The organism is Burkholderia alba (assembly GCF_034721475.1).
In the GTDB taxonomy this organism is placed as follows: Bacteria; Pseudomonadota; Gammaproteobacteria; order Burkholderiales; family Burkholderiaceae; genus Burkholderia; species Burkholderia alba.
The window spans coordinates 57,672-113,917 of record NZ_JAWJWL010000011.1 but is presented as its reverse complement, the minus strand read 5'-3'; the positions used below and the strand labels follow the sequence as shown (position 1 = coordinate 113,917).

The 56,246-nt window shown below is 67.3% G+C and carries 52 protein-coding genes and 2 pseudogenes (2 of these 54 cut by a window edge); 26 read left to right on the top strand and 28 right to left on the bottom strand.

Annotated features, from left to right (window positions below; translation table 11 throughout):
* Positions 1 to 252, bottom strand: partial view of an Ldh family oxidoreductase gene (locus RZR99_RS14730; RefSeq protein ID WP_323120511.1) — the start only. It extends 786 nt beyond the left edge of the window; the window shows 252 of its 1,038 coding nt (coding positions 1–252); it begins with the start codon at positions 250 to 252; its stop codon lies off the left edge, out of view.
* Positions 245 to 1,930, bottom strand: a complete 1,686-nt coding sequence (locus RZR99_RS14725) for an aldehyde dehydrogenase (NADP(+)) (RefSeq protein WP_323120510.1) — start codon at positions 1,928 to 1,930, stop codon at positions 245 to 247. The genes RZR99_RS14730 and RZR99_RS14725 overlap by 8 nt, the downstream gene beginning before the upstream one ends.
* Before the next feature lie 287 nt (positions 1,931 to 2,217).
* Here RZR99_RS14725 and RZR99_RS14720 point away from each other — a divergent pair, with 287 nt between their 5' ends.
* On the top strand, positions 2,218 to 2,505 hold the full coding sequence (locus tag RZR99_RS14720; protein WP_323120509.1) for a DUF4148 domain-containing protein: 288 nt from the start codon (positions 2,218 to 2,220) through the stop codon (positions 2,503 to 2,505).
* A 212-nt stretch (positions 2,506 to 2,717) separates the two neighbouring features.
* On the opposite strand, the gene RZR99_RS14715 is transcribed toward RZR99_RS14720, so the two are convergent.
* Positions 2,718 to 3,782, bottom strand: a complete 1,065-nt coding sequence (locus tag RZR99_RS14715) for a purine-nucleoside phosphorylase (protein WP_323120508.1) — start codon at positions 3,780 to 3,782, stop codon at positions 2,718 to 2,720.
* Between the two features lie 86 nt (positions 3,783 to 3,868).
* A complete protein-coding gene (locus RZR99_RS14710) occupies positions 3,869 to 4,459 on the bottom strand; it encodes a LysE family translocator (protein ID WP_323120507.1) in 591 nt (196 codons plus the stop codon).
* Positions 4,460 to 4,648: 189 nt separating this feature from the next.
* On the opposite strand from RZR99_RS14710, the gene RZR99_RS14705 reads away from it, so the two are divergent.
* Positions 4,649 to 4,834: a hypothetical protein gene (locus RZR99_RS14705; RefSeq protein WP_323120506.1), complete on the top strand. Its 186-nt coding sequence runs from the start codon at positions 4,649 to 4,651 to the stop codon at positions 4,832 to 4,834.
* Between the two features lie 92 nt (positions 4,835 to 4,926).
* Here RZR99_RS14705 and selD read toward each other — a convergent pair whose 3' ends face one another.
* Positions 4,927 to 5,991, bottom strand: coding sequence for a selenide, water dikinase SelD (gene selD, locus RZR99_RS14700; protein ID WP_323120505.1), 1,065 nt, complete (start codon positions 5,989 to 5,991; stop codon positions 4,927 to 4,929).
* Positions 5,992 to 6,109: 118 nt separating this feature from the next.
* Here selD and RZR99_RS14695 point away from each other — a divergent pair, with 118 nt between their 5' ends.
* Positions 6,110 to 6,943 carry a DMT family transporter gene (locus RZR99_RS14695; protein ID WP_323120504.1) on the top strand — a complete coding sequence of 278 codons (834 nt, stop codon included), beginning with the start codon at positions 6,110 to 6,112 and terminating at the stop codon, positions 6,941 to 6,943.
* A 31-nt stretch (positions 6,944 to 6,974) separates the two neighbouring features.
* Here RZR99_RS14695 and pdxR read toward each other — a convergent pair whose 3' ends face one another.
* Positions 6,975 to 8,486 carry a MocR-like pyridoxine biosynthesis transcription factor PdxR gene (gene pdxR / locus RZR99_RS14690; protein ID WP_323120503.1) on the bottom strand — a complete coding sequence of 504 codons (1,512 nt, stop codon included), beginning with the start codon at positions 8,484 to 8,486 and terminating at the stop codon, positions 6,975 to 6,977.
* A 138-nt stretch (positions 8,487 to 8,624) separates the two neighbouring features.
* On the opposite strand from pdxR, the gene RZR99_RS14685 reads away from it, so the two are divergent.
* Both RZR99_RS14685 and gabD read left to right on the top strand, forming a co-directional pair.
* A complete protein-coding gene (locus RZR99_RS14685; protein ID WP_323120502.1) occupies positions 8,625 to 9,908 on the top strand; it encodes a 4-aminobutyrate--2-oxoglutarate transaminase in 1,284 nt (427 codons plus the stop codon).
* An 81-nt stretch (positions 9,909 to 9,989) separates the two neighbouring features.
* The gene (gene gabD, locus RZR99_RS14680; protein ID WP_323120501.1) at positions 9,990 to 11,465 is read left to right on the top strand and encodes an NADP-dependent succinate-semialdehyde dehydrogenase; all 1,476 of its coding nucleotides are present in this window, start codon (positions 9,990 to 9,992) and stop codon (positions 11,463 to 11,465) included.
* Between the two features lie 433 nt (positions 11,466 to 11,898).
* Here the strand turns inward: gabD and RZR99_RS14670 are convergent, their stop codons facing one another.
* Positions 11,899 to 13,443, bottom strand: a complete 1,545-nt coding sequence (locus tag RZR99_RS14670; RefSeq protein WP_323120500.1) for a methyl-accepting chemotaxis protein — start codon at positions 13,441 to 13,443, stop codon at positions 11,899 to 11,901.
* Positions 13,444 to 13,514: 71 nt separating this feature from the next.
* Here RZR99_RS14670 and RZR99_RS14665 point away from each other — a divergent pair, with 71 nt between their 5' ends.
* Genes RZR99_RS14665 through RZR99_RS14655 form a run of 3 tightly spaced genes read left to right on the top strand, consistent with a single transcriptional unit; the run spans position 13,515 to position 15,146 of the window.
* Entirely contained in the window at positions 13,515 to 13,751 is a 237-nt protein-coding gene (locus RZR99_RS14665) for a hypothetical protein (RefSeq protein ID WP_323120499.1), read from the top strand.
* Positions 13,732 to 14,589 (top strand): class I SAM-dependent methyltransferase, encoded by an 858-nt coding sequence (locus RZR99_RS14660; protein WP_323120498.1) that lies wholly within the window; start codon positions 13,732 to 13,734, stop codon positions 14,587 to 14,589. Before RZR99_RS14665 ends, RZR99_RS14660 begins: the two co-directional genes overlap by 20 nt.
* Entirely contained in the window at positions 14,586 to 15,146 is a 561-nt protein-coding gene (locus RZR99_RS14655) for a GNAT family N-acetyltransferase (RefSeq protein WP_323120497.1), read from the top strand. The genes RZR99_RS14660 and RZR99_RS14655 overlap by 4 nt, the downstream gene beginning before the upstream one ends.
* A gap of 30 nt (positions 15,147 to 15,176) precedes the next feature.
* On the opposite strand, the gene pcaF is transcribed toward RZR99_RS14655, so the two are convergent.
* Positions 15,177 to 16,379, bottom strand: a complete 1,203-nt coding sequence (pcaF, locus tag RZR99_RS14650; RefSeq protein WP_323120496.1) for a 3-oxoadipyl-CoA thiolase — start codon at positions 16,377 to 16,379, stop codon at positions 15,177 to 15,179.
* 222 nt (positions 16,380 to 16,601) lie between these two features.
* On the opposite strand from pcaF, the gene RZR99_RS14645 reads away from it, so the two are divergent.
* Entirely contained in the window at positions 16,602 to 17,387 is a 786-nt protein-coding gene (locus tag RZR99_RS14645) for an IclR family transcriptional regulator (protein WP_323120495.1), read from the top strand.
* 151 nt (positions 17,388 to 17,538) lie between these two features.
* Here the strand turns inward: RZR99_RS14645 and hydA are convergent, their stop codons facing one another.
* The 6 genes from hydA to RZR99_RS14615 all read right to left on the bottom strand — a co-directional run bounded on the left by hydA (position 17,539) and on the right by RZR99_RS14615 (position 26,524).
* The gene (gene hydA, locus RZR99_RS14640) at positions 17,539 to 18,996 is read right to left on the bottom strand and encodes a dihydropyrimidinase (RefSeq protein ID WP_323120494.1); all 1,458 of its coding nucleotides are present in this window, start codon (positions 18,994 to 18,996) and stop codon (positions 17,539 to 17,541) included.
* Positions 18,993 to 20,513: an NCS1 family nucleobase:cation symporter-1 gene (locus RZR99_RS14635; RefSeq protein WP_323120493.1), complete on the bottom strand. Its 1,521-nt coding sequence runs from the start codon at positions 20,511 to 20,513 to the stop codon at positions 18,993 to 18,995. The genes hydA and RZR99_RS14635 overlap by 4 nt, the downstream gene beginning before the upstream one ends.
* A 61-nt stretch (positions 20,514 to 20,574) precedes the next feature.
* Positions 20,575 to 21,837: an NAD-dependent dihydropyrimidine dehydrogenase subunit PreA gene (gene preA, locus RZR99_RS14630; RefSeq protein ID WP_323120492.1), complete on the bottom strand. Its 1,263-nt coding sequence runs from the start codon at positions 21,835 to 21,837 to the stop codon at positions 20,575 to 20,577.
* Between the two features lie 56 nt (positions 21,838 to 21,893).
* Positions 21,894 to 23,255 (bottom strand): NAD(P)-dependent oxidoreductase, encoded by a 1,362-nt coding sequence (locus RZR99_RS14625; protein ID WP_323120491.1) that lies wholly within the window; start codon positions 23,253 to 23,255, stop codon positions 21,894 to 21,896.
* A gap of 129 nt (positions 23,256 to 23,384) precedes the next feature.
* Positions 23,385 to 24,650, bottom strand: coding sequence for a Zn-dependent hydrolase (locus RZR99_RS14620; protein ID WP_323120490.1), 1,266 nt, complete (start codon positions 24,648 to 24,650; stop codon positions 23,385 to 23,387).
* A 569-nt stretch (positions 24,651 to 25,219) separates the two neighbouring features.
* The gene (locus RZR99_RS14615) at positions 25,220 to 26,524 is read right to left on the bottom strand and encodes a lipase family protein (protein ID WP_323120489.1); all 1,305 of its coding nucleotides are present in this window, start codon (positions 26,522 to 26,524) and stop codon (positions 25,220 to 25,222) included.
* 341 nt (positions 26,525 to 26,865) lie between these two features.
* Here RZR99_RS14615 and RZR99_RS14610 point away from each other — a divergent pair, with 341 nt between their 5' ends.
* The 3 genes from RZR99_RS14610 (at position 26,866) to RZR99_RS14600 (ending at position 28,835) form a co-directional block, all read left to right on the top strand.
* A complete protein-coding gene (locus RZR99_RS14610) occupies positions 26,866 to 27,183 on the top strand; it encodes a hypothetical protein (RefSeq protein ID WP_323120488.1) in 318 nt (105 codons plus the stop codon).
* 511 nt (positions 27,184 to 27,694) lie between these two features.
* Positions 27,695 to 27,823 (top strand): hypothetical protein, encoded by a 129-nt coding sequence (locus RZR99_RS14605; RefSeq protein WP_323120487.1) that lies wholly within the window; start codon positions 27,695 to 27,697, stop codon positions 27,821 to 27,823.
* A 58-nt stretch (positions 27,824 to 27,881) separates the two neighbouring features.
* Positions 27,882 to 28,835, top strand: coding sequence for a M29 family metallopeptidase (locus RZR99_RS14600; protein ID WP_323120486.1), 954 nt, complete (start codon positions 27,882 to 27,884; stop codon positions 28,833 to 28,835).
* A 90-nt stretch (positions 28,836 to 28,925) separates the two neighbouring features.
* Here the strand turns inward: RZR99_RS14600 and RZR99_RS14595 are convergent, their stop codons facing one another.
* Entirely contained in the window at positions 28,926 to 29,423 is a 498-nt protein-coding gene (locus RZR99_RS14595; protein ID WP_323120485.1) for a GNAT family N-acetyltransferase, read from the bottom strand.
* Positions 29,424 to 29,641: 218 nt separating this feature from the next.
* On the opposite strand from RZR99_RS14595, the gene RZR99_RS14590 reads away from it, so the two are divergent.
* Positions 29,642 to 30,358, top strand: coding sequence for a TetR/AcrR family transcriptional regulator (locus RZR99_RS14590; RefSeq protein ID WP_323120484.1), 717 nt, complete (start codon positions 29,642 to 29,644; stop codon positions 30,356 to 30,358).
* A gap of 78 nt (positions 30,359 to 30,436) precedes the next feature.
* Positions 30,437 to 30,865 (top strand): annotated as a pseudogene (locus RZR99_RS14585) (DUF817 family protein); the annotation flags it as partial.
* Positions 30,866 to 31,003: 138 nt separating this feature from the next.
* Here RZR99_RS14585 and RZR99_RS14580 read toward each other — a convergent pair.
* Together RZR99_RS14580 and RZR99_RS14575 are read right to left on the bottom strand one after the other, a co-directional pair.
* Positions 31,004 to 31,096, bottom strand: a pseudogene (locus tag RZR99_RS14580) (HAD-IB family hydrolase); the annotation flags it as partial.
* A 407-nt stretch (positions 31,097 to 31,503) separates the two neighbouring features.
* Complete coding sequence (locus tag RZR99_RS14575) at positions 31,504 to 32,274, bottom strand: NAD(P)H-dependent oxidoreductase (RefSeq protein WP_323120483.1); 771 nt, start codon at positions 32,272 to 32,274, stop codon at positions 31,504 to 31,506.
* A 135-nt stretch (positions 32,275 to 32,409) separates the two neighbouring features.
* On the opposite strand from RZR99_RS14575, the gene RZR99_RS14570 reads away from it, so the two are divergent.
* Both RZR99_RS14570 and RZR99_RS14565 read left to right on the top strand, forming a co-directional pair.
* Positions 32,410 to 33,288, top strand: a complete 879-nt coding sequence (locus RZR99_RS14570) for a LysR family transcriptional regulator (RefSeq protein ID WP_323120482.1) — start codon at positions 32,410 to 32,412, stop codon at positions 33,286 to 33,288.
* A 477-nt stretch (positions 33,289 to 33,765) separates the two neighbouring features.
* Positions 33,766 to 34,230, top strand: a complete 465-nt coding sequence (locus tag RZR99_RS14565) for a DUF817 family protein (protein WP_323120481.1) — start codon at positions 33,766 to 33,768, stop codon at positions 34,228 to 34,230.
* A 50-nt stretch (positions 34,231 to 34,280) separates the two neighbouring features.
* Here RZR99_RS14565 and RZR99_RS14560 read toward each other — a convergent pair whose 3' ends face one another.
* The 5 genes from RZR99_RS14560 to mqo form a co-directional block, all read right to left on the bottom strand.
* Positions 34,281 to 34,625 carry a hypothetical protein gene (locus RZR99_RS14560; RefSeq protein WP_323120480.1) on the bottom strand — a complete coding sequence of 115 codons (345 nt, stop codon included), beginning with the start codon at positions 34,623 to 34,625 and terminating at the stop codon, positions 34,281 to 34,283.
* A 76-nt stretch (positions 34,626 to 34,701) separates the two neighbouring features.
* On the bottom strand, positions 34,702 to 35,946 hold the full coding sequence (locus tag RZR99_RS14555; RefSeq protein WP_323120479.1) for a hypothetical protein: 1,245 nt from the start codon (positions 35,944 to 35,946) through the stop codon (positions 34,702 to 34,704).
* A gap of 552 nt (positions 35,947 to 36,498) precedes the next feature.
* Positions 36,499 to 37,818: an MFS transporter gene (locus RZR99_RS14550; protein WP_323120478.1), complete on the bottom strand. Its 1,320-nt coding sequence runs from the start codon at positions 37,816 to 37,818 to the stop codon at positions 36,499 to 36,501.
* A gap of 62 nt (positions 37,819 to 37,880) precedes the next feature.
* Complete coding sequence (locus RZR99_RS14545; protein WP_323120477.1) at positions 37,881 to 39,068, bottom strand: M20 aminoacylase family protein; 1,188 nt, start codon at positions 39,066 to 39,068, stop codon at positions 37,881 to 37,883.
* 277 nt (positions 39,069 to 39,345) lie between these two features.
* A complete protein-coding gene (mqo, locus tag RZR99_RS14540; protein ID WP_323120476.1) occupies positions 39,346 to 40,992 on the bottom strand; it encodes a malate dehydrogenase (quinone) in 1,647 nt (548 codons plus the stop codon).
* A 547-nt stretch (positions 40,993 to 41,539) separates the two neighbouring features.
* Here mqo and RZR99_RS14535 point away from each other — a divergent pair.
* From RZR99_RS14535 to RZR99_RS14525, 3 genes are all read left to right on the top strand, one after another.
* Entirely contained in the window at positions 41,540 to 41,770 is a 231-nt protein-coding gene (locus RZR99_RS14535; RefSeq protein WP_323120475.1) for a hypothetical protein, read from the top strand.
* Between the two features lie 386 nt (positions 41,771 to 42,156).
* The gene (locus RZR99_RS14530) at positions 42,157 to 42,492 is read left to right on the top strand and encodes a hypothetical protein (RefSeq protein WP_323120474.1); all 336 of its coding nucleotides are present in this window, start codon (positions 42,157 to 42,159) and stop codon (positions 42,490 to 42,492) included.
* Positions 42,493 to 42,538: 46 nt separating this feature from the next.
* Positions 42,539 to 43,270 (top strand): trypsin-like serine peptidase, encoded by a 732-nt coding sequence (locus tag RZR99_RS14525; protein WP_323120473.1) that lies wholly within the window; start codon positions 42,539 to 42,541, stop codon positions 43,268 to 43,270.
* A 93-nt stretch (positions 43,271 to 43,363) separates the two neighbouring features.
* Here RZR99_RS14525 and katG read toward each other — a convergent pair whose 3' ends face one another.
* The gene (gene katG, locus RZR99_RS14520; protein WP_323120472.1) at positions 43,364 to 45,547 is read right to left on the bottom strand and encodes a catalase/peroxidase HPI; all 2,184 of its coding nucleotides are present in this window, start codon (positions 45,545 to 45,547) and stop codon (positions 43,364 to 43,366) included.
* Between the two features lie 623 nt (positions 45,548 to 46,170).
* On the opposite strand from katG, the gene RZR99_RS14515 reads away from it, so the two are divergent.
* Entirely contained in the window at positions 46,171 to 47,091 is a 921-nt protein-coding gene (locus RZR99_RS14515; RefSeq protein WP_323120471.1) for a LysR family transcriptional regulator, read from the top strand.
* A gap of 272 nt (positions 47,092 to 47,363) precedes the next feature.
* Positions 47,364 to 48,146 (top strand): ABC transporter substrate-binding protein, encoded by a 783-nt coding sequence (locus RZR99_RS14510; protein WP_323120470.1) that lies wholly within the window; start codon positions 47,364 to 47,366, stop codon positions 48,144 to 48,146.
* Positions 48,147 to 48,252: 106 nt separating this feature from the next.
* Here RZR99_RS14510 and RZR99_RS14505 read toward each other — a convergent pair whose 3' ends face one another.
* Positions 48,253 to 48,726, bottom strand: coding sequence for a DM13 domain-containing protein (locus RZR99_RS14505; RefSeq protein WP_323120469.1), 474 nt, complete (start codon positions 48,724 to 48,726; stop codon positions 48,253 to 48,255).
* Positions 48,727 to 49,033: 307 nt separating this feature from the next.
* On the opposite strand from RZR99_RS14505, the gene RZR99_RS14500 reads away from it, so the two are divergent.
* Positions 49,034 to 50,149 carry a succinylglutamate desuccinylase/aspartoacylase family protein gene (locus RZR99_RS14500; RefSeq protein ID WP_323120468.1) on the top strand — a complete coding sequence of 372 codons (1,116 nt, stop codon included), beginning with the start codon at positions 49,034 to 49,036 and terminating at the stop codon, positions 50,147 to 50,149.
* A 250-nt stretch (positions 50,150 to 50,399) separates the two neighbouring features.
* Here the strand turns inward: RZR99_RS14500 and RZR99_RS14495 are convergent, their stop codons facing one another.
* Positions 50,400 to 51,212, bottom strand: a complete 813-nt coding sequence (locus RZR99_RS14495) for a MetQ/NlpA family ABC transporter substrate-binding protein (protein ID WP_323120467.1) — start codon at positions 51,210 to 51,212, stop codon at positions 50,400 to 50,402.
* Positions 51,213 to 51,515: 303 nt separating this feature from the next.
* Here RZR99_RS14495 and RZR99_RS14490 point away from each other — a divergent pair, with 303 nt between their 5' ends.
* From RZR99_RS14490 to aac(6'), 4 genes are all read left to right on the top strand, one after another.
* Positions 51,516 to 52,664: a porin gene (locus RZR99_RS14490; RefSeq protein WP_323120466.1), complete on the top strand. Its 1,149-nt coding sequence runs from the start codon at positions 51,516 to 51,518 to the stop codon at positions 52,662 to 52,664.
* 206 nt (positions 52,665 to 52,870) lie between these two features.
* On the top strand, positions 52,871 to 53,131 hold the full coding sequence (locus RZR99_RS14485) for a DUF2866 domain-containing protein (RefSeq protein ID WP_323120465.1): 261 nt from the start codon (positions 52,871 to 52,873) through the stop codon (positions 53,129 to 53,131).
* Between the two features lie 102 nt (positions 53,132 to 53,233).
* A complete protein-coding gene (locus RZR99_RS14480) occupies positions 53,234 to 53,620 on the top strand; it encodes a DUF6232 family protein (protein ID WP_323120605.1) in 387 nt (128 codons plus the stop codon).
* Positions 53,621 to 53,639: 19 nt separating this feature from the next.
* Positions 53,640 to 54,104 (top strand): aminoglycoside 6'-N-acetyltransferase, encoded by a 465-nt coding sequence (aac(6'), locus tag RZR99_RS14475; RefSeq protein WP_323120464.1) that lies wholly within the window; start codon positions 53,640 to 53,642, stop codon positions 54,102 to 54,104.
* Between the two features lie 51 nt (positions 54,105 to 54,155).
* Here the strand turns inward: aac(6') and dhaL are convergent, their stop codons facing one another.
* The 3 genes in view from dhaL to RZR99_RS14460 are tightly spaced (at most 3 nt apart) and all read right to left on the bottom strand, a layout consistent with a single transcriptional unit that may run on beyond the window.
* Positions 54,156 to 54,806 carry a dihydroxyacetone kinase subunit DhaL gene (gene dhaL / locus RZR99_RS14470; RefSeq protein WP_323120463.1) on the bottom strand — a complete coding sequence of 217 codons (651 nt, stop codon included), beginning with the start codon at positions 54,804 to 54,806 and terminating at the stop codon, positions 54,156 to 54,158.
* A complete protein-coding gene (locus RZR99_RS14465; RefSeq protein ID WP_323120462.1) occupies positions 54,803 to 55,807 on the bottom strand; it encodes a dihydroxyacetone kinase subunit DhaK in 1,005 nt (334 codons plus the stop codon). The genes dhaL and RZR99_RS14465 overlap by 4 nt, the downstream gene beginning before the upstream one ends.
* 3 nt (positions 55,808 to 55,810) lie before the next feature.
* On the bottom strand, positions 55,811 to 56,246 hold the end of the coding sequence (locus RZR99_RS14460) for an MDR/zinc-dependent alcohol dehydrogenase-like family protein (RefSeq protein ID WP_323120604.1). 629 nt of this gene lie beyond the right edge of the window; the window shows 436 of its 1,065 coding nt (coding positions 630–1,065); the start codon falls outside the window, past its right edge; the stop codon is at positions 55,811 to 55,813.

The window sequence follows — 56,246 nt, the reverse complement described above, 5'->3', positions numbered from 1 at the left end:
CACGCCGCCCGCGACTCGCCGCAGCGTCGGCTCGGCGCGCGGGTCGACCTTGCCGTCGCGCAGCGAACGCGCGCACACCAGCAACCGGTAGATCCCGTGCGAATGGCATTCGTCGCGCTGGCACTGGGCGATCACCCGCGCGATCGCCGCCGCGTGGGCGTCCGACATGCCGTAATGCGTCAGCACCCGGAACGACAGACGATAGACCTCGTCGATCGACATCACCACATCCGCTTCCATGGCATCACGCATCGCCCGCCTCCGCCGCTTGATCGGCACCGTTCACGCGCCGCGCGATGCGCAGCGGATTGCCGTCGCGTAACGCATCCGGCAGCAGTGCCGCGGGCATGTCCTGGTAGCACACCGGCCGCAGGAAACGTTCGATCGCGCGGCTGCCGACCGAGGTCGTGCGGCTGTCGGACGAAGCGGGAAACGGTCCGCCGTGCACCATCGAATCGCACACCGCCACGCCTGTACCGAAGCCGTTCGCGAGGATGCGTCCCGCGCGTTTCTCCAGTAGCGGCAGCAGCGCGGCAAACGCCGCGCGGTCGGCCTCGTCGGCCTGCACGGCGATCGTCAACTGGCCGTCGAGCGACGCCACCAACGCGCGCAGCGACACTTCATCCGGACACCGTACGATCAGCGACGATGCGCCGAACACTTCGTCTCGCAATGCAGGCCGGTTCATGAAAATTTCCGCCGTCGTCGCGAACAGGGCCGCGCGCGCCTCGCGCGGCCCGCCTTCCGCGCCGCACGCCAGTGCAACGACACCGGCGGACGCGGCACGCGCGTCGACCGCCGCGCGATAGTTCGCATCGATCGCCGAGGTCAGCATCGTGGCGGCCGGCGCCGCATCGAGCGCGGCCGCCGCCGCGCGTTCGAACGCACGCAGCGCCGGGCCGTCGACGGCGAGCACGAGACCGGGGTTCGTGCAGAATTGCCCCGCGCCCAAGGTCAGCGACGCGACGAACTGCTGCGCGATCTGCGCCCCGCGCGCGGCCAGCGCGGCCGGCAGCAGCAGCACCGGGTTCGCCGCGCTCATCTCCGCATAGACGGGAATCGGCGCTTCGCGCGCGGCGGCGATCCGCATCAGCGCGGTGCCGCCGGCGCGCGAGCCGGTGAAGCCGACCGCCTTGATCCGCGCGTCGGCGACGAGCGCCTGGCCAATCTCGCGCCCGCTGTCGAACAGCAGCGCGAACGTGCCTTCCGGCAGCCCGCAGTCGCGCACCGCGCGCTGCACCGCCTGCCCGACCAGCTCCGAGGTGCCCGGATGCGCGGCGTGCGCTTTCACGATCACCGGACAGCCCGCCGCGAGCGCCGACGCCGTATCGCCGCCGGCCACCGAGAACGCGAGCGGAAAATTCGATGCGCCGAACACCGCGACCGGTCCGATCGCGATGTTGCGCAGACGCAGGTCGTTGCACGGCATCGTCACGCCGGGCCGGGCCGAATCGAGCCGCGCGCCGATGAAGCCGCCGTCGCGCAGCACCGCCGCGAACAGGCCGAGTTGGCCGATCGTGCGCGCGCGCTCGCCCTCGATGCGCGCGCGCGGCAGGCCGGTTTCCGCGCAGCAGCGTTCGATCAGCGCGTCGCCGAGTTCGGCGAGGTAACGGCCGATGGTGTCGAGAAACGCCGCGCGCGTGTCGGGCGAGGTCTCGCGATACGCGTCGAACGCCGCATCGGCCTGCCGGCAGGCCGTGTCGAGATCGTCGCGCGTCGCGCCGCCGAACGCCGGCGCGAGCGGTTCGCCCGTCGCGGCCGCGACCGCGTGGAACGTGCCGTTCGCGCCGAACGACGCCGTGCGGCGCCGACAATCGCCGCCGCACCGCGCGTCGCCGACGCTCGCCGCCGATCGGACAGGCCGTGCGGCAAGGGCGGCGGACGCGCAGGGCGCGGCGATAGCAATGTCCGGCCGCGACGCGCGGCACACACGCCGCGCACCGGATTCATTGATGGGGAACGATGCAATCGGCATAGTCGTGCCGGCGCAGCGTATCCGCTGCCCGCCCTCGCCGCGCATCGCCGCTCGCGCGCCGCGCCCCCTCGGCGATTCAGCATCCGACCCAAACCCCTACTGTCCGCACGGACTCCGATTGTTTCCTCACCGCGACAATTCAATTCGCCGGACACCCATTTATCATTGCTGCACCTGCACCTAAATTACCCCTGTCGCGCTGAGAAAGCTCAAGAGCGCATCGAATCGACAGGAGTCGCATCATGAAACGCAGCAGCCTGCTGGTCGCAGTCACCCTGGCCCTCTCCATCTCCGCACCCGCCTTCGCGGAAGGCGGCATCGGCCACGCCGGCACTTACGGCGACACGTCGTGGTATGGCAAGAGCACCCGGACCCGCGCCGAAGTCCGCGCCGAACTCGACCACGCGCAACAGGACGGCACGCTTGCCGCTATGCGGAAAACCACGTCGTATCCGCAGGGCGTCGAAGTCGCGCAACGCGCGTATCGTCCCGATCCCGACGCCAATCAACTGGCGGGCGCCGGCCGGTAAACGGCGAACGCCGCGCGCCGACGTGCAGTCGATGCGCGGCGTTCGCCGTCCCGCCGGACACCTCGTCCGATCCGCTTCATGCCTGCTTCGTCACGCCACGATCATGAACGAACCCACGCCCTCGCAGCTCGACCACTGGGACGACACGACGCCCGTCTGGACGCCGTTCCGTTCGACCGCCGCGCCGCACTGACCGGAGCCGGCGGCCGTGCTCAGCGGCGCGGCACGCCGTCGCGCCACGCGCTCCAGTGCGTGACGATGTCCTGCACCAGCGGATTGCCCGCCAGATACAGGTTCGACGTCGCCGGCACGAAGCCGCCCTGGTCCGCGTAGTTGAGCAGATTGTCGACGTTCGTCTGGCCCGGATACGGCCGGTCGAAATCCGAACCGGTGCGCAGCACCGCCACCCGGTCGAGATCCACCCGCTTCACGCTCGACGCGCGCTTCAGCGCCTCGAAGGTCGCGTTGTCTTCCTGCGCCGTCATGCAGTACGTGCCCTTGCCGTCCGTCAGGATCTTCGTCCATTCGCGCGCGCGCTCGCCCAGCCGCGTGCCCGAGAACCACGTGTTGCCCGACGAGGTATCGCACTGGATCACCGTCGGCGGCTGGTTCGCCGGCGCGTAGTCGAACTTCGCGCGCGCCGCCTGCGCCTGCGGGCTGTCCGCGAGCTTCGCGTCGCGCGACAGCGCGTACGCCTTGTCCGCCAGTCGGGCGTTCAGCACGAACACTTCGTTGCGATAGTCGAGCGGCGGCTTCTCGGTCGGATTCTTCGTGTTGATGCCGAGATAGCCGGTGTTCCAGCCGGGCGGGATCTCGCGCGCATCCAATTCCCACTGCAGGCCGAAATCCACCAGGTACTTCGACCACGCGGCGGAACCCACGGTGCCGCGCGCCGGATCGACGCCGGCGATCCCGGAAATCAGAAAGTAGGTGCGGCGCAGGTCGAAGCGCGACGAGAACGTCAGCGCCATGATCGACGACGCGGCGTTCGCGTAGCCCATGCCGGTCGTCACGACGCACACGTCCTGGCGATTGCAGTGAACGGCCGGGTAATCGGGCGACAGGCCCGGCACCGTCACGGCCTTCCACGGTCCGAGCTTGTCGAGCCATGCCTGCCCCTCGGGGCCGAACATCGTGATGATCATCACCTTCACCGGGTGGCCCTGCGGCCCGGATTCGGCGACTGCGTCCTTGCCGCTGTCCTGCGCGAGGGACGGCGCCGCCGCGCAAGCGGCGATCGAGAAAACGGCTGCGGACAGGATGGAGCGAGTCAGCATCGGCGTTCCTTATAGGTGGATGAAGTTGGGTGAGAACGACTTTCGGAGACTGCGCGCGCAGTATAGAACGACGTAAAACGGCCCGTTCAGATTTGCGCGAGGCCCGCCGCGCCGTAGGCGAGCACGACGGCGGCGGCGAGGAGGTGGGTCGCCGCCAGCCAGCCGGGGGATTTGACGAGGCGCCCGATCGCGCTGCCGCCGAAGGCGAACACCAGTTGCCCGGCGAGACTGCCCGCGAACACGCAGAGCGCGCCCGTCAGCCAGTGCGCCCGCGCGAGCGCCGACGACGACGCATAGCCGTAGAACAGCAGGATCGTGAGCGGATTGGCGAGGGTGATGAAGAACATCGAGACGAACGGGCGCGCGCCCAGCGCGGGCGCCGCGCCGTCGAGCGCGCGGCGGCGGTTCGCCAGCGCCCGCCACAGCATGCGCGCGCCCATCGCGAGCAGCACGAGCGCGCCCAGTGCGCGAAACAGCGCGAGATGACCCGCGAGCCCGCGCGCCAGCACCGCGCCGATCGTGAAGGCGGCAATCGCATAGCAGCCGTCCGCGCACGCGACGCCGAACGCCGCGCGCACGCCTTGGCCGAGCCCCGCGTAGATACCGTAATTCGCGATCATCAAGGCGACCGGGCCAACCGACAGCGCGATCATCAGGCCGAACAGGAAGTCTTTCATCCGGAAGCGCGGGCGGGCGTCATGAAGCCCCGATTCTAGCGGCCGGGACGCGTCCGCCAATATCGGCCGAAGGGCGGGAGGCGCCGTCGCCGGGCGGCGCGGAAAACACGCTGAGCGTGATGGCGGCGGAGCGAGCGATCGTGGTCCGTGTACGGCGGGGGGCTGCGGGGCCATCGGTGGGTATCGGGTGTGCCGGGTGTACCGGGTGTACCGGGTGTACCGGGTGTACCGGGTGTACCGGGTGTACCGGGTGTACCGGGTGTACCGGGTGTGCCGGGTGTGCCGGGTGTGCCGGGTGTGCTGGACGTGCTGGACGTGCCGGACGTGCCGGACGTGCCGGACGTCCAGGGTGCATCGGACACGCCGGTTGACTGAACATGCGAAACGACCCGGACACATCGAGCTCAGCCATCGAGCCGAGCGGCGCCGCACCGCCGCGTTCGCCCGCGCCCCTTCACCGCCCCGCGTCACACCACGTCGATCCGGGCGGGGCCGTCCGTCATTTCGCCGATCACGGCGGCCCGCGCGAAACCATCGGCGCGGAAGCACGCGAGCACGTCGTCGACCGTATCGGGCGCGCAGGCGACCAGCAGCCCGCCGGAGGTCTGCGGATCCGTCAGCAACGTCCGGGCAACGCCAGGCAGCCCGGCCGCGAGTTGCACGTCCGCGCCGTACGACGCCCAGTTGCGCACCGACGCCCCGGTGAACACGCCCGCGTCCACGAACTGCTCGACGCCCGCGAGCCACGGCAGATCCGCATACCGGAGCCGCGCGGTCAGGCGCGCGCCGCGCGCGAGTTCGAGCGCATGGCCGAGCAGACCGAAGCCCGTCACATCGGTCAGCGCATGCACGCCGGGCAGGCCCGCCAGCGCCGCGCCGGGACGGTTCAGCTGGGTCGCGGTCGCGATCATCTGCGCGTAGCCGTCCGCGTCCAGACGTTCCTTTTTCAGCGCGGCGGACAGCACGCCGATGCCGAGCGGCTTGCCGAGCACCAGCACGTCGCCCGCGCGCGCGGCCGCGTTGCGCTTCACGCGCCGCGGATGCACGATGCCGAGCGCCGCGAGCCCGTAGATCGGCTCGACCGAATCGATCGAATGACCGCCCGCGACCGGGATGCCGGCTTCCGCGCACACCGCTTCGCCGCCGCGCAGGATCGCGGCGATCGTCTCGTGCGGCAGCACGTTGATCGGCATCCCGACCAGCGCGAGCGCGAGGATCGGCTTGCCGCCCATCGCATACACGTCCGACAGCGCATTGGTCGCCGCGATCCGGCCGAAGTCGAACGGATCGTCGACGATCGGCATGAAGAAATCGGTGGTGGCGACGATCGCCTGCTCATCGTTCAGGCGATAGACGGCCGCATCGTCCGAGGTTTCGGTGCCGACCAGCAGATCGGGAAACAGCGCGGGCGGCGTATTGCGCTTCAGCAGTTCGGACAGCACGCCCGGGGCGATCTTGCAGCCGCAGCCGCCGCCGTGCGACAGGCTCGTCAGGCGCGGCGGCGCCGGGTTCGGTCGGGAGTTTTCGGTCATCGCGGTCGTCCGGGAAAAGGCAGAATGCCCCTATTATCGACAATCCTGCTCGCCGGCGGGTCGAGCGCGCGGCGATAATCGCCGGCTCGCCCGTCGCGCCCGCCCCGTTCACGCCGTCATGGATCACCGCTTCGTCCTGCTCGTCCTGCTTTCCGCGCTGCTGCACGCGATCTGGAACGCGTTCCTCCATGTCAGCGAAGACCGCCTCGTGCAGCTCGGCACGATGTCGCTGCCGTATCTCGCCTTCGGCGCGGCGGGCGCCCTGCTGCTGCCGCTGCCGCCCGCCCACGCGTGGCCGTACATCGCGGCGTCGGCGGTGCTCGAGCTCGGCTACTGTCTCGCGCTGCTGCGCGCGTATCGCAGCGGCGAATTCAGCCAGATCTATCCGATCGCCCGGGGGCTGTCGCCGCTGCTCGTCTCCGGCCTCGCGTTCGCGATGCTGGGCGAAGCGCCGACGCCGCTCGCGCTCGCCGGCATCGCGCTGGTCTCGGGCGGCATCATGTCGCTCGCGTTCCGGCGCGGCTTCCGCTTTTCCGGCGAGAGCGTGCCGTACGCGATCCTGACCGGCGTGTTCATCGCCGCGTATTCGGTCGTGGACGGCATCGGCGTGCGGCTCGCCGGCGATGCGCTCGCGTATATCGCGTGGGTCTATCTGCTGTGGAACCTGCCGCAGTGCCTGCTCGTCTGCCGGCTGCGCGGCGTCAGCGGCATGCCGGCGTCGCGCGGCGCGCTCGCGCGCGGCGTGCTGGCCGGCACGCTCGCGCTCGCCGCGTATGCGATCGTGGTGCTGGCGTATCGGCATCTGCCGGTCGCGACGGTGTCGGCGCTGCGCGAAACCAGCTCGATCTTCGCGGTCGCGATCGGCTGGTTCGTGATGCGCGAGCGGCCGACCGCGCGCCGGCTCGCCGCCTGCGCGCTGGTGGTGGCGGGAGCGGTCCTGATCCGGCTGTAGCGCGCCCGCCGGATTGCCGGGCGGACAGGCTTCATCCCGCCGCGCGCGCCGCCGGCCTGAACACCGCCTCGTCGATCGCCTCCGACAGCGTGTCGAACGCGGGCCCGATCTCGTCCTCCGGCACGCACGCATAACCGAGCAGCAGGCCGGACGCGGCGCGCGCGGCATCCGCGTAATAGCCCGACAGCGCGCGCACGACGATGTTGCGTTCGAGCGCCGCCTGCGCGACCGCGCGGTCGTCCGCGCCGTCCGGCAGGCGCATCACCAGATGCAGGCCGGCATCGCCGCCCACCGCGGGCAGCGCGTCGCCGTAACGGCGCGCGAGCGCGTCGAGCAGCGTCTGCCGGCGCTGGCCGTACAGCGTGCGCATCTTGCGGATGTGCGACACGAAATGCCCTTCCGCGATGAATTCGGCGAGCACCGCCTGCTGCAGCAGTTGTCCCTCCCGATACAGCTCCGCGCTCGCGGTCGCGAAGCTTTCCGCGAGCGGCCCGGGCGCGACGAGATAGCCGACCCGCAGCCCCGGAAACAGCGTCTTGCCGAAGCTGCCGACATAGATCACCTGTCCCGTATCGTCGAGACCCTGCAGCGACGCGAGCGGGCGGCTGCCGTAGCGGAATTCGCTGTCGTAGTCGTCCTCGATGATCCAGCAGCGATGCTGCCGCGCGTATTCGAGCAGCATCCGGCGCCGCGCGAGGCTCATCACCATGCCGAGCGGATACTGGTGCGACGGCGTGACCAGCATCAGCTTCGGCGGCGCGGCGAGATCGGCCGGCGACGGCGCGATGCCCTCGTCGTCGACGGGAATCGGGCGGGTGACCAGCCCGGACACGTGCAGCACGCTGCGCACGCCCCAGTAGCACGGATCCTCGGTCCAGATCGCGTCGCCCGGATCGGTCAGGAGCCGCACGGCCAGATCGATCGACTGATGGATGCCGGTCGTGATGACGATCTGCTCGGGCGTGCAGCGCACCGAACGCGAAGTCCGCAGATAGTCGGCCAGCGCCTCGCGCAGCAACGCCAGGCCGCCGCCCGGCGCGTAGGTCAGCAGGTCCGGACGCAGCCGTCGCCAGTACTTGTTGTGCAGTCGCGTCCACACGCGCGCCGGGAACCGCGACACGTCCGGCACGCCCGGCATGAACGCGCCGCCCTGCCGCTTCGACACCCCGGCGCCGTCCAGCAGGCGCGCGCCGCGCGCGGACAGCGGCCGCGCGGGCGCCGGCGCCGCGACGTGCCGGGGCGCCGGATCCGCCGCGCCGACGATGTCGTCGGGCGCGCTGTCAGCGACGAAGGTGCCGCGCCCGGTCGCCGACGTCACATAGCCTTCGAGCGCGAGCTGCTCGTACACCTGCGTGACCGTGTTGCGCGCGATGCCCAGTTCCGACGCGAGCAGCCGCGACGACGGAAAACGCGCGCCGGCGGGCAGTTCGCGGGTCAGAATCGCCTGTTGCAGCAGCCGATGCAGCTGCCGGTAGACCGGCTGCGCGCCGCCGCCGCGCACGAGGCGCTGCGCCAGCCAGTCCGACAACACGCTCGCCCGCATGATTGGCTCCTAGATATTTATTGAAATGGCTCTGATTTTCAGAGCCAAATCTGATTATAGTCGCCTCATGGGCTGCTCCCAAGCGGCCGCCTGTCCCGCTGAACCCTTTGACCGAATCCGATCTGGAAGGAGATGACCGTGAACAATGCCGATCTGCACGCCCGCAAGAATGCCGCCACCCCGCGCGGGGTCGGCGTGATGTGCGATTTCTACGCGGCGCGCGCCGAGAATGCCGAGCTGTGGGACGTCGAGGGCCGGCGCTTCATCGATTTCGCGGCCGGCATCGCGGTGGTGAATACCGGCCACCGCCATCCGAGGATCGTGAAGGCGATCGCCGACCAGTTGAACCAGTTCACGCACACCGCCTACCAGATCGTGCCTTACGCGTCGTACGTCGAGCTGGCCGAGAAGATCAACGCGCGCGCGCCGGGCGACTATCCGAAGAAGACCGCGTTCTTCACGACCGGCGCGGAAGCCGTCGAGAACGCCGTGAAGATCGCTCGCGCGTTTACCGGCCGTCCGGGCGTGATCGCGTTCTCGGGCGGCTTCCACGGCCGCACGATGATGGGCATGGCGCTGACGGGCAAGGTCGCGCCGTACAAGATCGGCTTCGGCCCGTTCCCGGGCGAGGTGTTCCACGCGCCGTACCCGAACCCGCTGCACGGCGTGACGACGGCCGATTCGCTGCGCGCGATCGAGATGCTGTTCAAGGCCGACATCGATCCGAAGCGGGTCGCGGCGATCATCTTCGAACCGGTGCAGGGTGAAGGCGGCTTCTACGCCGCGCCGGCGGATTTCGTGCGGGCGCTGCGCAAGCTGTGCGGCGAACACGGCATCCTGCTGATCGCCGACGAAGTGCAGACGGGTTTCGCGCGCACCGGCAAGCTGTTCGCGATGCAGCACTACGACGTCGCGCCCGACCTGATGACGATGGCGAAGAGCCTGGCGGGCGGCATGCCGCTGTCGGGCGTGGTCGGCCGTGCCGACGTGATGGATGCCGCCGCGCCGGGCGGCCTGGGCGGCACCTACGCGGGCAATCCGCTGGCGGTCGCGGCCGCGCACGCGGTGCTCGACGTCATCGACGAGGAGAAGCTGGTCGAGCGCGCGGTGACGCTCGGCGACGCGCTGAAGGCGAAGCTCGTCGCGCTGCAGCCCGACGTGCCGCAGATCGCCGACGTGCGCGGTCCGGGCTCGATGGTCGCCGTGGAGTTCTTCAAGGCGGGCACGCAGGAGCCGGACGCCGAATTCGCGAAGCGCGTGCAGGCGCGCGCGCTCGAACGCGGGCTGCTGCTGCTGATCTGCGGCGTCTACTCGAACGTGATCCGCTTCCTGTTTCCTCTCACCATTCAGCAGGCCGTGTTCGACGAAGCGCTCGGCATCCTGGAGGAAGTATTGAAGGAAACGGTGGGCGTTCCCGCCTGACGCCGTACCGATCGATCTTTCGCGTCGCTGCCTTCCGTCTGGAGGGCGGCGATTGTCGTTTCCGCATACCGGACATACATCATGAGCACCATTCAAGCATCAGCATCTCTTGCACTGAAGGATCCCGCGCTGTTCCGCCAGCAGGCGTTCGTTGCGGGTGAATGGCAGGCCGCCGCGAGCGGCCGGCATGTCGAGGTTCGCAACCCGGCCACGGGTGCGCTGGTCGGCACGGTGCCCGCGATGGGCGCGGCCGAGACGCGTCACGCGATCGAATCCGCGAATGCGGCGTGGCCCGCGTGGCGCAAGCGTACCGCGAAGGAGCGCGCGGCGATCCTGCGCAAGTGGTACGACCTGATGGTGGCGCACGCGGACGATCTCGCGCTGATCCTCACGACCGAGCAGGGCAAGCCGCTCGCCGAGGCGAAGGGCGAGATCCTGTATGCGGCGTCGTTTCTCGAGTGGTTCGCGGAGGAAGGCAAGCGCGTGTATGGCGACACGATTCCGACGCCGGCGGGCGACAAGCGGATCGTGGTGACGAAGGAGCCGGTGGGCGTGTGCGCGGCGATCACGCCGTGGAATTTTCCGGCGGCGATGATCACGCGCAAGGTCGGACCGGCGCTGGCGGCGGGGTGTCCGATTGTCGTGAAGCCCGCGGAGGCGACGCCGTTCTCGGCGCTGGCGCTGGCCGTGCTGGCCGAGCGCGCGGGCGTGCCGGCCGGGGTGTTCAGCGTGGTGACCGGAGACCCGAAGGCGATCGGCGGCGAGTTGACCGTCAACCCGACCGTGCGCAAGCTGTCGTTCACCGGATCGACTGCGATCGGGCGGTTGCTGATGGCGCAGTGCGCGCCGACCGTGAAGAAGGTGTCGCTGGAGTTGGGCGGCAATGCGCCGTTCGTCGTGTTCGAGGATGCCGATCTGGATGCGGCGGTGGAAGGCGCCATTGCGTCGAAGTACCGCAACAGCGGGCAGACCTGCGTGTGCACCAATCGCTTCTATGTTCACGAGCGTGTCTACGATGCGTTCGCGGAGAAGCTGCGGGTGGCGGTCGAGAAATTGAAGGTCGGGTTCGGCACCGAGCCGGGCGTCGCGCAGGGGCCGCTGATCAACGAGGCGGCGGTGTTGAAGATCGAGGCGCACATCGAGGATGCGCTGGCGAAGGGTGCGCGCGTGGTGACGGGCGGCCGGCGTCATGCGCTGGGCCATGGCTTTTTCGAGCCGACCGTGCTGACCGGCGTGACGCCGGCGATGAAGGTGGCGAAGGAGGAGACCTTCGGGCCGCTCGCGCCGCTGTTCAAGTTCGCGTCGGATGACGAGGTGATCGGTTATGCGAACGATACCGAGTTCGGCTTGGCCGCGTACTTCTACAGCCGCGACATCGCGCGCGTGTGGCGGGTGGCGGAGGCGCTGGAATACGGGATGGTGGGCATCAACACCGGGTTGATCTCGAACGAGGTCGCGCCGTTCGGCGGCGTGAAGCAATCGGGGTTGGGCCGCGAGGGGTCGCACTACGGGATCGACGATTATGTCGTGATCAAGTATTTGTGTTTGGCGGTGTGATCGGATGAGACGCGTGTCGCCCCGATGGGATGACACGCGGGTTGACGGCGCGTCCCGACCTGGATGATCTGGAAAGGGTCCGGTTCGGCGCAATGGACTGCCGCAGCATGGCGCGACGACGTGGGTAGGGGGGGCCCGTCGTCCGAGCGAAGCGAGGATGGAGCGAACGGGTGGCATACCACGCCGTTCCGTGGTGCGATGTCACGGTGCCTGCGCGCACCCATCCCCGTTCTGATCGTGGCGGACACTTAGGCGCTAGGCCAATCCGTTTCAAGAGGGCACCGGAAGCCTGGATCAGAAAAGCGCCTTTCTTTTGGTTACTTTTCTTTGGCAAGACAAAGAAAAGTGACCCCCGCCCCGGGGAGGGGCGACGCTCATAGACCGATATCCGAACACGTTCGCCGACACCCCCCCTCCGCAGTAAAGGCCCCCCTCACCGAAACACCCCCACCGCCTCCACCAGCCTCCCGGCCTGCTGCCTGAGACTTTCGGACGCCGCCGTGCTCTGCTCGACCAACGCGGCGTTCTGCTGCGTGATGCTGTCGAGATGCACGACAGCCTGGTCGACCTGCGACACGCCGGCCGCCTGCTCGGCGGTCGACGAGCTGATCTCCGCGATGAGATCCGACACCCGCTTCACCTGCACGACGATGTCCTCCATCATCTGTCCCGCATCGTCGACCAGCCGCGCCCCGGACGCCACGCGCTCGACGCTCGCGCCGATCAGGGTCTTGATCTCCTTCGCCGCATTCGCGCTGCGCTGCGCCAGCGCCCGCACCTCGCCCGCGACCACCGCGAAGCCGCGCCCCTGTTCGCCCGCGCGCGCCGCCTCGACCGCCGCATTGAGCGCGAGGATATTGGTCTGGAACGCGATCCCGTCGATCACCCCGATGATGTCGGCGATCCGGCGCGAGCTTTCGGTGATGTCGTTCATCGTGCTCACCACCTCGTGCACCGCGGTGCCGCCGCGCTGCGCCGCGCCGCTCGCCGAACGCGACAGCTCGTTCGCCTGCAGCGCGGTATCGGCATTGCTCTCGACCGTCGCGGTCATCTCCGCCATCGATGCCGCGGTCTGCTGCACGCTCGTCGCCGCCTGCTCGGTACGCGCGCTCAGGTCGTTGTTGCCCTGCGCGATTTCGTTGCTCGCGCGCTGCACGTTGCGCACCTGCTCGCTGACATCGTCGACCAGCCAGCGGAACATCAGCCCCAGCTGACTGATCGTACGCAGCGTCATGCCGATTTCATCGACCCGGTTCATCCTCGCGCCGTCGCGGTTCTCGCCCGACGCGACGCGCAGCGCCTGATCGCGCACCGCCCTGATCGGCTGCGCGATCTGCGCATCGAGCCACCACGCGGCCAGCGCGGCCGCGCCGGCGGCAATACCCGCGAAACCGGCCAGCGGCGCGCCCGACAGCCCGAGCGCCCACGCCGCGCCCGCCATCGCGGGCACGAACGCAGCGAGCGGCGCATGAAGCCGCACGCGCACCGGCATCGTCTGCAGCAGCGACAGGCCACGCAGCCATCCCGTGCGGACAACCAGGCCCTTGCGGAACGCGCGGCGGCCCGCGTTGCCCGCGCGGAAATCCTTGTACAGCGCTTCGGCGGCCTCGATCTCGTCGCGCGGCGCCTTGGTCCGCACCGACATATAGCCTTCGGGCCGGCCGCCGCGCATCACCGGGATCGCGTTGGCGCGCACCCAGTAGTGATCGCCGTTCTTGCGCCGGTTCTTGACGAGCGCGGTCCACGGCTCGCCGCCTTTGAGCGTCGCCCACATGTCGGCAAACGCTTCGCGCGGCATGTCGGGATGCCGCACCAGGTTGTGCGGCTCGCCGACGAGTTCCTCGTTCGAGAAACCGCTGATCTGCGCGAACGCGGTGTTGGCGTAGGTAACGATGCTGTCGGCGTCGGTGGTCGACATCAACGTCATCTCGTCGGGAAATTCGAATTCCTGTTGGGTAACGGGCTGGTTATTGCGCATCACTGGGCTCCGAAGCGCGGATCTGATGTCCGCTTGTCAAATTGATTCACTCTCGGCAGCCGAAAAGCGGGATGAATCGCTTTACGACGGGACTCATCTTTACTGACGGCAGCCGGGCAGAAAACATTACCCAATCATGCAAGAAAAACGCCACGTTTCCCGGGTCGCTGATCTCGATCAACCCCCTGCCGGAAAGCCGCGCCGCCGGTGCGCCCTTGCAATTCACATTCGATTGCTTTCAAATGTCGACGCAAACGATTTCTCTTTTTCGATTGAATCGTCAAACCCATGAACTCATCGTTCCATGAATCCAACCGACTGTCGTGGAATGCCGCGACGGTTGCGCACAACAGTCACAAGGGCGATCAGGCCGCCTTCTTCCGCGCCGGCGGCTCGACGCTGTTTCCGGAAGAGCGGGAACTGCTCGGCGACGTCGCCGGCCGGCGGCTCGTGCATCTGCAATGCAACGCGGGACAAGACTCGCTCAGCCTCGCACGGCTCGGCGCGGACGTGACCGGCGTCGACATCTCGGACGAGGCGATCGGCTTCGCTCGCCGACTGTCGGCGGACGCCGCGCTGCCCGCGCGCTTCGAACGCGCCGACGTGCTCGACTGGATGCCCGAGGCCGCCGCGCGCGGCGAGCGCTTCGATCGCGTCTTCACGTCGTACGGCGCGCTCTGCTGGCTATCCGACCTGCACGCGTGGGCGCGGGGCGTCGCCGGACTGCTCGCACCCGGCGGCCGTTTCGCGATGGTCGAGTTCCATCCGTTCGCGCTGTATTTCGACGCGCACTGGAAGCCGCACTACGACTACTTCAAGCACGAGCCGACTCGCGAGGCGCAAGGCGTGGGCGATTACGTCGCGGATTCGGGCACGGGGCTGGGCGCGCAGCACGACCACCCCGGCGTCGAGAATTTCGTCAACCCGCATCCGAGCTACGAGTTCATGTGGGGCATCGGCGACGTGGTCAACGCGCTCGTGTCGGCGGGACTGACGATCGAATGCCTGAACGAGTACCCGTACTCGAACGGCTGGAAGGGTTTCGACGACATGCGCGAACTGGACGGCCACCGGATGGCGCCGCCCGACTATCTGCCGCGCCTGCCGCTGATGTACGGCATCGCGGCACACCGAACGCCGGCATGACCCGCCGCACCGCCTCGGACCTCGCCCGGCTCGCCGCGCGGCCGCTCGCGCGCGGCGACATTCCGCTCGTCTGGACCATCGACCGCCGCGAGATCATCCATCACCTGTACGCGCTGCGCGACGGCGCGCTGCATCTCGTGCCCGACTTCTACGACGTCGACGGCTGGCCGGAGGGCGAAGCCGATCACTACACCCCGATCCTGCTCGACTGCTTCGATCGCGGCGGCTGGTGCTGGGGCATGTTCGACGGCGAACGGCTGGTGGCCGCAACGATCGTCGACAGCCGGCGGCTCGGCGCCGACGGCGACATGCTGCAATTGAAGTTCCTGCATGTGAGCCACGACTGGCGCGGCTGCGGGCTGGGCGTGCAACTGTATCGCCGCGCGCAGGCGCAGGCGCGCGAGATGGGCGCGCGGCGGCTCTATATCTCCGCGACGCCGTCGCAGCATACGATCGATTTCTACCTGCGGCTCGGCTGCGTGGTGAGCGCGTCGCCCGACCCCGCGCTGTTCGCGCTGGAGCCGGAAGACCTGCATCTGGAAGGCGCGACGGCCTGATCCGTCGCGCCGCCGCCCGCCCATCGGCATTCAGACACGCTCGATCGCGAGCGCAATCCCCTGTCCGACGCCGATGCACATCGTGCAGAGCGCGTAGCGGCCCTGCGTGCGCTGCAGCTGGTACAGCGCGGTCGTCACGAGCCGCGCGCCCGAGGCGCCGAGCGGATGGCCGAGCGCGATCGCGCCGCCGTTCGGATTGACGCGCGGATCGTCGTCCGCGACGCCGAGCATCCGCAGCACCGCGAGGCCCTGCGACGCAAACGCCTCGTTGAGTTCGATCACGTCGAACTGGCCGATCGTCATGCCGAGCCGCGCGAGCAGCTTTAGCGTCGCCGGCGCGGGACCGATGCCCATCACCCGCGGCTCGACGCCGGCCGTCGCGATGCCCAGCACGCGCGCGCGCGGCGTGAGCCCGTGACGCCGCGCGGCGGCTTCGCTCGCGAGCAGCAGCGCGGCCGCGCCGTCGTTCACGCCGGATGCGTTGCCGGCCGTCACCGTCCCGTCAGGGCGCACGACGCCTTTCAGTTTCGCCAGCGTGTCGAGCGACGTGTCGCGCGGATGCTCGTCGCGCGACACGACGAGCGGGTCGCCCTTCTTCTGCGCGATCGTCACCGCGACGATCTCCTGCGCGAGCGTGCCGTCCTGCTGCGCACGCGCCGCCTTCTGCTGGCTGCGCAGCGCGAACCGGTCCTGGTCCTCGCGGCTGATCCCGTAATCCGTCGCGACGTTCTCGCCGGTTTCCGGCATCGAATCGACGCCGTGCAGCTGCTTCATCAGCGGATTGACGAAGCGCCAGCCGATCGTCGTATCGAAAATGTCCGCCTGTCGCGAGAACGCGCTCGTGGCCTTGCCCATCACGAACGGCGCGCGGCTCATGCTCTCGACGCCGCCCGCCAGCATCAGCGCCGCCTCGCCGGACTTGATCGCGCGCGCGGCGATGCCGACCGCGTCCATCCCGGACCCGCACAGACGGTTGATCGTCGAACCCGGCACGCCCTGCGGCAATCCGGCGAGCAACAGCGACATCCGCGCGACGTTGCGATTGTCCTCGCCCGCCTGGTTCGCGCAGCCGTAAATCACGTCGTCGACAGCGGACCAGTCGACGTCGCGGTTGCGCTCGACGAGCGCCTTCAGCGGCACCGCGCCCAGATCGTCGGCGCGCACCGCCGACAGCGCGCCGCCGTAGCGCCCGATCGGCGTGCGGATCGCGTCACACAGAAATGCTTCGGTCATGGTTGTCTCCGTGGAATCGGACCGGGCGCGCCGGCCGTCATGGACAGCCTGACCTTCACGCGCCAAAATTGTTCTTTATACGAACTTAAGATCGAATATCGAACGTTTCTGCGATCATAGGGAGCCGGCCGGAGCGCGTCAAGCGCATGCCCCGGATCCCGCGGGTTGGCGCAACCCGACCCCTTGCGCTATCTTCACGGCTGCACGAACTTCCACCAGGCCATGAGCACAGACCTTCAGGCAAAACCCGGCGACTCCTACGTCCAGTCGTTCGCACGCGGGCTCGGGGTGATCCGCGCCTTCGACGCGGCGCATCCCGAGCAGACGCTCACCGAGGTCGCCGCCGCCACCGGCCTGACGCGCGCCGGCGCGCGCCGCATCCTGCTGACCCTGCAGACGCTCGGCTACGTCGAGGCCGAGGGCCGGCTGTTCCGCCTCACGCCGAAGATTCTCGACCTCGGCTTCGCGTACCTGACGTCGATGCCGTTCTGGAATCTCGCCGAGCCGGTGATGGAGCAATTGTCGTCGCAGATCCACGAAAGCTGCTCGGCGGCGGTGCTCGACCGCACGGAGATCGTCTACGTGCTGCGGGTACCGACACACAAGATCATGACCATCAACCTGTCGATCGGCAGCCGGCTGCCCGCGTACTGCACGTCGATGGGGCGGGTGCTGCTGGCGGCGCTCGACGACGCGGCGCTCGACGCGACGCTCGCGCAAAGCCCGCCGCGCACCTACACGCCGCGCACGCTGACCGAGCCCGCCGCGCTGAAGGAGGCGATCGCGCAGGTGCGGCGCCAGGGCTGGGCGATCGTCGATCAGGAACTGGAGGCGGGCTTGATCTCGCTGTCGGCGCCGATCCGTAACCGGCGCGGCCAGGTGATCGCCGCGATGAACATCAGCGGCAACGCGCAGCGGCATACCGCGAAACAGATGGTGAAGGCGTTTCTCGAACCGCTGCTGCAGGCCGCGCAGACCGTCTCCGAGTTGGTCGCGCGGCGCGGCTGAGCAGGCATGGTCGGGCGGCCGGGGGCAGCCCCTTCCGGGCCGCGTCCCGACGCCCTCCGCGCGAACACTGCCGCATCACCCGATGCCCGCTTCGGGCGGCACATGCCGCCCCCTGACCGGCACCGCCCCCGCGCCCGGACGCGATCCCCGCTCACGCGTCGCGCGTCACCGGCCTCGCATCGTGCAACTGGTTCTGCGTGCGCATCGAATCGAAGTAGCCGGGATTCGCCGGACGCTTCAGATAGCGCCCCGCGCCGCGCCGCGCGCGCAGATCCCCGTCCGCCCAGACCAGTTCACCCTGCGACACCGTATGCGTCGCGACGCCGCGCACCGTCATCCCCTCGAACACGTTGAAGTCGACCTTCTGGTGATGAGTATTGACCGAGATGGTCCGCGTCGCCTGCGGATCCCAGACGACCAGGTCCGCATCCGCACCCACCGCGACCGTGCCCTTGCGCGGATACAGGTTGAAGATCTGCGCGGCGTGGGTCGACGTCACCCGCACGAATTCGTTCGGCGTGAGCCGTCCGGTATTGACGCCCTGGTCCCACAGGATCGACATCCGGTCCTCGACGCCGCCGCAGCCGTTCGGAATCCGGCTGAAATCCTCGCGGCCCATCGCCTTCTGCGATGCGCAGAACACGCAGTGATCGGTGGCCGTCGTATGCAGGTTGCCCGATTGCAGCCCGCGCCACAGCGCGTCGCGATGCTCCTGGGTGCGAAACGGCGGGCTCATCACGTGCGCCGCCGCGCGCGTCCAGTCGGGGTCGCGATAGACCGACTCGTCGATCACCAGATGTCCGGCCAGCACCTCGCCGAACACGCGCTGCCCTTCCGCCCGCGCGCGCGTGATCACGTCGAGCGCATCCTTGGCCGACACGTGCACGATGTAGACCGGCACGCCCAGCACCTGCGCGATCCGAATCGCGCGATTCGCGGCTTCCCCCTCGACCGCCGGCGGCCGCGACAGCGGATGCGCCTCCGGCCCCGTGATCCCGCGCGCGAGCAGCGCGCGCTGCAGCTGGAACACCAGCTCGCCGTTCTCCGCGTGCACGGTCGGCAGCGCGCCCAGCTCGAACGCGCGCGTGAAGCTGTTCACGAGAATTTCGTCGTCCGCCATGATCGCGTTCTTGTACGCCATGAAGTGCTTGAAGCTCGACACGCCGTGCTCGTGCACCAGCTCGCCCATGTCGCGATGCACCGATTCGTCCCACCACGTGACCGCGACGTGAAAGCCGTAGTCCGCCGCCGCCTTCTCCGCCCAGCCGCGCCATTCGCGGAACGCGTCCATCAGCGGCTGCTTCGGGCTCGGAATCACGAAATCGATGATCGACGTCGTGCCGCCCGCGAGCCCGGCCGCCGTGCCGGTATAGAAGTCGTCGCTCGCGGTCGTGCCCATGAACGGCAGCTCCATGTGCGTATGCGGATCGATGCCGCCGGGCATCACGTACTGCCCGCTCGCGTCGACGATCGTCGCGCCGGCCGGCGCGTCGAGATCGGGACCGACCGCGAGAATCGCGCCGCCCGCATCGCTCGACGCACACAGCACGTCCGCGCGGACGCTCAGGTTCGCATCGACCACCGTGCCGCCTCGAATCAATATCGTCATGATGTCTCCGTGTAGATTGAATCAGCGGCGGACCTCGGCCGCTGCATGAACGTCATCAGCACGCCGTAGACGCAGGCCGCGATCACGAGTCCGACGAACCACGCATAGGTGTACAGGCCGACGAACACCACCGGCACGCCGGGGAAAGCCGAGGGAAACGCTTCGTGCAGAAAGCCCGGCAGGTTGGGTAGCACGCCGAGCGCGAGCGCGGCCACGGCAGCGATATTCCAGCCGCCCGCATACGCATATTCGCCGCGCGCGTCGAACAGCTGCGCGGTGTCGATGCGGGTGCGGCGAATCAGGAAATAGTCGACCACCATGATCCCCGCCACCGGCCCGAGCAGCGCCGAATAGCCGATCAGCCAGGTGAAGATGTAGCCTTCGGTGGTCGCGAGGATCTTCCACGGCATCATCACGATCGCGAGGCCCGCCGTCATCAGGCCGCCGGTGCGGTAAGAGATCGCGCGCGGCCACAGGCTCGAAAAATCGTAAGCGGGACCGACCAGGTTCGCCGCGAGATTGCAGCACATCGTATCGAGCGTGAGGATCACCAGCGCAATGCCGACCCCGATCCCTTCCATCCGGCTCGCGAGGTCGATCGGATCCCAGATCGCCTTGCCGTAGATCACGACCGTCGCCGACGTCACCACCACCGACACCACCGACAGCAGCGCCATCGGCACCGGCAGGCCGAGGGTCTGGCCGATCATCTGATCACGCTGCGTTTTCGCGAAACGCGTGAAGTCGGGGATGTTGAGCGCGAGCGTCGCCCAGAACCCGACCATCGCGGTGAGGCTCGGCCAGAACGTCGCCCAGAACAGGCCGGCCTTCTTGCCGCCCGCGACGAACTGCGAAGGCTGCGACAGCATCGAGCCGACGCCGCCCGCCTTCGAGCACGCCCACCAGACCAGCACCGCGCACATCACGATCTTGATCGGCGCCGACCCGCTTTCGAGCCAGCGGATCGACTCCGTACCGTTCACCACGAAGTACAGCTGCAGCGCCCAGAAGCCGAGGAAGCACGCGGCCTGACCGGGCGAGATGCCCAGCAGCGGCAGCACGTCGCCGTGCAGCGCGTTGCCGGTCAGGATGTTGAGCAGCGTGTAGATCGCGCTGCCGCCGAGCCAGGTCTGGATGCCGTACCAGCCGCACGCGACGATCGCGCGCAGCAGCGCGGGCAGCTTCGCGCCCTGCGTGCCGAACGAGGTCCGCACCAGCACCGCGTACGGAATCCCGTACTTCGCCCCCGCGTGGCCGATCAGCACCATCGGCGCAAGCACGATCAGGTTGCCGAGCAGCACGGTCAGCACCGCCTGCAGCGGCGACATGCCCTGCTCGGTCAGCCCGGCCGCGAGCATGTACGACGCGATGTTCATCACCATGCCGACCCACAGCGCCGCGAAATGGTGCCAGCGCCAGGTGCGCTGCGCGGCGCCCGTCGGCGCGAGATCCTCGTTGAACAGGCCGCTGGCCGGTATCTGCGCCTGCGCATCGCCGGAGACCGCTGAATGACTCATGTACCGCTCCCTGCTGAGAAACGTTCCGCGTCACGCCGCGGGCCGCCGGACCGGCGAGCGCCTAGGCGGCGCGCGCGGGATTGTTCGGATGCGTCGTCCAGTTGGCGTACGCGCCCTGATCGACGCGCTCCATCGTGATGCACGCGTCGACCGGACAGACATGCAAGCACAAATTGCACCCGACGCAGTTCGCCTCGACCACGTCGAAGTGGCGCACGCCGTCCCGGGTCGCCGTGATCGCCTGATGCGACGTGTCCTCGCACGCGATGTGGCACAGCCCGCACTGGATGCAGCGCGACTGGTCGATGCGCGCCTTGATGTCGTACCGGAGATTCAGGTATTGCCAGTCGGTGACGTTCGGCACCGCGCGGCCGCGGATCGCATCGAGCGACGCGTAGCCCTTGTCGTCCATCCAGTTCGACAGGCCGTCGATCATGTCGTCGACGATCCGGAAGCCGTAATGCATCGCGGCGGTGCAGACCTGAACCGAACCGGAGCCCAGCACGATGAATTCGGCGGCGTCGCGCCAGTTCGAGATGCCGCCGATCCCCGAGATCGGCAGGCCGGCCGTGGCCGGATCGCGCGCGATCTCGGCCACCATGTTGAGCGCGATCGGCTTCACCGCCGGTCCGCAATAGCCGCCGTGCGTGCCCTTGCCGTCGACGGTCGGCTGCGGCGCCATCTGGTCCAGGTCGACCGACACGATCGAATTGATCGTGTTGATCAGCGACACGCCGTCCGCGCCGCCCGCCTTCGCCGCGCGCGCGCTGGTCCGGATGTCGCTGATGTTCGGCGTGAGCTTCACCAGGCACGGCAGGCGGCTGCCTTCCTTCACCCAGCGCGTGACCATCTCGACGTACTCGGGCACCTGCCCGACCGCCGCGCCCATCCCGCGCTCGCTCATCCCGTGCGGGCAGCCGAAGTTCAGTTCGACCGCATCGGCGCCGGTGTCCTCGACGAGCGGCAGGATCCATTTCCAGTCGGTCTCGTTGCACGGCACCATCAGCGACACGATCACCGCCCGGTCCGGCCAGTCGCGCTTCACCTGCGCGATTTCCTTCAGGTTCACGTCGAGCGGCCGGTCGGTGATCAGTTCGATGTTGTTGAGTCCGGCCATCCGCTGGCCGTTATACGACGTCGCGCCGTAGCGCGAGCTGACGTTGACCACGTGCGGATCGAGCCCGAGCGTCTTCCACACGACGCCGCCCCAGCCGGCCTCGAATGCGCGGTTGACGTTGTAGGCCTTGTCGGTCGGCGGCGCGGACGCGAGCCAGAACGGATTGGGAGAACGGATACCGGCAATCGAACAGCGAAGATCGGCCATGACGGGCCTCCTGGAATGATGTCGGACGCGCCGGCGCGGGCGCGCGGCGGATACGGTCAGCGGCTCAGGAAATGCGTGATCGCGTGCGCGGCGAGCTTGCCGTCCTGCACCGCCTGCACGGTCAGGTCGATCGCCGCGTGATTCGTGCAGTCGCCGCCGGCCCACACGCCGGCGATCGAGGTCGCGCCGTCCGGGTCGACCGCGATGCGGCCGCCGTCGAGCGCGAGCGTCTGGTCGGGCTGCGCGAGCGTGTAGTGCTGGCCGATCGCCTTCAGCACGACGTCCGCCTCGACCCGGAACGTATCGCCCGTCGCTTCGAGCAGGCCCGCCGAGGTCTCGCGCGTCACGGCGAATTCGACCGCGTGCGCCCGGCCGTCGTCGTCGCCGACGATCCGCAGCGGCCGCGCCCATTCGATCAGCGTGACGCCGCTCTGCTGCGCGAATTCGCGTTCGGCCCAGGTCGCGCTCATCTGCTCGACGCCGCGACGGTATGCGATCGTGACGGCCTGCGCGCCGAGCTTGCGGCTCTGCACCGCCGCATCGACGGCGGTATTGCCCCCGCCGATCACGATCACCCGCCGCCCGACCGGCAGCCGCGCGAGGTCGTCCGCTTGCCGCAGCTGCTCGATGAACGCCACCGCGTCGCGCACGCCGTCGAGCTGTTCGCCCTCGATGCCGAGCGCCTTAACGCCCGCCAGCCCGAGCCCGAGAAACACGGCGTCGAAGCGCTCGCGCAGTTGCGCAAGCGTGACATCCCGGCCGAGCGCCTGCCCGGCCTGCCATTCGATGCCGCCGATCGACAGCAGCCAGTCGATCTCGTGCTGCGCGAAGCGCTCGACGGTCTTGTAGGCGGCGATACCGTATTCGTTGAGGCCGCCCGCCTTGTCGCGCGCATCGAGGATCGTCACGCGATGGCCGTCGCGCGCCAGCGCGTGCGCGCACGCGAGACCCGCCGGCCCGGCGCCGACCACCGCGACGCGGCGCCCCGTGTCCGCCGCCCGCGCGAACAACGGCTTGCCGCCCGCCTGTTCGCGCGCCATCTGCCAGTCGGTCGCGTGGCGCTGCAGCGCGCCGATCGCCACCGGTTCGCCATCCTGATGATTGCGCACGCAGGCGCCCTCGCACAGGATCTCGGTCGGGCAGACCCGCGCGCACATGCCGCCGAGCGGATTGGCCGACAGGATGTCGTGCGCGGCGCCCTGCAGGTTGCCGTTGCCGATCTTGCGGATAAAGCTCGGGATGTCGATGCCGGTTGGACAGGCCGCGATGCACGGCGCGTCGTAGCAGTAGTGGCAGCGATCGGCGGCGACGCGCGCCGCGCCGGCGTCGAGCGGGGGCGCGACGTCCGCGAAATTGCAGGCAAGTTGCGCGGCCGACAGGCGGCCTTCGGCGACATCGCCGGTTGCTTTCCAGGACATGGGGGACTCCTGTTGTAATCGTATGAACCGGGCGCGCGTGCGCACCCGGCGTCCGGCCCGCGAAGGCCGGATACCGCAACGGTCGGACAACCTGTGAAAAATTCGCGCGGCTCGCGCGCCCGGTCTTGCCTAGCCGGGCTCGGACGCGCGCTCCAGCATCGCGTGCAGCAATACGTTCGCGCCCGCCTCGATCCACTCGGGCGTCGCGTCCTCGATCTCGTTGTGGCTGATCCCGTCGACGCACGGCACGAACACCATCGACGTCGGCGCGACCTGCGACAGATAGCATGCGTCGTGCCCCGCGCCCGACACCATGTCGCGGTGCGAGTAGCCGAACCGCTCGGCCGCCGCGCGCACCGAGCGCACACAGGCGGCGTCGAATGCGACGGGCGCGTAATAGAAGATCTGGTCGACCTGCGCGTCGAGCCTGCCGTCGGCGGCGATCCGCGCGATGCCCTCGCGCAGCTCGGCGTCCATCTTCGCAAGCACGTCGTCCTGCGGATGACGAAAATCGACGGTGAAGAACACGCGGCCCGGGATCACGTTGCGTGAATTGGGATGGACCTGCATCATGCCGACCGTCGCGCACGCGAGCGGCGCGTGGCGCAGGCCGATTTCGTTGACGAGCTGCACGACGCGCGATGCGCCCAGCAGCGCATCGCGGCGGCGCGGCATCGGCGTCGGTCCCGCGTGCGCTTCCTGGCCCGTCAGCACCACCTCGTACCAGCGCTGCCCCTGCGCATCGGTGACGACGCCGATCGTTTTCCGTTCGGCCTCCAGGATCGGCCCCTGCTCGATGTGCAGTTCGAACGCGGCATGAAGCGGCCGGCCGCCGCACGGCACGTCGCCCGCGTAGCCGATCCGCTGCAGTTCGTCGCCGATCGTCTTGCCGTCGACATCCTGCCGGGACAGGCCGTAGTCGAGCGTGAACACGCCCGCGAACACACCCGACGCCACCATCGCGGGCGCGAAGCGCGAGCCCTCCTCGTTGGTCCAGATCACCGCTTCGATCGGGTGCTCGGTCTCGATGCCGAGATCGTTCAGCGTGCGGATCACTTCGAGCCCGCCGAGCACGCCGTAGATGCCGTCGAAACGGCCGCCGGTCGGCTGCGAGTCGGCATGCGAGCCGGTGACGACGGGCGCCAGCGCGTCGTTGCGGCCCTGGCGGCGCATGAACACGTTGCCCATCCGGTCGACGCTCACCGTGCATCCGGCGGCTTTGGCCCAACCGACGATCAGATCGCGGCCGGCCTTGTCGAGATCGGTCAGCGCGAGCCGGCAGACGCCGCCTTTCGCGGTCGCGCCGATCTTCGCCATCTCCATCAGGCTGTTCCACAGGCGCTTGCCGTCCACCTTGATCGATGCGGCCAGTGCGACTTCGGTCATCACAGTCATCTGCACCTCTCCTTCATGCTCGACACTTCGTCATCGCGACGGGCGGCGACCGGCCATTCGCGCGGAACGGGCATTCGGGTTCTGAATGGGGACAGGCCGCACCTGCACGGCCCTGATTTCTTATGTGTCTTATAAAAACGGTGCGACCTGTCGTTCAAATCCTGTCCGAATGGTCAGGTTATAGCGCATCGGCATGCCGAATACAACGTGTCAAAAAACAAAGCGGAAGCGGATCGGACCGGTTCGGAACGACCGGGATCGGGAGCGGAAATCGACGATTGCGCCGGGCTATCAATCCGGTGGATTCGATGCATCCTCGGCAGGGATCAACGTCACTGACGGCTCCGCGCGTTTCGGCGCCCCGATGTGCGCCCCGCAACGCGCGGAGCCGGAGCCGGAGCCGGGCGACATGCGAGGCGCGGCAATCGAGGATCGGGGGGCCGCTTCGCGGGAAGCGATCCCGCTGTCGCTGCCGAAAAATCGGCCTGCGTGAACGACGCGTCTCATGCGAACGCGGTCCGAGGCATTCGTTCCGACTGCCTCGGACCGCTCGACGCCGTGAACCTGACTTAATGAACCGTCTCGGCCGCCAGCGAATTGCTCGGCAGCGTGGCGATCCACGCGCAGTTGCCGGGCGCGGATTTTCCGGCGAAGCGGTCGTACACCCACGGCAGCATCCCGGCCGCCCAAGCCACGGCGGTCGCCGCGTGTTCGAGCGGATATTCGGTGTACTGCACCGGGACGCCGCTGGCGCAGAACTTCTGCGCCAGCGCGCGCACGTCGCCTGCCAGCATCACGCCGTCGCCGGTCTGGCTGCTGAAGGTGCCGTTGAGCACGCCCGCGGTGCCCTGGCTGATGTACATCGGGATCGTCGGCGACGGCGCCAGCCCGGCGTTCACCTGGTTCGCGTACTGCACGTAGGCCGGAATGCTGTTGATGTCGCCCGCGTATTGCGGCTTGAGCAGCGTCTCCCAACGCAAGCCGACGTGGCTCGGCAGGATCTGGATCAGCGACTGATCCTGGATCTGGCTGAACAACGCCACGCCCGTGCTGTTGAGATAGGGCGTCAGGTCGAAATTGTAGGCACGCGTGAGACCGACCAGCGCCGCCGCCGCGACACCGCCCCACACGAGGCTGCCGTCGACGTAATGCAGGTTGTGCGCGGGATCGACGAGCACCCCGCCCTCGGCCGCGCCGACGAGTTGCGCATTGATGTCGGGCGCATAGCTCGGCGCGAGCTGCGCGGCCCAGTTGGTGGCGATCGCGCCGCCGGAGTAGCCGATCAGCGCTACCTTGCTGGACGGACTCAGTCCGGTGGAAGGCGTATTGAGCGCGGCGCGCACCGAGTCGAGGGTGGTCATCCCGTACTCGGGACCGGCCGCGAAGTCCGCCGTTTCGCCTTCCGTGTCGGGCACGATGATGTTGTAGCCCAACAGCAGCAGCGCCGACAGCGGAATCGATTCGCCGCTGTAGAGGAGGCCGCCCAGCGAGCGGTCTCCGGCAATGACCTGCGACGGTTCGTCGGCGGGGTTCAGCGAGTCGTAGGCCGACTGGTAGGAGATCGCCTGACCGTTGCTGACCAGGCTCTGAATGACCGACGTCACATTGACGACGGGCTGCTTCTGCGCGTTATTGGTGCGATACAGCAACTGCTGTGCCGTCACCACGGTCGGGATCCCCGCCACGTGGTAAAGCACGTTGCGCGTCTTGAGCACGGTGCCCAATGGAATCGATGCCAGCGGCGTGCTGCCGGTGTAGGTATAGAACGGATCGGTCACGGGTGCGGCGTGCGCACTCGATGCCGGACCGGCGATTGCCAGCATGGTCGCGGCAGCCGCCGCCGCGATCGCCAATATGCGGTGTTTCAGGCCCATATGAAATCTCTCCAAGGTAGAGTCGGCGATCCTGTTTCCGCTGGCCCCACGCATCCGGGATGCCGGTGGTGCGGGCGCGGTGTCGCCGTTACGCGCAGGCCTGTCCGGGGAACCGGGGCAACCTGCGTTCATCGAGTGTGCTCGGCGCAGCGGTCATACCCCTCGTTGGCCTCATCGGAAACCGGGCGGCGTCATCGTACGTCTCCTTATCATTTTGTAATCCTATATATTGGGGCATCTACTATTTTTGAACGGCGGACGGCCTATCATTGATAGCACATCCCTTTCGCGTTGACCGCTGTTTGAAGGTGAACATCTAATCGAATGCAGGCCGCATCCGCATGGGCGCCTTCGCGTATCCGGCATGCGGAATCGGTCATCCGCCATTCGACCCCGTACCGGTTTTCGGATCGACGCCGGGCACCTCGCGAAGGCTGCACGACTCGGTCGGCGATGCGGCGAAAGCAGCCTGGAGAGCGGCCGGGATTCTTCCGTTTCCGCACCGCCGCAATCGCGCCGATCCCGCGCTTCATCCTCGCCGGAATTCAAACGGCTTCTGCCCGATTCGACGCAGCGTGCCGGCAGGGAATTTCAAGCAATGCATCGGCCATTTCAAAACCGTCCGCTTTATTTTTAGTCAGTTTATAAAAAATCACTAAACAAATTCATTTCATTCACCGGCCAAACAAATTCCCATCCATCGACCATCACTTATTCCATAAACAATCGAAAAATATTCCTCTCCGGCGCGAAAAACACGTTCCCCCAACGCTGTGCCGAGCACCCGGCAACACGCAACATGATCCCCGCACGCCACTATCCGGCGGCCACCTGAGTGCGACCTCCCCGCTCCGCGCTCCGCCGGGGAGATCGCGATCGGCAGTTGAATTCGTCGAAACAATTCCATCGACAATTCAAATTAAACAATTCAATTAAAAGGTAATTAATTCCATCCAAATTTGACACGCCAGTCATAGATACTCAAATCAGCATCATTAAATAAGGATTATCCCCTAGCCCTCGCTCATTCGATTGCACTTACAAAAATCACAAAGTAATCTGACACAACCTTACAAGGCGCAACCGAATGCGCCGGGTAGGCAACGGCGGCGGAAACGCCGCTCTTTTTCATGCTGGATGACTTGTGTGGATACCACCAGGAGGATTGACATGAAGGAACGCCAGGAACAGCAGATCGAATTGCTCGAGTGGATGGCTGAAGACACGCATCCCCAGGCCGTCGACATGATGGTCGAGGATGCCGTGGTGCCGTTCGGCACCGCGCTGTGGCCGGTCTGAGTCCGTCCTTTCGACTGCGCACGGGAGCCCGTCTCCCGTGCCGCCTCCGGAGTTACGCATGCTGAATCTGCATCGCGCGCTTAGCTACCATCCCGCCATACGCGACAAGCTCGGGCACGGCAACAGGGTGCGCCTCCTGGTCGGCTACGACACGCGCAATCGCGATACCGCGCTGCGCGCGTTCTCGACGATGCCCGCCTCGTTCGAGCCCGCAACGCTCTGCCTGGAAAGCACCGCGCCCGCCGACATCGTGGAATCGATCGGCCGATCCGATCTGTTCGTGCTGCTATACGACTCGTCCTGCCTGCCGACGCCCTCCCCGAGCGGCCCGCCGTTCCTCGCCGCGATCCGGCCGGCCATCGTCGAGCACTGGAGCAAGTCGGTGCTGTTCAAGGATTACGGGTCCCATCTGGACGAAGCGTTCGAGGAATCGCTGGACGCCATCGCCGCGCGCAACGGCCAGCTGATCGAGATCGCGAGCCGCGCGTCGCGGGTCCGCTTCGTCGACGAAACGGGCAACGCATTGACCGGCTCGCTGGCGCCCGCGCAAAAATGGACCAGCGTCGACGGCATGGGCAACCTGGACGTCGTGCCCGGCGAAATCGCAACGCACGTCACCGATCTGCACGGCTCGATCGTCTTCAGCGGCACCTTTCTCAGCACCATCCCGTTTGCCGTCAAGTACAAGGTCGCGGAGCGGCTGGCGGTGCTGCACATCGAGGACAGCGTCGTGGTCGATTTCGACAGCGATCATCCGGGCTTCCGCGCCGATTTCTCCGCGTATCTCGAGCGCCACGAGAATCATCGCAAGGTGGAGGAGTTCGGGATCGGCACCAACCTCGGAATCAAGGGGCTGTACGGGCGCAACGCCGGCTTCGAGGAACGCCATCCGGGCCTGCATCTGGGGATGGGCGGCGGCGCGCAGGGCAGCCATCATCTGGATCTCATCTTCAGCGCGGGAACGCTGGCCTTGGACGATCACGTGATCTTCGACGGCGGATTCACCGTCTGACCGGATCGCGATGCACCGCCGGCGGCCGAGGCCGCCGCGCACCACGCGCGCCTGCCCGGCCGCACGGCCACCCCCGCCCCGGCACGACACTCATTTCGGCTCGACGAGCCATTTGTGCATCACGAGGCAGTCGACCAGGCCATGCCGCGCATGGCGGTACGCCCCCGGCACGCGGCCGATCACGACGAAGCCCATCTTCTGCCACAGCGCCACGGCGGGCTCGTTGGTGGCCACCACCGAATTGAACTGCAGCGCGAGAAAACCATGCTCGCGCGCGACGTCCTGCGAGTGCTCGCACATCCGCTGGCCCACGCCCAGGCGGCGCGCCGCCTCGCTCACCATGTACCCGCAATTGCCCACGTGCCCGCCGGGGCCCGCCGCGTTCGGCTTCAGATAGTACGAGCCGAGCAGCTCGCCGTCCCGCTCCGCCACCCAGGTGCAGAGCGGCACGTCCATCCACAGAGCCCGCGCGGCTTCCTGGGTCATCCCGGGGTCATAGGCATAGGTGTCCCGGGCACCCACCACCGCGCGAAAAATGGGCCAGAAACGCGGAAAATCGTCGCGGGTCATGGGTCGAAGCGTGATCATGCCAATCCTTTCAATGAAATCCGTAAGCGGGGCCGCCCTCGCGGCGGGCTCGATTCTAGACGGACCGCGACGTTTTCGTTGGCCGCGCGCCCGGCCCCAGGCCGCCGGAACGTCCGGCGACCCGCTACCGTTCCGGCTCGAACCGCCCCCGCCCCTGCGCGTCTACAATACGCGACAGCATGCCGCATCCGTCCGCCCACCTCTTCTCCGCTCGCCTCATGCAAGACGACGATTCGACGACGCCCCCGGCTCCGCCCGCCGGCCAGACCCATCGGCCGGCCGCCACGCAGGCGAGCGAACGGCGCCGCAAGGCACACATCCGCGAACTCAACGAGGCGCACCTGCTCGCTTGCGCGGAAGCCGTATTCGCCGAACGCGGCTTCGAGGGCGCCAGCACCGCGCTGATCGCCGAGCGCGCGGAACTGCCGAAGGCGAACCTGCACTACTACTTCCCGACCAAGCTCGCACTGTACCGGCGCGTGCTCGACGACCTGTTCGAGGACTGGCACCGGGCCGCCGACACGTTCGACATCGGCGACGATCCCGTCGCGGCGCTCGGCGGATACGTCCGCGCGAAGATGGCGCTGTCGCGCCGGCGGCCGTTCGGTTCGAAGGTGTGGGCCAACGAAATCATCAGCGGCGCGGCGCACATGCAGGACATCCTGCAGCAGCGCGTGAAGCCGTGGATGGATACGCGCGTCGCGCTGATCGACAGCTGGATCGCGCGCGGCCTGCTCGAACCGGTCGACCCGAAGACGCTGCTGTTCATGATCTGGGCGACCACCCAGCACTACGCGGATTTCGATGCCCAGATCCACGCGCTGGCGGGCAAGCGCGCCCTCTCCGCGAAAGCCTTCGACGCGACGACCGAGGAAGTGGTGAAGATGATCCTGCGCGCGTGCGGCGCGAAACCGGCCGGATCGCATGATCGCTGACGCGCGCGGCCACCGCCGCCGCCGCGTCGCGCGCGCGGCCGCCCGCCGGACGCGATCCGTTCAATCGCGATCCGTCGCCTGAGCGCCGGACTCGACCCGGCCCGCGCGGAACGGCGCATCGAGGCGCTCGCGTCGCGGTTGGTCGACGCGTGCGGCAAGCACGGACGCCTGTCCGATGCGTTGCGCACCTTCCTCGTGTTCGGGTTGAAGCAGGCGTGGGTTTGCCTGTTCGGCGGCCTGATGGTCGCGCTGCTGATCGCCACGCATCTCTGGTATCCCGCTTCCGCCCCGCTGCCCCGCTACGACATGCTGACCCTGTCGGCCGTGGCGATCCAGATCGTGCTCGTGCGCCTGCGTCTCGAGGCGTGGAGCGAGGTCAAGGTGATCCTGCTGTTCCATGTCGCGGGAACCTGCATGGAGCTGTTCAAGACGGCGGTCGGGTCGTGGCTCTATCCGGAGCCCGCGTATCTGCGCATCGGCGGCGTGCCGCTTTTCACGGGCTTCATGGGGTGCCCTCAAGAAACGGACTTTTTCGTACGTTAAGGGAGAATGCCGGGACTAACGCGGCGTCCTGGATAGCGTCAAGCAGCATGGCCGGTCGGCCAAGATGATTGGCGCCGCCCGGCGTCCCTTCTGCTCTGTATCGATGAGAGGCATTTCGCCGTGGCCGCGCAACCACGCATGATCGGCAAGCGCGAGCATTTCCCTGTCACCTCGACTATCGCCATACGCATAGAGTACACGTGTCAAACGAACTAAAATTGATACGAATATCTACTAAAGTTGGGACTTTTTAGCACGGTGATGGCACGTGGAATGAAGTGCCTTATATCGCCGGGGTTCCAGCCGATTAACGTATAGATGAGACTCCGAGAGCGCTTGAGATCGTCACCACAAAGATACATCGAGGTCGTTACGATCGACGCGTAGCGCAGACTGTCGCGCACAGAGCCGTGAGTTCGGCGCCGCGTGCGAGCGCATGGCTGGCGTGATAGTGCCACATAGTAGTTCGTCACCCCGGGTTTGTCGGGGACTGCGAGTTTGGCGTTATGCCATGCGAGCAGTTAGCGCTAGATTCCGATTGTAAGTTTCCTCCGCATCCGCCGGCGATACCTCCCCGAGCAGATCGTCGAGCATCCTTTGCATCATGCCGTGCCGCTGACGAAGCGATCGTATTCATCGATTCCCGACTTGAGCACGCCGTGCTCGTCCCAATCGTTCCAGCCGGGAAACCGGAGCGGCACATCGGTTTGCCAGTTCGACAGGCGTTGCGCGAGACGATCGTGGTGCGCAGCCAGTTCGGCGGCCAGTGCCGCATCGTCGCGATACGAGAAGCCGCCACGCGCGTCCTGCACGCCGTGAGCGAGCACCGGCTCAAGCACCGAATAGCCCATGTAATGGAGCGAATAGTGGATCGGCCACAGCAGCAGGTTGATATTGCCGCTGCGTCCTTCCGGGCCGAAGGTCGCAGCCGGCGCGCCTGTCGTGACCGAGCACATCGCACGCCGGCCGTGGAACTGGCCACGGTCGTAGCGCCGGCTGCCCGTGTATAGGCCGCCGTTGACGAACACGCGATCGAACCATCCCTTCAGCATCGCGGGCTGCGCGTGCCACCAGATCGGAAACTGGAAGATCACGAGGTCGGCTTTGCGGAGGCGGGCGATCTCCCGGCTCACGTCGTCGGGCAGCGTGCCATGCATACTTGCATGGCGTTGTTCGACCAGCGCTGAAAACATGTCTGGGTTCGCGCGGTTTCGATAATGACGCGACGCTTCGACCGGGTCGAAGCCCATCGCATAGAGATCCGAGACGTCAACGTCGTGGCCAAGGCCGCGCATCGTTCGAGCGGCGGTGTCGCGCAGCGCGGCGTTGAACGAGCGCGCTTCGGGGTGGCAGTGGACAATCAGGGTGTGCATGAGCGGCAATCCTCATTCGGGCGACGGCTGGGTGGGGCCGCGCAGCATCGCTGCGAAGGCTGATGGGCATTTGCCCACTACGGTACGCATTGCGCAAATAAACGGGAATTGACCAATTTCGCAAACGAGGCTTGCATGGATGAACAGCGAATGTCCTGGGATGACTTGCGGCTCGTGCTTGCCGTGGTGCAGGCGGGATCGCTCGCGGGCGCGGCACGACGGCTCGGGATCAGTCATGCGACGGTGTTCCGGCGGCTGACGGCGATCGAGACCGGGTTGCGCGTCAAGCTGTTCGAGCGAACCCGGACCGGCTACGTGCCGACGTTGGCTGGCCAGGATGCGGCAACTGCTGCCGAGCGGATTCAGGACGAAGTGCACGGCGTGGAGCGGCGCGTGGCCGGTCGAGATGCGCGTCCATCGGGCATCGTGCGCGTGACGACGACTGACACGCTGCTGGCGGGCCTGCTATCACCGGTATTCGCGGCGTTTCGGCAGTCGTTCCCGGAGATCGCGCTGGAAGTTTTGGTGTCGAACGCCGTATTCGACCTGTCAAAGCGCGAGGCGGATGTAGCGATCCGCCCGTCGTCGGCACCGCCCGACACGCTGATCGGTCGCCGAATCGGGGTGGTCGCCCAGGCCGTCTATGCGGCTCCGACGCTGCGCGTACGTGGCGGTGACCTCGAATGGGTCGGCCCGCACGAGCGGATGGGGTACTGGCCCCTGGAGAAATGGATGCGCGAGCAGGGCGTTGATGCGCGTTGCGCCTATCGGGTCGATACGCTGCTCGGCCTGTTCACCGCAGCCCGCGCCGGCATCGGCGCGGCCGTGCTGCCGTGCTATCTGGCCGACGGCGACCGAGATCTCGTGCGGATCGGCGACCGGATCGACGTTCTGGCGACAGACCTGTGGCTGTTGACCCATCCCGATCTGCGCGATACCGCACGGGTTCGCGCGTTGTCGTCGTTTGTTGCAACGTCGATCGACACATTGCAGGCACGTCTGGCCGGCGCGTAGAAGTAGACGAGAGCCGTGCAAAACTTTGAGAGGCTCTCGGGATGGGTACGGTTTCGCGCGGAGCACGCTGTCTGGTCCCGGCGCGGCGGGACCCGATCATGTGGTGGATTATCGAAGCGAGGTTGGTCGATCTCCATACCAATCAAGCATGGCGATAAACGGGCAAAAAAAGCGGCCACCTGTTCGCGTTTCAACTGCTTCGGGGTGCCCTCAAGAAACGGACTTTTTCGTACGTTAAGGGAGAATGCCGGGACTAACGCGGCGTCCTAGATAGCGTCAAGCAGCATGGCCGGTCGGCCAAGATGATTGGCGCCGCCCAGCGTCCCTTCTGCTATGTATCGATGAGAGGCATTTCGCCGTGGCCGCGCAACCACGCATGATCGGCAAAGCAGGATGCAATGATCGCACCTCATTCTCGACGGCGAACATCACACGCGTTAGCGTACGAAAAAGTCCGTTTCTTGAGGGCACCCCTTCATGTACGCATCGGTCGGCAGCTACATCGCGCGCGCCAGCCGCGAATTCGACCTGCGCGTCACGCGCCATCCGGCACCGCTCGCGACGTTCGGACTCTGCGCCGCCATCTATGCGAATTTCTTTCTCCATCACTACTGGCACGACCTGCGCTATCCGCTGATCGCCGGGGCCGCGCTCGCGTTCGGCCGCTGCACGGTGCACTACCGCGTCAGCACGCGCTACCACCGGATGCCGCTGCTGCTCGGCTTCGTGCTGATCGCGTTCTTCATCTGGCTCGCCGAGAACATCGGCACGTTCAGCCATGCATGGCTCTATCCCGCCCAGATCGACGGCTGGACGATGGTGTCGATCGGCAAGCTCGGCTCGTGGTTCATGCTGACGATCATGAGCTACGCGATCGTCACGATCGTCAGTCCGCCGCGCGCCTGGCCGCCGGCCGAGGACGCGCCGCAAGCGGCGCGCTGACCGGCCTTGCGCCGGCCGCGGCACACCGCGCCGCGAGACGCTCGGCCCGGCTATTCCGGGTTATGGAACTTCGCGATCTGCGGGTAGCGGCTCAGGAAATAGTGCTGCCGGTACGTGACTTCGAAGCGTCCCGCGACATCCGTCTGCTGTTGCGCGCCCGGCCGTTCCCAGCAGCGCTTCTGATACCCGCAGGGCACCCAGGTCCGGGTGAATACGCTGCCAAGACACGCCCAGGTGCTCCCCTTGCTGGCATCCTGGCTCAGGTTCTGGCAGACCTGTTCCGCCGCCGCATGCGTTGCAAGGCCAACCGACAGGCACGTCAGCACGGCGGCAAAACACCGCATGAAACGGACGCCGCCTCCATGGCGGGAAAGCAGTCGCTTGCGTGATGTCATCTTCGGCTCCTGTCGTCATGCGTCGCCGCCTTTCATCGCCGCCTCGCTTCAACGCGGCGCCTGTCTTCCGCGCGCATCACTGCCGCGCCGCGCGCCGCGCTCCCGAACCGGGCCCGCACAACGCGACCAGATACGCGTGATCCGTCTCTCCGCTCGCCTCGCTCGTGCCGGCCGCGAAGCATCCCGATCTGGACAGTGCGGCGGCGCCGCTGTTCGCGCCGCCGCCGAGCGTACCGAGATCCGTGACGGTCGTGCCGACCCACGCAAACGCATGATTGGTGCCGGAGGCGGTTTCTCCCTGCCCCACCGTATTCGCGTTGTCGCCGATCGCGACGGCATTGGTATGCGATCCGCCGGCGATCGTGCTCAGCGCAACCGCGGGGCCAACGGCCGGATCCCAGCGGTAGGCCCCGCCGTATCCGTTGGATTCGAGGTAGCCGCCGACGATCTGCCCGCCGGCGTTCATGTCGACGCCGAGATTGAACGGATTGCCGTTGACATTCGTCAGGACGATCGGGGCACTCACCGGATTCGGCCAGCGGACTGTATGCAGGACGCCGATCGACGGAAAAAAGCAATTGCCCATGATCTGCTGCGACGCGTTGACGACGTTCGCCGTGCACCACGACGCATCGCTCGGCAGCGGCAGGAGTGCGGCGACGTAGGACAGCGCACCGGGAGACCACACGACGGGGGCGAGCGCGCCGACGGCGCTCGGGCAGACGCCGACGACGGTCGGGTCGCCGGCGCCCGTCGCGTCGGTGACATCGGTCGGCTCGCAGTTGAGGCTTCCGAAACTCAGCAGCCCGCCGCCGGGCAATACGATGCTGGTGCGAAAATCGGTCGACCAGATGACGGGCTCCTTGCCGTTGCTGGTGTCGATGCTATAGCCGACCGCGCGCCCCTGCCGATTGACGGCGGTGACGTTGGCCAGCACGCCGCCGAGCAGCGGGGACGGGACGATCGGCGCCGTGATCGCCGCGCTGTTCATCCAGATCACGCTGGCGCCGACGCCGGCGGCGGTCTGGCAGTTGCCGACGATCATGCCGCTGTCGGTGATCAGGTCCGCGGTGCAGTTTCCGTTCGCCACGAGCCCCGGCAAGATCTGCGGGCTGCCGGGAGACAAGGCCAGGAACGCGACGCTCGTGCTCGTTCCCGTGGTGCACCGGCCTACGACCTGCCCCGCATCGTTGACGCCATGCGCATGGCACTGGACGCCGGCGCTCAAACCGATATCCTGCAGCGTCTGGGCACCGGCAATCCGCCCGATCGACACCAGTGCGAACGCGATGCACAGCGCGGCAACGAAACGCTCGATCATGGCCCTCTCCCGTTCTTATCGAATGCATTGCCGGGCGGCCGGATCACTCCAGCGATCGTCACAATTTCCCCGGACATTTCGCTATGCTTATTGATCGATCGACTCGATCGATCGTTGATCTTCATGTCTATGCGCGATGCCGGATTCAGCCTAGTTCATCGGACTGCGTTGTCAAATAAATTAATCGGGTACTCCATAGCCATGATTATTCGGCGTAGCCGGATTCACGGCGGCGACACATGCGCTTGCGTCGCTGCCGTCTGAAGCGCTCGCGCGTTCGCTCGCGCTCGGCATCGACGGCGGCTCGGCGATGGAAATCGGAACGCGCGCCGCGCGCGACAAGGCCACCATGCGTTCGACATGGGCCGTCATGACCGACGGAACCCGGAAAATCGGGCGGCAGCCCGCGCGAGCGACACTTTTACGGACCGGGAAAGCCGAAGTTCCGACGCGTGCGACGCGGCCGCCCGAGCCGCGTCAGCACGCAGGCCGAAGCCTGAAAATCGCCCGGCGCACGCCCGGACGGCAACCGGATACAACCGGCCGCACGACTCAATCGATCGCCTCGCCCGCCGTCTCGCGCAGCATCGACACCGCGACCAGCGACACGATCACGCAGGCGGCGACATACCCCGCCGGCGCGAGCTTGCTGCCCGTCACGCGCACGAGCCAGGTCGCGACGAGCTGCGCGGTGCCGCCGAACAGCGTGACGCTCAGCGCATACGCGATCGAGATGCCGGTCGCCCGCACGCGGCGCGGAAACGACTCGCACATCAGCGCGAATTCCGATGCGGAGCCCACCGAGTAGAACAGCAGCATCAGCGCGGTCAGCGGCATCACGACGAACAGCGACGGATAGCGATTCATCAGCATGAACGCCGGAAACAGCAGCGCCACCAGCACGCCGCGTCCGACGAAGATCGGCATCCGGCGGCTGCCGATCCGGTCGGACAGCCAGCCGAACAGCGGGCACGTGACAAGCATCACGCAGCCCGACGCGACGCCCACGAACATCGACAGCTTCATCGGCAGGCCGAGCGTATGGATCGCATAGGTCGGCATGTAGAAGGTCAGAATGTAGGTCGATACCGTGCCGCCCATCACCGTGAGCGTCAGCAGCAGGACCGTGCGCGCGTGCCGGGCGAACAGCTCGCGCAGCACGCCGCCGTCGAGGCCGTGATGCTCGCCCGGCGCATCGTCGGCGAGGCGGCGCCGCAGAATCATGCCGACCGGCGCGATCAGCACGCCGATGAGGAACGGTATGCGCCAGCCCCAGCTTTCGAGCGCTTCCTTCGCGAGCGCGTTCGACAGCAGCGCCGCGAGGCCGGCCCCCATCAACGCCGCGCCGCCCTGAGTCGCCAGTTGCCAGCTGGCCCGGAAGCCGCGCCGCGACACGCCGCCCTGTTCGAGCAGCGTCGAGGTGGCTGCGCCGAACTCGCCGCCTTGCGAGAATCCCTGGATCAGCCGCGCGCAGACGATGATGACGGGCGCCAGCACGCCGATCTGCGCGTAGGTCGGCGCGAGCGCGATCATCCCCGTGCCGAGCGCCATCAGCATGATCGTGAGATTCAGCGCGGCCTTGCGGCCCTGCCGGTCCGCGTACACGCCGAGCACGACGCTGCCGAGCGGACGGGTGAAGAAGCCCGCCGCGAAGGTCGCGACGGACAGCAGCAGCGACGTCGTCGGATCGTTCGACGGAAAATACAGCTTGCCGATCAATACCGCGAAAAAACCGTACACGGTGAAATCGAAGAACTCGAGCCAGTTGCCGATCACGGCGGCCGCCACCACGCCGCGGCGGGCAGCCGGCGCGCCGGCCGGCGCCGCGGATGCCGCCGCGCCCGTCGCCATCGTCGGATTGTCGTTTTGCATGGGATCCCCTCTCCTGCGCCGCGCGCGCGGCGCTCGCCGCGCCCGTCATTGCCGCTCGGCCGCTACCGGCCGAGATAGCGCTCGACCAGCCGCGTCCAGAACGCCGCGCCGATCGGCAGGTTGCGGTCGTTGAAGTCGTAGTGCGGGTTGTGGACCATGCAGCCGTCCTCGCCCGCCCCGTTGCCGAGCCGCACGAACGCGCCGGGGCGCTGCTGCAGCATGAACGCGAAATCTTCGCTGCCCATCAGCTGGTCGGCCTGCTCGACGACATGCGCGGCGCCGACCAGTTCCTTCGCGACCTGCGCGGCGAAGTCCGTTTCCGCATCGGTATTGACAACCACCGGATAGCCTTCGATGTACTGCACCTCGGCCCGCGCGCCGTAGCTCTCCGCCTGCATCCGCGCCAGTTCGACGATGCGGCGCCGAAGCAGCGCGCGCACGTCGGGGCTGAACGATCGCACGCTCAGTTCGAGCCGCGCGCGATTCGGGATCACGTTGTTCGCGGTGCCGGCGTGCATCGAGCCGACCGTCACCACGGCGGGCTGCGCCGGATCGACGTTGCGCGCGACGATCGTCTGCAGCGCCATCACGATGCTCGCCGCGACCACCACGGGATCGACGGTCAGATGCGGCCGCGCCGCGTGGCCGCCCACCCCTTCGATCTCGATGATCGCCTTGTCGCCCGCCGACATGAACGCGCCGCGCCGCATCAGGAACACGCCCGGCTCCGCGCCCGGATGGTTGTGCATGCCGAACACCGCATCGCACGGGAAGCGTTCGAACAGCCCGTCGTCGATCATCTTCTTCGCGCCGCTGTCGACGCCATGCTCCTCGGCGGGCTGGAAGTACAGATGCACGGTGCCGGAGAACCCACGCGTCTTCGCGAGCTGCTGCGCCGCGCCGAGCAGCATCGTCGTATGGCCGTCGTGGCCGCACGCGTGCATCTTGCCGTGGGTCGTGCTCGCGTACGGCAGGCCGGTCGCCTCGATGATCGGCAGCGCGTCCATGTCCGCGCGGATGCCGATGCTGCGCGCGCCGTCGCCCACCTTCAGCGTGCCGACCACGCCGGTCCTGCCGACGCCGCGCGTGACCTGCCAGCCCCACGCTTCGAGCCGGCTCGCGACGAGCGCCGCCGTTCCGACTTCCTCGTACGCAAGCTCCGGGTGGCGGTGGAGATGGTGGCGGATCTCGCGCAGGCCGGCTGCGGCCGGGGCGAGATCGTCGACTTCGGTAAAGCGGGTTGCGCTCATGACAGGCTCCGTGGGTATCGCGGCACGCCCGGCAAACCCGGCGCGTGAAAGCGGGCCACTATATCGAGCCAATTCCGGTTCAATAAGATGCTGTTTTTTTCACCGTGATAAATATTGTTGATCAGGGTTATCCCGACGAACGCGCCATGCTCCGCGGCTTCCGACCGGATGAGGATGCGAAGTCCGAGCCCTCCACCGCGAGGCGCGCGACCCAATGCGGACCCACAGTAAAAACGGCCGGACAAGCCGGCCGTTTTCCCATCGCGATACGGTGCGCCTACAGCGCCATGTCCGCTGCCGCATTGCTCGGCCGCGTCGCCGCGCCCGGCGTCGCGCGCGGCGCGACCGACATATCGATCTGCGGCGGCGGCGTGAGCTGCAGCACGTCGGCCGTGTACACCCACTCCTGGTACACCTTCTCCGGGCTGTCGTTCAGCTTGGTGCCGTAGCTCGGCACGATCTGGCGGATCTTGTCCTGCCAGGCCGGCGTGGCGACCTTGTCCTTGAACACCTTCTGCATCAGGTTCAGCATGATCGGCGCGGCCGTCGACGCGCCCGGCGATGCGCCCAGCAGCCCGGCGATGCTGCCGTCCTGCGAGCTGACGATCTCGGTGCCGAGCTTCAGCACGCCGCCCTTCGCGCCGTCGCGCTTGATGATCTGCACGCGCTGGCCCGCTTGCCACAGGCGCCAGTCTTCCTTCTTCGCCTGCGGGAAATACGCCTTCAGCGCGTTGAAGCGATCGTCGTCCGACTGCATCAGCTGGCCGGCCAGATACTGCACCAGCGGGAATTCGTCGACCCCGACGCGCATCATCGGCATCACGTTGTTCACGTTGGTGCTCTTCAACAGGTCGAGGTACGAGCCGTTCTTCAGGAACTTGGTCGAGAACGTCGCGAACGGTCCGAACAGGATGATCTTCTTGCCGTCGATGATGCGCGTATCCAGGTGCGGCACCGACATCGGCGGCGAACCGACCGACGCCTTGCCGTAGGCCTTCGCCAGGTGGCGGCTCACGATTTCCGGGTTCTCCGTCACGAGGAACGAACCGCCGACGGGGAACGCCGCGTAATCCTTCGCCTCGGGAATGCCCGACGCCTGCAGCAGATGCAGCGCGCCGCCGCCCGCGCCGATGAACAGGAACTTCGCGTCGACATCCTGCTCCGCGCCGCTCGTGCCGGTCTTCGCGTACGACACGCGCCACGTACCGTCGGCGTTGCGCTTGATGCCGCGCACTTCGCTCGACAGCGACAGGTTGAAGCCCGGCTGCGACTGCAGATAGCCGACGAACTGGCGGGTGATTTCACCGAAATTCACATCGGTGCCGATCGGCGTCCAGGTCGCGGCGATCTTCTGCTTGGGATCGCGGCCTTCCATCATCAGCGGTACCCACTGCTTGATCTGGTCGTCGTTCTCCGAATACTGCATGCCGCGGAACAGCGGGCTCGCCTGCAGCGCCTCGTAGCGCTTTTTCAGGTAGCGCGCGTTGTCGTCGCCCCAGACGAAGCTCATGTGCGGCGTCGAGTTGATGAACGAGCGCGGATTCTTCAATACGCCGTTCCTCACCTGCCACGCCCAGAACTGGCGCGAGATCTGGAACGACTCGTTGATCTCGATCGCTTTCGAGATGTCGATCTTGCCGTCCGGCTTCTCGGGCGTGTAGTTCAGTTCGGCCAGCGCCGAGTGCCCTGTGCCGGCGTTGTTCCAGCCGTTCGAGCTTTCCTGCGCGACGCCGTCGAGACGCTCGATCATCATCATCGACCAGTCGGGCTGCAGCTCGTGCAGCCACACGCCCAGCGTCGAGCTCATGATGCCGCCGCCGACCAAGAGGACATCGACCTTTTTCGGCTCGTCGGCCCGCGCGGACAGCGCGGTCAACGACACCACCAACCCCAACAGCACTGCTCTGATCGTTTTACCCACCATGAACCACCTTTCTTGCGTTCGTGAAATGCTTGCCGGCACGCCGAACCGTCCGGTCCGGCGCTGACGAATCGCGTGCGCCAATGGCGATCCGGCGGGCTCGACGGCCCGCCTTGGCGTACTGCGACAAATTGTGTGTCTCGGGGCGTATTGCGTCGCGAGATCCGGACGCCGCTTGGAATGAATGCCGCCGCGCCGGCAGGCGAGGCGGGAGCCGGCGATATCGACCGGGCGCGCGCCGGAAGGCGGCACGCCGGACCGGTTCGAACGAACCGCCGGAGCGTCGCCTCACGACAGCAGGCCGGAGGCGACGGCGGCCGTAATATAACCGAAAACCATGAAAGGACCGGTAATTTACCCCACCGGCGGCCGGGTTGATGCGTGCCGGGGTGCGTGGACGCGGCGCCCTCGTGCGTGCGCAACGCGCATCGGGCCAGCACGCGCAACGCTTTCAATGGGACCGGATCGAGCAAGCGGCCGCGGCTTCCGGGCCGCCTCCGCGCAACCGGCACATCGTCGCTGCCGCCCGCCGCGCCCCCGCGTTCTCCGGATGAAGCGATCCGGCCGATACGCCGCACCGCATTCGGCGCACGTGGACGGCGTGACCTCGAAGCCGCGCGTTCAGCAGCCGCTGACGAAAAACGATTCATCCTCCGGCGCGCGCGTGGAACTGGTTCACGCGTTTTCGACGTTGCGGGATGGCCATCGGTATGCAGAACTGATTGCCTCATCCGGGCGGATCGGGATACCGAAACCCCATATCGAAGCATTTACCGCATAAGAATTTTTATCGAGACCCGATCGATATAAAGAACATGAAAATGCCGTCGAATGCACGGCACGGGATTCGCCGCTCAGCGCCGCCGCTCTTGCAGTCGAGCCGGCATCGCGAACGCTCGGCGCGGCACGCCCCGTCGATCGCCTTCACTCGAAACAGCGGCCGGATCGAACGGCCGAGTGTGCGTTCCGCCTTGCATGGCCGTCGATGCGATTGACAAACATAAACCGGCGCCTATAACGGGAATTGAATTTGCGGACACGCGCCGCCATCGGCCGGGTGTCCATCGGACCCGCTCATCGGCAACGCCGGCGCCGTGTCGGCAAGCCCCGGCCAGACAGGAGTCCAACATGTCGTCGAAAGCCCGTCTTACCGGTCGCGGTTTCGCCTTGGCGACGGCGGCCGGCATCGTTGCCGTCGCCGCGCTCGCGGCGTCGAAACCCGCCCTTGCGCAAACGGCGCCCGCCGGAGATTCCATGTCCATCCAGCACGACTCCGAGAAAGCGCGCGCGATGAAGGAACCGTCGTTCCAGACGCGCGAGGAGCGGCTCGCCGCGAAGCCGCTGGATTGGAACACCACGATCGGCAAGCCCACGCCGCGCACGCTGACCGCCAAGGAACGCAAGGCGTTGAAGACCGCGAAGCGCGGCGCGTCCGCGGGCGGCGCGCCGGATCCCAAAGCGGAAGAAGAAGCCCGCAGGCTGCATCCGGACGACTGGAAGTGAGAAGTGATGCGAGGTACAGGCAGGTCACGTAGCCAAGGAGACAGCCATGGTCGCCAAGCCGTATCGTTTCGGACGTGCGCTTTTGTGCGCCGCCGCCCTGATCCTGTCGGCCGTTCCCTTCGGAACGGCGCACGCGCAGACCGCCGCGATCGGCAAGCTCTTCACGAGCATCGGCACCTGCACCGCATCCGTCGTCAGCGGGAAGAACATCATCGTCACCGCCGCGCATTGCTGCTGGGACCGTTCGAGCAACGGCTGGATCGGCGGCTGGTCGTTCGCGCCGGGGTACAACAACGGCAAGGCGCCGTACGGCATATTCAACTGGGCGGATGCCCGGGTGCCGAACTCGTGGATCAACAACGGCGACATCCCCTCCGACGTCTGCGTGATCAGGCTGCAGAATGATGCGGCGGGACACCCCATCACCTACTACACCGGCTGGCTCGGACGCTCGTGGAATTACTCGCCGTCGCAGCCGATGCACGCGTTCGGCTATCCGGGCAACATCGGCGGCGCGAACAGCCTCGAAAGCTGCGCGTCGCAAAGCTCGGCCCAGCCCTCCAGTTGCGGATCGGGCGTGCTGAACATGGCCTGCAACATGACCTACGGATCGAGCGGCGGCCCATGGATCCGTGACTACGGCTCCGGCAATCACGTCGATGCGACGGTGCACGGCTATATCAGCCAGTCGTGCACGGGAACCTTCGGGCAGGTCTTCAACGGTCCGCAGTTCACCAGCAACAACATCGTCATGCTGTGCAACGCGGAAGGCTGCTGAGCACACGCCGACGGACGACCCGATGAAAACGGCCGGTCTCGCGACCGGCCGTTGCGCATGTGCCGCGCGAGCGTCAGGCCTCGCGCATCGGCATCACGCGAGATCGAAGCGATCGAGGTTCATCACCTTGCTCCACGCGGCGACGAAATCCCGCACGAACTTCTGCTGCGCGTCCGCGCTGCCGTAGACTTCACTCAGCGGGCGCAGCTCCGAGTTCGAACCGAACACCAGATCGACGCGCGTGCCGCTCCACTTCACCGCACCCGTCGCGCGATCGCGCCCTTCGAACACGTCGTTCGCATCCGACACCGGCTTCCATTCGATGCCCATGTCGAGCAGATTGACGAAGAAGTCGTTCGTCAACGCTTCCGGCCGCCGGGTCAGGACGCCGTGCGGGCTCTGGCCCACGTTCGCGTTCAATACGCGCAGCCCGCCGATCAGCACCGTCAGCTCGGGCGCGGACAACGTCAGCAATTGCGCCTTGTCGATCAGCAGCGCCTCGGCCGGGACCGTGTACTTGCCCTTCAGATAATTGCGGAAGCCGTCGGCGATCGGCTCCAGCACGGCGAACGACTCGACGTCGGTCTGCTCCTGCGACGCGTCCGTGCGACCCGGCGCGAACGGCACCGTCACCGCGTGGCCGGCGTTCTTCGCGGCCTGCTCGACGCCGGCGCACCCGGCCAGCACGATCAGATCGGCGAGCGATATTTTCTTGCCGCCCGACGCCGCGCCGTTGAACTCGGTCTGGATGCCTTCCAGCGTCGCGAGCACTTTCGCGAGCTGTTCGGGCTGGTTGACCGCCCAGCCTTTCTGCGGCGCGAGCCGGATGCGCGCGCCGTTCGCGCCGCCGCGCTTGTCCGAGCCGCGGAACGTCGATGCCGATGCCCACGCGGTCGACACCAGCTGCGACACCGTGAGCCCCGATGCGAGGATCTTCGCTTTCAGCGCCGCGACATCCTGCCCGTCGACCAGCGGATGATCGAGCGCCGGCACCGGGTCTTGCCACAGCAATTCCTCGGTCGGGACTTCCGGGCCGAGATAGCGCGCGCGCGGACCCATGTCGCGATGGGTCAGCTTGAACCACGCGCGCGCGAATGCGTCGGCGAGCTGGTCGGGGTGCGCGTGGAAGCGCCGCGAGATCTTTTCGTAGACCGGATCGAAGCGCAGCGAGAGGTCGGTCGTCAGCATCGACGGCGTGCGGCGTTTCGACGGATCGTGCGGATCGGGGATCGTGTCGGCGCCCGCGCCGCCCTTCGGCTTCCACTGATGCGCGCCGGCCGGGCTCTTCGTCAGTTCCCATTCGTAGCCGAACAGGTTGTCGAAGAAATGGTTGCTCCATTGCGTCGGCGTGCTCGTCCAGATCACTTCGAGGCCGCTCGTGATCGCATCGTCGCCCACGCCGGTGCCGAAGCTGTTCTTCCAACCCAGGCCCTGCTGCTCCAGGCCGGCCGCTTCCGGATCGGGACCGACGTGCGACGCCGGGGCGGCGCCGTGGGTCTTGCCGAACGTGTGGCCGCCCGCGATCAGCGCGACCGTTTCCTCGTCGTTCATCGCCATCCGCGCGAAGGTCTCGCGAATGTCGCGCGCCGCCGCGATCGGATCGGGCGTGCCGTTCGGGCCTTCCGGGTTCACGTAGATCAGGCCCATCTGCACCGCGGCCAGCGGATTCTCGAGATCGCGATCGCCCGTGTAGCGCTCATCGCCCCCCAGCCACGTCTTCTCGGTGCCCCAGTACACGTCCTCGTCCGGCTCCCAGGCATCCGGGCGCCCGCCGGCGAAACCGAAAGTCTTGAAGCCCATCGACTCCAGCGCGACGTTGCCGGTCAGGATGATCAGATCGGCCCACGAAATGTTGCGGCCGTATTTCTGCTTGATCGGCCAGATCAGACGGCGCGCCTTGTCGAGGCTCACGTTGTCGGGCCAGCTGTTGAGCGGCGCGAAGCGCTGCTGCCCGCTGCCCGCACCGCCGCGGCCGTCGCCCGTGCGATAGGTGCCTGCGCTGTGCCAGGCCATGCGGATGAAGAGCGGCCCGTAGTGGCCGAAGTCGGCCGGCCACCAGGCCTGCGACGTGGTCATCAGCGCGTGCAGATCTTTCTTCACGGCGGCCAGGTCGAGTGTCTTGAAGGCTTCGGCGTAGTTGAAATCCTTGTCCATCGGGTCGGACAGGGAGGAATGCTGGCGAAGGAGTTTCACCTTCAGTTGATCGGGCCACCAGTCACGGTTCGATGTGCCACCGCCAGCGGTATGCGTGAAAGGGCACTTCGCTTCAGTCGACATGCGTGTTCTCCTTGGATCGTGGGCACTCGGGTACCCGGCTCGTTCGCGGCCGGATATCGCTTGTCCATAGTAAGGTTTATCGATGGACACCGGAAATAGGTTTACTCAATGAGCGCGATACGACAGCGATTGCCTCCGTTAGTTTCAGCCGTTGACGCGCGTCGATTGTGCGCACCCGCTGCGCCGGCACGCATAGCGTAACCGTCTCCGCAGCGCGCTGCTCCGGAAGCCTGACCGATGCGCGTTCGTCCGTCGCGCGAGCGTCGCGCACGACACGGCCGCACAGGGCCACGCAAGCGAAGCGACGAGCCTTCGTGGATGCGCTACATGGCGTACCGGATGAACGGGATCGATGCGGCGACACGCCGCCCTGTCCCTCCGCTCGCCCTCGCATCCCGCGCATGCGCCGCGCGCGTTGCATTTTCATGACGCGCGCCGAATCCCGGGGCTGTCGACGGCTTGGTCGCGAGCCGGATGCGCCGTCGGTCGGTCACGCCACCCGCGAACCGCGATCCCGAACCCGCCCGATCCCGCCGGCCGCCGCACGCGCCGCTTTCCGGCCGCCGCCGATATCCGGGCGGCCTTGTAGGACAATGCATGCGGACGCTATCCGGACCTCCTCCATGACCCGTATCCGCAACTACCTGAACCTCACCCAGCTGCAGGCATTCGTTTCCGCCGCGCACCACAAGAGCCTGCGCGCCGCCGCGCGCGAGCTGGGCGTCACGCAGCCGGCGGTCACGCACACGCTCCGCGAGCTGGAGCACGCGCTCAACGCGGAGCTGCTGGTGCGCAGCGTGCGCGGCGTCGAGCTGACCGCGTGCGGGCACGCGCTGCTGCCGCGCGCCGAGCAGTTGCTGGGCGATATGCGGCGCACCGTCGAGGCGGTCGAGCAGGTGAAGGGCGAACTGTCGGGACGGATCGCGGTGGGGACGATGCCGTCGATCGCGTTGACCGCGCTGCCGCGCGCGGTCGTGAAATTCCGCGCGACGATGCCGAACGTGCACCTGTCGATGGAGGAAGTCACGGTGCCCGACGCGCTCGCGCGGCTGCGCAACGGCACGCTCGACATCGCGGCGATCCATCACATCCCGGCGCTCGATCGCGATTTCACGCAAGTGCCGCTGCTGTCGACCGAATTCGTCGTCGCGATGCGCGAGGGGCATCCGCTCGCGCGGGCGCGGCATCTGTCCGATCTGCTCGACGCCGAATGGATCGTCACCGTCGGCGCCGACCACTTCCCGCACAGCGTGATGATGGCGATGTTCAGCGCGCACGGGCTGCCGCTGCCGAAGCGGCTGCTGCGCGCGCCGTCGTCGTTCGCCGTGACGCTCGGCCTCGTGTCGCGCTCCGACGTGATCGGCTGCTTCACGAAACCGCTCGCGGCGGTGGTCGCGCCGCTCGGCATCCGCGCGGCCGACCTGGAAGAAACGCTGCCGAGCTACGACCTGTCGATCCTCGCGCGCCGCGACCTGCTGCCGACGCCCGCCGTCACGCAGTTCACCGCGTGCCTCAGGCAGGCGGTCGGCGAAACGCTGGCGTGAGCGGGGGCACCGCCGGCGCCGCGCGCCCTGAATATCGCCCCGCATCATTGCCGATCCCGCAATAACGGCCGTCCGAGCGGCACCGCTACCGCCCCGTGCCCGCTGCCATCGGGACTTCTACTAAGCAGCCTCTCTCTATTTTGTCTTGGTAATCTTGCCGCACCGTTCGTCCCTGACCGGACGGGCGCGCCAGTCAGCCCGGCCAGCAGCCGCGCCGGGCAGAAGCGCGCGGCACAACCGCGCGCAATCATCGAACTACACGAGGAGTCACAGTGAAAAAAATCGTAGCGGCTTGGACGATCGCCGTGCTTGCCGTATCGGCAAGCGGCGCCTACGCAAAAGACTGGTCGACGGTCCGTTTCGGCGTCGATGCAAGCTACCCGCCGTTCGAGTCGAAAGGCCCCGACGGCAAGCTGGCGGGCTTCGACATCGATCTCGGCAATGAAATCTGCAAACGCCTCGCGGCGAAGTGCGTGTGGGTCGAAAACGATTTCGACGGCATGATCCCGGCGCTGAAGGCCCGCAAGTTCGACGGCGTGCTGTCGTCGATGTCGATGACGCCGCAGCGCGCGGAACAGATCGCCTTCTCGTCGAAGCTGTTCAACACGCCGACCCGCCTGGTCGAGAAGAAAGGCCTGAACGTGATGCCGACGGCGGAAGCGCTGAAGGGCAAGTCGGTCGGCGTCGAGCAGGGCACGATCCAGGAAACCTACGCGAAGACCTACTGGGCGCCGAAGGGCGTGAAGGTGCAGCCGTACCAGAACCAGGATCAGGTCTACGCCGACCTGCTGGCCGGCCGCCTCGACGCGACGCTGCAGGACGCGGTGCAAGCCGATATCGGCTTCCTCAAGACGCCGCGCGGCGCGGGCTACGGCTTCGCCGGCCCGGATCTCGACGATCCGAAGATCCTCGGCGAAGGCGCCGGCATCGGCCTGCGCAAGGAAGACACCGACCTGAAGGCGAAGATCGACAAGGCGATCGCCGACATGCGCAAGGACGGCACCTACGACAAGCTCGCGAAGAAGTACTTCGATTTCGACGTCTACGGCAAGTAACTCGCGCGATATCCGGCCAATCGGCCGGATTGCCGGCCCGGCGCCGGCCCGAAACGGGCTCCACTTCTCAGTGGGGCCCGTTTTTTTGCGCAAGCGGCCCGGGCGCCTACCGGTATCGCGCGGCGCTGATGAACTGCGAAAAGCGTTCGCACCAGATCACCACCGTGGTGTACGCGTCGAGTTCGACGTCCGGCGCGAGCGGCGTCACGGAATGGCCGAACGTCTTGAGCGTGCCGACCTGGCGCGCCCGGGCCTTCAGCGCGAGAAACGCTTCCCGGTTGTCGACGAACGCCGGCACCAGATAGATCCGATAGTCCGGCCCGGGGGCGACGCGCCCTTCGAGCACCAGCGCGCCGGGCGTCACCGCCAGGCTGGCGTCCGCCCAGTGCAGCGCATCGCTGCCCGGCAGATCCCGCCGGAATTGCCCGGTGTAGCGGGCCTGCTGCGCGGCCGCCCGGGCCGCCTGCGCGCTGACGCCGGGCTCCGCCGTCAGGATCGGCAGCACGTACACGCCGGCGGCAAACCCCGCGGCCAGCGCGATCAGGTGCGAGACGGCCAGGATCAGTAACTTTTTCTTCATAGCGAACCTCGACGAAGGCTCGGGACCGCGCCGCCGGATACCCGGCGGCCGACGCCCAAGCGCAGTGACATGCCCGCGGATGCAGGGCGCCCCGTACTGTCGTCCGAGACCCCGGAATCTGACAAAACGCTGTCGAGCGGAAGCCGCGACAGCGCCGCGCCGGTCAAATATTTCCTGGGCAACCGGTTGATTCCCATGAGAAAAATCAGGGTTTTAGCGCAAGTTTGATGCGCTTGCAGCGGGCAACGTACAATCGTCACTCCACTGACATCAACGATCCGCAGCCGCTGCGCCGCCCATACCAATCATGCAAACGCAGACCCATCCGCTGATCTCTCCGTCGCTCGGCACCGAGCGCCGCATCACCAGTTTTCATTACGGCCCGAGCGGCGGGAAGAAGACCTATATCCAGTCGTCGCTGCATGCGGACGAGCTGCCGGGCATGCTGGTCGCCACGCTGCTGCGCCGCAAGCTCGCGGCGCTGGAGGCCGCCGGCAAGCTGCGCGAGGAAATCGTCGTCGTGCCGGTGCCGAACCCGATCGGCCTGTCGCAGCACGTGTTCGGCGACCATCTCGGCCGCTTCGAGCTGGGTTCGATGCAGAATTTCAACCGCAATTTCCACGACCTCGCCGCGCTCGTCGCGCCGCGCATCGAGTCGCGCCTGAACGCCGACCCGGCGCACAATCTCGCGGCCGTCCGCGCGACGATGCGCGAGGCGCTCGACGAGCAGAAACCGAAAACCGAACTCGAATCGCAGCGCCTCGCGCTGCAAAAGCTGTCGTACGACGCCGATATCGTGCTCGACCTGCATTGCGACTGCGACGCGGTGATGCATCTGTATACGAACCCGGACCTGTGGGAAGACGTCGAGCCGCTCGCGCGCTATCTGGGCGCGAAAGCGTCGCTGCTCGCGCTCAACTCGGTCGGCAATCCGTTCGACGAGATCCACAGCTTCTGCTGGTCGGACCTGCGCAAGCGCTTCGGCGACCGGTTCCCGATCCCGAACGGATCGATTTCCGTCACGGTCGAGCTGCGCAGCGAACGCGACGTGTCGTACGAGCTGGCCGAGCACGACGCGCAAGCGCTGGTCGAGTATCTGACCGCGCGCGGCGCGATCGAGGGCTCGCCCGCGCCGCTGCCGGCGCTCGACTTCCCCGCCACGCCGCTCGCGGGCACGGAGCCGCTGGTCGCGCCGGTGTCGGGCGTCATCGTGTTCCGCACGCCGGTCGGGGGGTGGGTCGAGGCCGGGCAGGATATCGTCGATATCGTCGATCCGCTGACCGATCGCGTCGTCACGCTCAAGAGCAGCGTGTCCGGCGTGCTGTACGCGCGCCAGATCGCGCGCTTCGCGACCGCCGGCATGGAAGTCGCGCGCATCGCGGGCGCGACGCCGATCCGCACCGGCTCGCTGCTGTCGGCCTGACGGGGTCGCGGGCACGCGGCACGCTGTCTTGATCCTCGGCAGCGGCCGCCGGCGCCGCGCCGTGCCGTGCCGTGCCGCGCCGCCTCTCCCAAACGACATCGCCCGCTTCACGCGGGCGATGTCGTTTGAGGCGGTCGGGAAACACGCGACGCGCGCCGGTTGAAGCGATCGGCGCAAAGCGGGCGGAGGGGCCGGGCTTGCGCTTCCCGGCGCGAAGCCGGCCGAGCCCGATCCGGCCGGCGCCGTCCGCTCAGAAGGCCGGCACGATCGCGCCGCCGAACTTCGCGTCGATGAACTTGCGCACGTCGTCCGATTCATACGCGGCGACGAGCTTCTTCACCCAGGGCTTGTCCTTGTCCTGCGCGCGCACCGCGATCAGGTTCGCGTACGGCCCCTTCAGATCCTCGATCGCGATCGCGTCCTTCACCGGCGTCAGGCCGGCCTTCACCGCGTAGTCGGTATTGATCGACGCGGCGTCCAGGTCCGGCAGCGCGCGCGGCAGCTGCGCGGCATCGAGCTCCACGATCCGGATCTTCTTCGGGTTGTCGGCCACGTCGAGCGGCGTCGCATTGACGCCGTTCGCCCCGGCACCCGGCTTCAGCTTGATCACGCCGTATTTCTGCAATAGCAGCAACGCACGGTTGCCGTTCGACGGATCGTTCTGGATACCGACCTTCGCGCCGACCGGCAGATCTCTCAAGTTCTTGATTTTCTTCGAATAGAAGCCCATCGGCGACGTGTACGTGAGGCCCGCGTTCACGATCTTGTAGCCGCGCTGCTTGATCTGGCTGTCGAGGAACGGCTGGTGCTGGAAGCCGTTCGCATCGAGGTCGCCCGCGTCGAGCGCGGCGTTCGGCTGCACGTAGTCGTTGAATTCGATCACCTTGATCGCGAGGCCGTCGCGCGCGGCGACCTTCGTCACTTCGGACCAGATCTGCGCATCCGGGCCGCTCATCGTGCCGATCTTGAGCGGCGCGCCGCCGTCGGCGTGCGCGAGCGTCGCCGCCAGGGCGAGCGCGGCGCCCGCGGCCGTCCGGCGGGCAATCGAAGCAAAACGTTGCATAGCGTGTCCTCACATCCCGTTTTTGTCGTGAGCGCGCATCCTCGCATGGGCGGACAGGGGGCCAAACCAAGCTTTTTTCATACGCATATTCCCGCGCCGCGCCGATCGTCGGGCGAAATCGATATAACTCGCGGCCTTGCAAGCGACGATCATCCGGTGTGGCGTCGGCGCGACACTGCATCAATATGACAAGACCTGTCACATTCATTACGTGCCCCGTCATTACAGTTCGGACCGTTCCTTCCAAGCGCCTTGAAGAGCGCAGCGGAACCGCATCCATTTTTTATTCGCTCGGAGATTGCTTTGAACAAGAAACTGTTGACCACCGCTATTCTCGCCGCGACGGCCAGCGCCGCTCACGCGCAAAGCAGCGTGACCCTGTACGGCGTGATCGACGCCGGTATCAGCTATGTGAACCACTCGAAGGCCGGTACGGGCAGCAGCAAGCTGTTCAAGTACGACGACGGCGTCGCTCAGGGCAGCCGCTGGGGCCTGCGCGGCACCGAAGACCTCGGCAACGGCCTGAAGGCAATCTTCGTGCTCGAAAACGGCTTCAATTCGGGCAACGGCGCGCTCGGCCAGAGCAACGCCACCACGACGCGCATCTTCGGCCGCCAGGCATGGGTCGGCCTGTCGCAGAACAACGTCGGCACGCTGTCGTTCGGCCGCCAGTACTCGTTCTCGACCGACATCCTCGGCTCGAACTACTCGACGGGCGGCAACACGGTCGCGGGCAACTACGCGTACCACATCAACGACCTCGACCAGCTGACGTCCAGCCGTATCGACAACTCGGTGAAGTTCACGAGCGCGAACTTCTCGGGCCTCACGTTCGGCGGTTTGTACGGCTTCTCGAACCAGGCTGGCGCCTTCGCCGGTTCGCCGGCAGCGGGCACCACGTCGGCCACGTCGAGCGCGTACAGCTTCGGCGCGAACTACGCGAACGGCCCGTTCGGCATCGGCGCGGCCTACACGACGATCCGCTTCCCGGGTACGGCGAGCGTCGCGAACTACACGTCGTCGCAACTGCGCCAGTTGCGTTCGTACGGCGTGGGCGGCCGCTACTCGTTCGGCGCGGCTACCGCCTGGCTGCTGTGGACCAACACGCACCTCGAAGCGCTGCAAGGCGCGGGCCTCACGTTCGCCAACTATGAAGTGGGCGGCAAGTACGCGTTCACGCCGGCACTGTCGGGCGGCCTGGGCTACACGTACTCGCGCCTGACGGACGGCGCATCGGGCCACTACAACCAGGTGGACGCGAGCGTCGACTACGCGCTCAGCAAGCGCACCGACGTGTACCTGCTCGGCATCTATCAATCGGCATCGGGCAAACTCGCGAACGGCACGGCGCTGCAAGCGCAGATCGGTTCGAGCACGAGCTACTTCGGTACGTCGGGCACGGGCGCCGACAACCAGGTCGCCGTCCGCGTCGGTATCCGCCACAAGTTCTAAAGCGTTCGCTTAACTCGCGGCACACTACGGCAGAAACGCCCCGCAATCCTGCGGGGCGTTTTTTTATGCACTTTTAAGTTTCGCTTAATTCTGGGCTGAGAGGATGCTCTCACCCCCCCTGTTGGCCGCCTGAGTATCGGCGGCATTTTTTTATCTGGATTTCGGTGGCGAAGACCATTCAACGCAAGACAGGATCGGAGGCGACGATGATCGAAGATACCGTTTTCAGCCATCTGCACACGATACTCACGCGCGAACACGCGCTGCCGGTTCAAAGCTGTCGTGTGTCGGTGGCCGTACAGCGTCCGTGGGGCCGGCCTTACCGGCTCGTCGAATGGACGATGCATCTCGACGCTCCCGCGCGCCGTCAGATCGTGCCGGCGGAATGCACCGAGGCGGAGATCGCCGAAGTCGTGGCCGCGCACGTGCCAGGCCGCCTGTACGGCGAAGGCGCGGCGCCGCTCTAGCCGCGCGGGCACGCCGGGCGCGCGGTGCCGTGCGGCACCGCGCCTCGTTCGGCCCCGCAACGAAGTCTGTTACCCTGCGCGTTTTCCGCTTCGCCAGACATGATGGAAAACGCTTTCAACGAACGCGGCGTGACAATCACGCGCAACGGCCTTTCCGCCGCCGGGCAGCTCTTCGCGCTGCGCGACATTCGCGGCATCGAAGTCCTCACCCTCCGCAAGAACAAGATCGTTCCGGTCGCCATCTCGCTGTCCGGCCTCGTCGCCGCGATCGCGGGCGGCGTGTTCGGTTCGAGCGCCGTGCTCGTCGCCGGCGTGATGCTCGTGGTGGTCGGCTATCTCGCGTGGACCACCCAGGACGTCACGCACTACCTGATGATCGAGATGCCGGACGGCAAGCGCGAAGCGCTGTCGAGCGTCGACTTGGCATTCGTCGAGCGGGTCGCGGACGTGCTGCGCACCGCGCGGGCCGCTACGCCCGCGACATCCTGACGCAGCGGCCCTGCCGTCCATGCCGCCGCCGGCACGCGCGATCCGTTCCGCCACGTCCGGCGACGCGCCCGCATGGCGCGATCTGCGATGCGCGCTGTGGCCGCACCGGCCCGCCGACGAGCATGCGCGCGAAATCGCGCGGCTGCTGGACCAGCCTCATCGCTACGCGAATTTCGTCGCCATCGACGGCGACGGCACGGTGCTCGGCTTCGCCGAAGCCGCGCTGCGGCACGACTACGTGAACGGCTGCGACACCGCCCCCGTGATTTTCCTCGAAGGCCTTTACGTGATTCCGGCCGCGCGGCGGCAACGCATCGCGCACGCGCTGTGCGCCGCGGTGGGCGCATGGGGCGCGCAACGCGGCTGCGTCGAATTCGCCTCCGACGCCGCGCTCGGCAACGCCGCCGCCCACGCGCTGCATCGCGCGCTGGGCTTCGACGAAACCGAGCGCGTCGTGTTCTTCCGCAAGCGGCTCGGCCGCTGACCGACCTTCCTCATGCAGTCCTGACGACCGGTTGCGCGCCGGGCGCGGCCGTCAGTCCAGCCGCGCGCCGATCGATCCCGCCATGCTGCACAGGATCAGGCAGCACGACGTCGCGCCCGCGTCGAGCGTGCCGACCGAGCGTTCGCCGAGCCGCGCGGCCCGGCCGATCTTCGCCTGCAGCCAGCGGGTCGATTCCTTGCCGCGCTCGGCCGCCGCGCTCATCGCCGCGAGCGCGTGCCGGAAATCCTGCCCGGCGCGCACCGCCTCGTGGAATGCGGCATCGGCGGGCACGAGCGTGTCGATCAGGGTCTTGTCGCCGATCCGCGCGTCGCTCAGCGCCCGCACGCCCGCCAGCCCCGCCGACAGCGCGGCACCGAACAGCGGCGCGTCGAGCGCGGCCCGGCCCTTCAGCGGCGCGGCGAACGCCATGAAGAAGCTGCCGTACAGCGGCCCCATCGATCCGCCGATGCCGTCGAGCAGCGACGACGCCAGCGCGTCGAGCGCGTCGGGCAGGCCGACATCGCCGCGCGCGTCCAGCTGCGCGCCGCACTGGCTGAATCCCTTGTTCATGTTGATGCCGTGATCGCCGTCGCCGATCGCGGCGTCGATCTCGGACAGCGACTCGCGATGGGCGCGGATCACATCGACCAGATCGCGCACCACGAACCCCGCGTCCGCGAGCGGCAGGCTTTGCTGGCTCATGCCGGTCCTCCCACGGTCAGGCCGATGCTGCGGCACGGCGCCGCGAACAGCTGCTTCAATTCCTCGTCGAGCCGGGTGATCGTCAGCGTGACGCCCATCATCTCGAGCGACGTGAACAGATTGCCGACGAAGCGAAAGCCGATGTCGAGCCCCGCATCGGCCAGCCGCTCGGCGACTTCCGCGTACAGGATGTACTGCTCCATCAACGGCGTCGCGCCCAGCCCCGACACCAGCACCGACACCTCCTCGCCGCGCTCCAGCGGAAAATCCGGCAGGACGATGTCGAGCATCAGCGCGGCCATGTCCTTCGCGGACACGGTGCGCGTCACCCGCACGCCATGCTCGCCGTGGTGGCCGATGCCCAGCTCCATCTCGCCGTCCGCGATATGGAAGTTCGCCTTGCCGTTCGCCGGGATCGTGCAGGCGGACAGGCCGATGCCGACCGAGCGCGTCGCATCGATCGCCTTGCGCGCGCTCGCGATCACTTCGTCGAGCGTGCCGCCCGCCGCCGCGCGCGCGCCGCCCGCCTTCCACATCAGGATCTCGCCCGCGACGCCGCGGCGCTTGTCGCGCTCGTCCCTCGCCGCCGACGCAACGTCGTCGTTCGCGACCACGGTCTTCACGTCGATGCCTTGCGCCGCCGCCATCTTCACGGCCAGCTTGACGTTCATGTTGTCGCCCGCGTAATTGCCGTACAGGCACGCGACGCCCGCGCCGCGATCGGCGCGCCGGAACGCATCGAGAAAGCTCTTCGCGGTGGGCGACGAGAACACCTCGCCCACCGCCACCGCGTCGAGCAGGCCCGGTCCGGCATAGCCGAGAAAGGCCGGTTCGTGGCCGGAGCCGCCGCCCGTCACGACGCCGACCTTGCCCGGCACCGGCCGCGCGAGCCCGATCACGCGCGGATTGGCCGCGTCGAGCGTCAGTTCCGGATGCGCGGCGACGATGCCGCGCAGCATGTCCTCGACCACGTAGTCGGGATGATTGATGACTCGATTCATGCGTTATCTCTGTGGGTCCAGGACGACCTTCAACGATTGCTCGCCGCGCTCCATCACGGCGAACGCCTCGGCGAACTGCGACAGCGCGAACCGGTGCGTGACGATCCCGCGCACGTCGATCTTGCGCGACGCGATGAAATCGATCGCACGCGGATACATGTACGGCCCCAGATGCGAGCCGAGCACGTCAAGCTCCTTGCGGTCGCCGATGATCGACCAGTCGACCGTCGCATCGTCGTTGAACACGCTGAACTCGACGAAGCGGCCGAGCTTGCGCAGCATCGACAGCCCCTGGTTGACCGCGCGATGATGGCCGGTGGCCTCGATATAGATGTCGCAGCCGTAGCCGTCGGTGATCGACTGGATCTTCGCCACCACGTCCGTCTCGCCCGGGTTCCACACTTCGTCCGCGCCCATCCGCCGCGCCAGTTCGGCGCGC

Bases quoted from the DNA above. Each gene is read 5' to 3' on its own strand.
- RZR99_RS14625 (WP_323120491.1), bottom strand. From the start codon at position 23,255: ATGTCCTGGAAAGCAACCGGCGATGTCGCCGAAGGCCGCCTGTCGGCC.
- RZR99_RS14480 (WP_323120605.1), top strand. From the start codon at position 53,234: ATGGAAAACGCTTTCAACGAACGCGGCGTGACAATCACGCGCAACGGC.
- RZR99_RS14710 (WP_323120507.1), bottom strand. From the start codon at position 4,459: ATGAAAGACTTCCTGTTCGGCCTGATGATCGCGCTGTCGGTTGGCCCG.
- RZR99_RS14665 (WP_323120499.1), top strand. From the start codon at position 13,515: ATGAATCGCTTTACGACGGGACTCATCTTTACTGACGGCAGCCGGGCA.
- pcaF (WP_323120496.1), bottom strand. From the start codon at position 16,379: ATGACCGAAGCATTTCTGTGTGACGCGATCCGCACGCCGATCGGGCGC.
- hydA (WP_323120494.1), bottom strand. From the start codon at position 18,996: ATGACGATATTGATTCGAGGCGGCACGGTGGTCGATGCGAACCTGAGC.
- RZR99_RS14620 (WP_323120490.1), bottom strand. From the start codon at position 24,650: ATGACTGTGATGACCGAAGTCGCACTGGCCGCATCGATCAAGGTGGAC.
- RZR99_RS14615 (WP_323120489.1), bottom strand. From the start codon at position 26,524: ATGGGCCTGAAACACCGCATATTGGCGATCGCGGCGGCGGCTGCCGCG.
- RZR99_RS14595 (WP_323120485.1), bottom strand. From the start codon at position 29,423: ATGATCACGCTTCGACCCATGACCCGCGACGATTTTCCGCGTTTCTGG.
- katG (WP_323120472.1), bottom strand. From the start codon at position 45,547: ATGTCGACTGAAGCGAAGTGCCCTTTCACGCATACCGCTGGCGGTGGC.
- RZR99_RS14645 (WP_323120495.1), top strand. From the start codon at position 16,602: ATGAGCACAGACCTTCAGGCAAAACCCGGCGACTCCTACGTCCAGTCG.
- RZR99_RS14715 (WP_323120508.1), bottom strand. From the start codon at position 3,782: ATGCTGACTCGCTCCATCCTGTCCGCAGCCGTTTTCTCGATCGCCGCT.
- RZR99_RS14495 (WP_323120467.1), bottom strand. From the start codon at position 51,212: ATGCAACGTTTTGCTTCGATTGCCCGCCGGACGGCCGCGGGCGCCGCG.
- RZR99_RS14660 (WP_323120498.1), top strand. From the start codon at position 13,732: ATGAACTCATCGTTCCATGAATCCAACCGACTGTCGTGGAATGCCGCG.
- RZR99_RS14500 (WP_323120468.1), top strand. From the start codon at position 49,034: ATGCAAACGCAGACCCATCCGCTGATCTCTCCGTCGCTCGGCACCGAG.
- RZR99_RS14605 (WP_323120487.1), top strand. From the start codon at position 27,695: ATGAAGGAACGCCAGGAACAGCAGATCGAATTGCTCGAGTGGATGGCT.
- RZR99_RS14465 (WP_323120462.1), bottom strand. From the start codon at position 55,807: ATGAATCGAGTCATCAATCATCCCGACTACGTGGTCGAGGACATGCTG.
- mqo (WP_323120476.1), bottom strand. From the start codon at position 40,992: ATGGTGGGTAAAACGATCAGAGCAGTGCTGTTGGGGTTGGTGGTGTCG.
- gabD (WP_323120501.1), top strand. From the start codon at position 9,990: ATGAGCACCATTCAAGCATCAGCATCTCTTGCACTGAAGGATCCCGCG.
- pdxR (WP_323120503.1), bottom strand. From the start codon at position 8,486: ATGCGGGCGAGCGTGTTGTCGGACTGGCTGGCGCAGCGCCTCGTGCGC.
- RZR99_RS14635 (WP_323120493.1), bottom strand. From the start codon at position 20,513: ATGAGTCATTCAGCGGTCTCCGGCGATGCGCAGGCGCAGATACCGGCC.
- RZR99_RS14600 (WP_323120486.1), top strand. From the start codon at position 27,882: ATGCTGAATCTGCATCGCGCGCTTAGCTACCATCCCGCCATACGCGAC.
- preA (WP_323120492.1), bottom strand. From the start codon at position 21,837: ATGGCCGATCTTCGCTGTTCGATTGCCGGTATCCGTTCTCCCAATCCG.
- RZR99_RS14525 (WP_323120473.1), top strand. From the start codon at position 42,539: ATGGTCGCCAAGCCGTATCGTTTCGGACGTGCGCTTTTGTGCGCCGCC.
- RZR99_RS14695 (WP_323120504.1), top strand. From the start codon at position 6,110: ATGGATCACCGCTTCGTCCTGCTCGTCCTGCTTTCCGCGCTGCTGCAC.
- RZR99_RS14560 (WP_323120480.1), bottom strand. From the start codon at position 34,625: ATGACATCACGCAAGCGACTGCTTTCCCGCCATGGAGGCGGCGTCCGT.
- RZR99_RS14575 (WP_323120483.1), bottom strand. From the start codon at position 32,274: ATGCACACCCTGATTGTCCACTGCCACCCCGAAGCGCGCTCGTTCAAC.
- RZR99_RS14505 (WP_323120469.1), bottom strand. From the start codon at position 48,726: ATGAAGAAAAAGTTACTGATCCTGGCCGTCTCGCACCTGATCGCGCTG.
- RZR99_RS14550 (WP_323120478.1), bottom strand. From the start codon at position 37,818: ATGCAAAACGACAATCCGACGATGGCGACGGGCGCGGCGGCATCCGCG.
- dhaL (WP_323120463.1), bottom strand. From the start codon at position 54,806: ATGAGCCAGCAAAGCCTGCCGCTCGCGGACGCGGGGTTCGTGGTGCGC.
- RZR99_RS14720 (WP_323120509.1), top strand. From the start codon at position 2,218: ATGAAACGCAGCAGCCTGCTGGTCGCAGTCACCCTGGCCCTCTCCATC.
- RZR99_RS14565 (WP_323120481.1), top strand. From the start codon at position 33,766: ATGTACGCATCGGTCGGCAGCTACATCGCGCGCGCCAGCCGCGAATTC.
- RZR99_RS14535 (WP_323120475.1), top strand. From the start codon at position 41,540: ATGAAGCGATCCGGCCGATACGCCGCACCGCATTCGGCGCACGTGGAC.
- RZR99_RS14610 (WP_323120488.1), top strand. From the start codon at position 26,866: ATGGGCGCCTTCGCGTATCCGGCATGCGGAATCGGTCATCCGCCATTC.
- RZR99_RS14545 (WP_323120477.1), bottom strand. From the start codon at position 39,068: ATGAGCGCAACCCGCTTTACCGAAGTCGACGATCTCGCCCCGGCCGCA.
- RZR99_RS14655 (WP_323120497.1), top strand. From the start codon at position 14,586: ATGACCCGCCGCACCGCCTCGGACCTCGCCCGGCTCGCCGCGCGGCCG.
- RZR99_RS14515 (WP_323120471.1), top strand. From the start codon at position 46,171: ATGACCCGTATCCGCAACTACCTGAACCTCACCCAGCTGCAGGCATTC.
- RZR99_RS14555 (WP_323120479.1), bottom strand. From the start codon at position 35,946: ATGATCGAGCGTTTCGTTGCCGCGCTGTGCATCGCGTTCGCACTGGTG.
- RZR99_RS14670 (WP_323120500.1), bottom strand. From the start codon at position 13,443: ATGCGCAATAACCAGCCCGTTACCCAACAGGAATTCGAATTTCCCGAC.
- selD (WP_323120505.1), bottom strand. From the start codon at position 5,991: ATGACCGAAAACTCCCGACCGAACCCGGCGCCGCCGCGCCTGACGAGC.
- RZR99_RS14485 (WP_323120465.1), top strand. From the start codon at position 52,871: ATGATCGAAGATACCGTTTTCAGCCATCTGCACACGATACTCACGCGC.
- RZR99_RS14590 (WP_323120484.1), top strand. From the start codon at position 29,642: ATGCAAGACGACGATTCGACGACGCCCCCGGCTCCGCCCGCCGGCCAG.
- RZR99_RS14570 (WP_323120482.1), top strand. From the start codon at position 32,410: ATGGATGAACAGCGAATGTCCTGGGATGACTTGCGGCTCGTGCTTGCC.